Source organism: Neisseria sp. (assembly GCF_030530745.1).
Lineage (GTDB): Bacteria > Pseudomonadota > Gammaproteobacteria > Burkholderiales > Neisseriaceae > Neisseria.
Map to the genome: position 1 here is coordinate 1 of NZ_JAUMUI010000017.1, position 45,466 is coordinate 45,466.

Annotated in this window: 31 protein-coding genes, 1 tRNA gene and 1 pseudogene; 19 read left to right on the forward strand and 14 right to left on the reverse strand. The window is 55.3% G+C overall.

The genetic code is table 11. From position 1 onward, the window contains the following. The first annotated feature begins 163 nt into the window (after window positions 1-163). Together Q3970_RS07375 and pheA are read left to right on the forward strand one after the other, a co-directional pair. Window positions 164-1,393, forward strand: a complete 1,230-nt coding sequence (locus Q3970_RS07375) for a multidrug effflux MFS transporter (protein ID WP_303099940.1) — start codon at window positions 164-166, stop codon at window positions 1,391-1,393. 107 nt (window positions 1,394-1,500) lie between these two features. Then, the gene (gene pheA, locus Q3970_RS07380; RefSeq protein ID WP_303099941.1) at window positions 1,501-2,583 is read left to right on the forward strand and encodes a prephenate dehydratase; all 1,083 of its coding nucleotides are present in this window, start codon (window positions 1,501-1,503) and stop codon (window positions 2,581-2,583) included. 290 nt (window positions 2,584-2,873) lie between these two features. On the opposite strand, the gene Q3970_RS07385 is transcribed toward pheA, so the two are convergent. The 4 genes from Q3970_RS07385 to Q3970_RS07400 all read right to left on the reverse strand — a co-directional run bounded on the left by Q3970_RS07385 (window position 2,874) and on the right by Q3970_RS07400 (window position 7,857). Next, window positions 2,874-4,634 (reverse strand): L-lactate permease, encoded by a 1,761-nt coding sequence (locus Q3970_RS07385; RefSeq protein ID WP_303099942.1) that lies wholly within the window; start codon window positions 4,632-4,634, stop codon window positions 2,874-2,876. Window positions 4,635-4,858: 224 nt separating this feature from the next. Next, complete coding sequence (locus Q3970_RS07390; RefSeq protein WP_303099943.1) at window positions 4,859-6,310, reverse strand: LutB/LldF family L-lactate oxidation iron-sulfur protein; 1,452 nt, start codon at window positions 6,308-6,310, stop codon at window positions 4,859-4,861. An 84-nt stretch (window positions 6,311-6,394) separates the two neighbouring features. Continuing rightward, window positions 6,395-7,087 (reverse strand): lactate utilization protein C, encoded by a 693-nt coding sequence (locus tag Q3970_RS07395; RefSeq protein ID WP_303099944.1) that lies wholly within the window; start codon window positions 7,085-7,087, stop codon window positions 6,395-6,397. After that, on the reverse strand, window positions 7,084-7,857 hold the full coding sequence (locus Q3970_RS07400) for a (Fe-S)-binding protein (RefSeq protein ID WP_303099969.1): 774 nt from the start codon (window positions 7,855-7,857) through the stop codon (window positions 7,084-7,086). The genes Q3970_RS07395 and Q3970_RS07400 overlap by 4 nt, the downstream gene beginning before the upstream one ends. Window positions 7,858-8,182: 325 nt before the next feature. On the opposite strand from Q3970_RS07400, the gene Q3970_RS07405 reads away from it, so the two are divergent. The 3 genes from Q3970_RS07405 to Q3970_RS07415 all read left to right on the forward strand — a co-directional run bounded on the left by Q3970_RS07405 (window position 8,183) and on the right by Q3970_RS07415 (window position 12,269). Next, a complete protein-coding gene (locus tag Q3970_RS07405) occupies window positions 8,183-8,989 on the forward strand; it encodes a FadR/GntR family transcriptional regulator (protein ID WP_303099945.1) in 807 nt (268 codons plus the stop codon). A gap of 148 nt (window positions 8,990-9,137) precedes the next feature. After that, window positions 9,138-10,256 carry a porin gene (locus tag Q3970_RS07410; RefSeq protein WP_303099946.1) on the forward strand — a complete coding sequence of 373 codons (1,119 nt, stop codon included), beginning with the start codon at window positions 9,138-9,140 and terminating at the stop codon, window positions 10,254-10,256. Window positions 10,257-10,430: 174 nt separating this feature from the next. After that, window positions 10,431-12,269 (forward strand): lytic transglycosylase domain-containing protein, encoded by a 1,839-nt coding sequence (locus tag Q3970_RS07415; RefSeq protein ID WP_303099947.1) that lies wholly within the window; start codon window positions 10,431-10,433, stop codon window positions 12,267-12,269. 214 nt (window positions 12,270-12,483) lie between these two features. On the opposite strand, the gene Q3970_RS07420 is transcribed toward Q3970_RS07415, so the two are convergent. Together Q3970_RS07420 and Q3970_RS07425 are read right to left on the reverse strand one after the other, a co-directional pair. Beyond that, window positions 12,484-13,941, reverse strand: coding sequence for a TrkH family potassium uptake protein (locus Q3970_RS07420; RefSeq protein WP_303099948.1), 1,458 nt, complete (start codon window positions 13,939-13,941; stop codon window positions 12,484-12,486). A 314-nt stretch (window positions 13,942-14,255) separates the two neighbouring features. Further along, on the reverse strand, window positions 14,256-15,242 hold the full coding sequence (locus tag Q3970_RS07425) for a L,D-transpeptidase (protein WP_303099949.1): 987 nt from the start codon (window positions 15,240-15,242) through the stop codon (window positions 14,256-14,258). A gap of 146 nt (window positions 15,243-15,388) precedes the next feature. Here Q3970_RS07425 and rlmD point away from each other — a divergent pair, with 146 nt between their 5' ends. From rlmD to aroG, 10 genes and pseudogenes are all read left to right on the forward strand, one after another. Continuing rightward, window positions 15,389-16,717, forward strand: coding sequence for a 23S rRNA (uracil(1939)-C(5))-methyltransferase RlmD (rlmD, locus tag Q3970_RS07430; protein WP_303099950.1), 1,329 nt, complete (start codon window positions 15,389-15,391; stop codon window positions 16,715-16,717). A 192-nt stretch (window positions 16,718-16,909) separates the two neighbouring features. Next, window positions 16,910-18,340, forward strand: a complete 1,431-nt coding sequence (locus tag Q3970_RS07435; RefSeq protein WP_303099970.1) for a lipopolysaccharide assembly protein LapB — start codon at window positions 16,910-16,912, stop codon at window positions 18,338-18,340. Between the two features lie 27 nt (window positions 18,341-18,367). Continuing rightward, window positions 18,368-19,465 carry a response regulator gene (locus Q3970_RS07440; protein ID WP_303099951.1) on the forward strand — a complete coding sequence of 366 codons (1,098 nt, stop codon included), beginning with the start codon at window positions 18,368-18,370 and terminating at the stop codon, window positions 19,463-19,465. Between the two features lie 15 nt (window positions 19,466-19,480). Continuing rightward, window positions 19,481-20,017: an ATP/GTP-binding protein gene (locus tag Q3970_RS07445; protein WP_303099952.1), complete on the forward strand. Its 537-nt coding sequence runs from the start codon at window positions 19,481-19,483 to the stop codon at window positions 20,015-20,017. A gap of 1 nt (window position 20,018) precedes the next feature. After that, entirely contained in the window at window positions 20,019-20,660 is a 642-nt protein-coding gene (locus Q3970_RS07450; RefSeq protein ID WP_303099953.1) for a peptidase M23, read from the forward strand. Between the two features lie 74 nt (window positions 20,661-20,734). Continuing rightward, window positions 20,735-21,097, forward strand: coding sequence for a roadblock/LC7 domain-containing protein (locus Q3970_RS07455; protein ID WP_303099954.1), 363 nt, complete (start codon window positions 20,735-20,737; stop codon window positions 21,095-21,097). Between the two features lie 312 nt (window positions 21,098-21,409). After that, window positions 21,410-21,485 (forward strand) — tRNA-Asn (locus Q3970_RS07460). Between the two features lie 37 nt (window positions 21,486-21,522). After that, window positions 21,523-21,918, forward strand: coding sequence for a hypothetical protein (locus tag Q3970_RS07465; protein ID WP_303099955.1), 396 nt, complete (start codon window positions 21,523-21,525; stop codon window positions 21,916-21,918). A 261-nt stretch (window positions 21,919-22,179) separates the two neighbouring features. Continuing rightward, a pseudogene (locus Q3970_RS07470) lies at window positions 22,180-22,365 on the forward strand (lipoprotein signal peptidase). Between the two features lie 179 nt (window positions 22,366-22,544). Beyond that, a complete protein-coding gene (gene aroG / locus Q3970_RS07475; RefSeq protein ID WP_303099956.1) occupies window positions 22,545-23,591 on the forward strand; it encodes a 3-deoxy-7-phosphoheptulonate synthase AroG in 1,047 nt (348 codons plus the stop codon). 105 nt (window positions 23,592-23,696) lie between these two features. Here aroG and rarD read toward each other — a convergent pair whose 3' ends face one another. Further along, on the reverse strand, window positions 23,697-24,611 hold the full coding sequence (gene rarD, locus Q3970_RS07480) for an EamA family transporter RarD (RefSeq protein ID WP_303099957.1): 915 nt from the start codon (window positions 24,609-24,611) through the stop codon (window positions 23,697-23,699). 97 nt (window positions 24,612-24,708) lie between these two features. On the opposite strand from rarD, the gene Q3970_RS07485 reads away from it, so the two are divergent. Continuing rightward, window positions 24,709-26,877 carry a primosomal protein N' gene (locus Q3970_RS07485; RefSeq protein WP_303099958.1) on the forward strand — a complete coding sequence of 723 codons (2,169 nt, stop codon included), beginning with the start codon at window positions 24,709-24,711 and terminating at the stop codon, window positions 26,875-26,877. Between the two features lie 161 nt (window positions 26,878-27,038). Here the strand turns inward: Q3970_RS07485 and Q3970_RS07490 are convergent, their stop codons facing one another. Then, on the reverse strand, window positions 27,039-28,298 hold the full coding sequence (locus tag Q3970_RS07490) for a GntP family permease (RefSeq protein WP_303099959.1): 1,260 nt from the start codon (window positions 28,296-28,298) through the stop codon (window positions 27,039-27,041). A 68-nt stretch (window positions 28,299-28,366) separates the two neighbouring features. Beyond that, window positions 28,367-29,515, reverse strand: coding sequence for a glycerate kinase (locus tag Q3970_RS07495; protein WP_303099960.1), 1,149 nt, complete (start codon window positions 29,513-29,515; stop codon window positions 28,367-28,369). 227 nt (window positions 29,516-29,742) lie between these two features. Here Q3970_RS07495 and Q3970_RS07500 point away from each other — a divergent pair, with 227 nt between their 5' ends. Continuing rightward, entirely contained in the window at window positions 29,743-30,894 is a 1,152-nt protein-coding gene (locus Q3970_RS07500) for a sugar diacid recognition domain-containing protein (RefSeq protein WP_303099961.1), read from the forward strand. A gap of 189 nt (window positions 30,895-31,083) precedes the next feature. Here the strand turns inward: Q3970_RS07500 and Q3970_RS07505 are convergent, their stop codons facing one another. The 5 genes from Q3970_RS07505 to parC all read right to left on the reverse strand — a co-directional run bounded on the left by Q3970_RS07505 (window position 31,084) and on the right by parC (window position 41,839). Further along, entirely contained in the window at window positions 31,084-32,460 is a 1,377-nt protein-coding gene (locus Q3970_RS07505) for a DEAD/DEAH box helicase (RefSeq protein ID WP_303099962.1), read from the reverse strand. A 171-nt stretch (window positions 32,461-32,631) separates the two neighbouring features. Beyond that, window positions 32,632-35,853, reverse strand: a complete 3,222-nt coding sequence (gene recC / locus Q3970_RS07510) for an exodeoxyribonuclease V subunit gamma (RefSeq protein ID WP_303099963.1) — start codon at window positions 35,851-35,853, stop codon at window positions 32,632-32,634. 267 nt (window positions 35,854-36,120) lie between these two features. After that, window positions 36,121-37,767, reverse strand: coding sequence for a sigma-54 dependent transcriptional regulator (locus Q3970_RS07515; RefSeq protein WP_303099964.1), 1,647 nt, complete (start codon window positions 37,765-37,767; stop codon window positions 36,121-36,123). Further along, window positions 37,754-39,346 (reverse strand): nitrogen regulation protein NR(II), encoded by a 1,593-nt coding sequence (locus Q3970_RS07520; RefSeq protein WP_303099965.1) that lies wholly within the window; start codon window positions 39,344-39,346, stop codon window positions 37,754-37,756. Before Q3970_RS07520 ends, Q3970_RS07515 begins: the two co-directional genes overlap by 14 nt. Window positions 39,347-39,526: 180 nt before the next feature. After that, on the reverse strand, window positions 39,527-41,839 hold the full coding sequence (gene parC / locus Q3970_RS07525) for a DNA topoisomerase IV subunit A (RefSeq protein WP_303099966.1): 2,313 nt from the start codon (window positions 41,837-41,839) through the stop codon (window positions 39,527-39,529). Between the two features lie 368 nt (window positions 41,840-42,207). Here parC and Q3970_RS07530 point away from each other — a divergent pair, with 368 nt between their 5' ends. Further along, window positions 42,208-43,098, forward strand: coding sequence for an NUDIX domain-containing protein (locus Q3970_RS07530; RefSeq protein WP_303099967.1), 891 nt, complete (start codon window positions 42,208-42,210; stop codon window positions 43,096-43,098). A 727-nt stretch (window positions 43,099-43,825) separates the two neighbouring features. Beyond that, complete coding sequence (gene tldD, locus Q3970_RS07535; RefSeq protein ID WP_303099968.1) at window positions 43,826-45,268, forward strand: metalloprotease TldD; 1,443 nt, start codon at window positions 43,826-43,828, stop codon at window positions 45,266-45,268. Window positions 45,269-45,466: the final 198 nt, after the last annotated feature.

Below are 45,466 nucleotides of genomic sequence, written 5' to 3' on the forward strand. Positions count from 1 at the left end.
CGCTGGTTCCCAAAAGAAACGTCCATAAAAAGATTTTGATGTTTTTCATCGGTAAGGTTCCTGTTACGGCTTTTTTTAAAGTTTTAGAAGATTATAATACAAAGCTTTGCACAAGCGGTTTTTGCCTGACCGGGCAGGGAAAAGCCGCTTTAAGGAAAAATTTATGAACCACTTCCGAACTGTTTCTGCCGATAGGAAAACGGCCTTTCTGTTGGCTATGCTGGTGGCGCTGATGCCGTTTTCAATCGATGCCTACCTGCCTGCAATTCCCGAAATGGCGCAAAGCCTGGGGGCGGATATCCACCGCATCGAGCAGAGTTTGAGTATTTTTTTGTTTGGTGTGGCGGCGGGACAGGTTGTAGGCGGCTCGCTTTCCGACATCAAAGGCCGCCGCGTCATCGCACTGAGCGGGCTGCTGGTATATATTGCCGCCGTGGCGGGGTTGGCCGTTATTCAGACGGCAGGCCAACTGCTGCTGCTGCGGCTGATACAGGCATTCGGCGCGGGTATGACGGTGGTGGTGGTGGGCGCCATTGTGCGCGACAATTACGAAGGGCGTAAGGCCGCACAAATGTTTGCCTTGATCGGCATTATTATGATGGCCGCGCCGCTGCTGGCGCCGATGACGGGCGCGCTGCTGACGGGTATGGGCGGCTGGCGGGCGGTGTTTGTGTTTTTAGGAATTTATGCTGCCGTTGTGTGGGGGCTGCTCTACCGCTTTCTTGCCAAACCCGTGAAAACCGATCCGATAAACGGCCGTGTTTTCATTGTGGCGGCGGGGCGTTACAAACGGGTTCTTGCCACAAGGCCTGCGCTGGGTTATCTGTTTTTTCAGGCATTTAGTTTCTCTTCGATGTTTGCGTTTTTAACCGAATCGCCGTTTGTGTATATGGAGCTTTACGGCATTTCGGCTCACGCTTATGCCTGGGTGTTCGGCATGAACATCATCACTATGGGCGTGTTCAACCGCATCACCGCATGGCGGCTGAAGTGCGGCACACACGCGCAAGATATCCTCAAATGGGGGATTGCCATCCAGCTTGCCGCCAATTCGCTGATGCTTGTTTCGGTGTTGCTGTCAGGGTTGCCGCCGATGTGGTGGCTGGTGTTTTGTGTGATGCTGTCGGTAGGCACCCAAGGTTTGATTACCGCCAATACGCAAGCCTGCTTTATGTCGTATTTCCGGGAAGAGGGTGGCAGCGCCAATGCCGTATTGGGCGTTTGCCAGTCGGTTATCGGTGCGCTGGCGGGTATGCTCACCACATGGCTGCACAACGGCACGGCGGCGGTGATGCCGGGCATGATGCTGTTATCGACGGGGGCCGGTATCTCCCTGCTGTGGTTGTGTTCGCGTGAAGCCTGGACGCAAAACAAAGGCAGCGAAATGAAATAAAACATAAGGCCGTCTGAAACGGGAAATGTTTTCAGACGGCCTTTGCCTTTGCATATTAATGTTAAAATCAGCTTCCTTAAATATTCTTAAGCCGCAACGGAGACATTATGCCTGCCGACGACAAACTCTTACCGCACCGCGACGCCATTGATGAGATCGACGCTACCATTCTGCGCCTCTTGAACGAGCGGGCGGGGCACGCCCGCGCCATCGGCGAACTGAAAGGCACCGGTACGGTTTACCGCCCCGAACGCGAAGCCGCCGTGTTGCGCCGCATACAGGATTTAAACGCCGGCCCGCTGCCCGACGAAGCCGTGGCGCGGCTGTTTCGCGAAATTATGAGCGAATGTCTGGCGGTGGAGCGCCCGCTCACCATCACCTATCTCGGTCCTGCCGGCACATTTACCCAGCAGGCCGCCGTCAAACATTTCGGCCATGCTGCCCGCACGCAGGCCTGCGCCACCATAGACGAATGCTTCCGCCTGGTTGAAGCGCGCCAAGCCGATTATGTGGTTACGCCGGTGGAAAACTCCACCGAAGGCAGCGTCGGCCGCGCGCTCGACCTGCTTTCCGTTACCCCGCTGCAAGCCTGCGGTGAGGTGGTATTGCGCATACACCACCACCTGCTGCGCAAAAACAGCAGCAGCACGCAGGGCACCGCCAAAGTTTACGCCCACGCCCAAGCGCTTGCCCAATGCCACGACTGGCTGGGGCGCAACCTGCCCGGAGCCGTGCGTATTTCCGTATCGAGCAACGCCGAAGCAGCACGTTTGGCCGCCGAATCCGGCGACGAACCGGTGGCCGCCATCGCCGGCCAAACCGCCGCCGAACTTTACCGTTTAACCAAAGTGGCCGACAGTATCGAAGACGAGCCCAACAACACCACCCGTTTTTTGGTGTTGGGCCACCAAGCCACCACACCCACGGGGCGGGATAAAACTTCGCTGGTGGTTTCCACGCCCAATAAGGCCGGTGCCGTCAGCGCCCTGATCCAACCGTTTGCCGAGTCGGGTATTTCTATGACTAAGTTCGAAAGCCGTCCCAGCCGTTCGGGTTTGTGGGATTATCTGTTTTTTATCGATATCGAGGGCCACAAAGACGACGCTGAAGTGCAGGCGGCACTTGCCGCGCTGGAAACGCGTGCTTCGTTTGTGAAAGTGATCGGTGCTTATCCGGTGGCGGTATTGTAAGGGTAGGCCGTACCGGAGTTTTCAGACGGCCAGACCGGACCTTTGCAAAATTCCTTTCAGCATCTTAAAAACCTCTGCGTCATGCCCGGGCCTGACCCGGGCATCTTTTGTTTCAAAAGAAATAACAGATACCCGAGGCAAGCCCGGGTATGACGAAACATAAATAAATTCAGGGTGAAAGCGTATTTTTGCAAAGGTCTCAGGCCGTCTGAAACCGGGCCCTCCCAATCTTCAGGGCAAACAAAACCCCCAAACCGTGTTCGGTTTGGGGGTTATCCGTTATCCGGCCGTCAGGCTTTGCCTTTGGCCGCCGACATAACCGCAAAGAAAACCAGCGGGCAGGCAACGGCAACAATCCACCAGCCGATGCTGCCGGTAATCAGCGCTTGGGCGATAAAGCCGGCTTGAATTACGTAGTAAGTCATCGGAATCAGTGTTTTGCGTATTACCTCGCCCTCTCGGTTGAGCAGCCCCACCACGGCGGCGGCGGCCACCACGTTATGCACGGCAATCATATTGCCTGCCGCGCCCCCGATGGCTTGCGCAGCCACCACAATCGAAGACAAATCCGCATTCAGGCCGATTTGCTGGGCGGTTGAAAACTGGAAGTAGGAAAACATCATATTGCTGATGGTGTTTGATCCCGCAATAAACGCACCCAGTGCGCCAATCCACGGCGAGATGTTCGGCCAGAAGTCTGCGAATCCGGCAGCGGCACTTTGCGCCAGCACCATCGGCATGGAAGGCAGTGCGCCTGCCATTTCCATATCGGCAGACTGCGAATTGATGAAAACCTGTACCATGGGCACGGCAAAAAACATTGCAGGTGCGGCTGAAATCAGGGTTCTGCCGGCATCGCCCCAGCCGCGTTTGAAGTTTTTGATGTCCATTTTGAAAATGAAAATACACGCAATGGCCACCAGAATCAGAATGGTGCCGGGCGAATAGCCGAACTGTACGCTGCTGGTAATTTTAGTGCCGAACAGGTTGGCCAGTTTGATAGTGGTCATGTCGCCGGTGAGGAAGGCTTTCAACGGTGCAATCACACGGGTCAGCACCAGCAGCACAATCACAATCATATAGGGTGCGAAAGCGCGGAATACTGAAAAAGTCGGTTTGCTGTCGTCGCTGTGATCGGTTTCGAGCGAGCCGGTCCAATGCGGATCCCAGCTGTTGCGGCCGGGAAAGTCGAACACTTCTTTCGGCACAAACAGGCCTTTTTTAGCGGCAGGCACCACCACCAGCAGACCGATAAAGCCCCCTACCAGCGAAGGGAATTCGGGTCCCATGAAACGGGCGACCAAGAAATACGGGACGGTAAAGGCAACACCGGCAAACAAGGCGAACTTCCATGCTTTCAACCCTTCTGAAAACGAGCGTTTTTCACCGAAGAAGCGGGTGAGCATGCCGCACAGGATCAGCGGGATCAGAAAGCCGACCAATGTGTGCAGCAGGCCGACGTTGCCGGTAATCTGCAGCAGGTATTGTTCGACTGTGGCCGGTTCGATGGCTGCTGCCACGTCGGCCTTGTTGCTGATGCCGGAGTTGACGCCTAAAAGCAGAGGCGTACCCACCGCACCGAACGATACCGGTGTCGACTGGATAACCAGTACAGACATCACCGCCGCCATGGCGGGGAAACCCAAAGCCAGCAGCAGCGGTGCCACCACGGCCGAAGGCGTGCCGAAACCCGACGAACCTTCAACCAGCGAGCCGAACAGCCAGGCAGCGATAATCACCTGAACGCGGCGGTCGGGCGAAATATCCATAAAGCCTTGGCGGATGGATTTCAGCGCACCGCTCTCTTTCAGCGTGTTCAGCATCAGAATCGCGCCGAACACGATATAGAGCACGGTTAATGCCACGATTACTCCGTTAACGGTGGCGGCGGCTACTGTGTTGAAAGCCGCGTTCCATACAAACAGCGCCAGTGCCGCCGTAACCAGATACGCCGCCAGCATGGCGGTTTTTGCGGGCAGGCGCATAACCACCAACAGCAGGAATACTGTCAGAATCGGCAAGAGTGCCAACAAAGGATTAAGCAGACTCATTTTTAAAGCTCCTCACGTTGATGAGTGTGTTTAAACAGGCGGTTGTACGCCGTTTGTTTTCAGGTTTGCAGATGCTCGGCTTTGCCGAACTTCTTGTTTTCAGACGGCCTTCCAAATCAGATTGGCGGGCAGCAGCTTTGACAGGCCGTCTGAAAATTTCTACCGGCAGCCGGAAAAACGGTTTTTGAAAGATACCGGACGCGGCGGCAGGACATTCCGGGTTTTCAGCCCGAACGGGTTTGCTGCCGCTCGGCAATCATTTGGTGTAGGGTTTTTGCCGCAGGTTTCAAGGGAATATGGTTTTGCGTCCAGCCCATCTGCCGGGAAGGGGTCAGCATACGGAATCTGGCGGCCGCCCAGCCGAAAGCGCGGTAGGCTTTTTTTCCGCCGAAAATACCGTTGAAGGTGCGCCATGCAAACTGCTCTCCGAAACTGTGCGACGCGCCTTGTCCGCGAACAGGGTTTGCCACTTTCTCATTGGGCGGGCGCTGTGCCTCTTCGCGCAGGCGTATCAGCAGTTCCGGAATCGGAATCCTCACAGGGCACACTTCGGCGCACGCACCGCACAGCGAAGAAGCGGTAGGCAGGTCTTTAGTGTTTTCCAAACCCATCAGGTGCGGCGAAATGATTTCGCCGATGGGGCCGGGATAGGTGGTTCCGTAGGCCGCGCCGCCGATGCGGGTGTAAACCGGGCAGTGGTTCATGCACGCGCCGCAGCGGATACATTGCAGGGTTTGGCGCATCTGCTCGTCGGCATAGGCCTGGCTTCTGCCGTTGTCGAGCAGCACTAGGTGCATTTCCTGCGGGCCGTCGAGTTCGGCGCTTCTGCGCGGGCCGGTAATCATGTTGAAATAGGTGGTAACCGGCTGGCCGATGGCACTGCGCGGCAGCAGACTGTAGAGCGGAGGAATATCCGACAATTTCGCCACCACTTTTTCGATGCCGGTGATGGCGATGTGCACGGGCGGCACGGTGGTGGTCAAACGGCCGTTGCCTTCGTTTTCCACCAAACACAGCGTGCCGGTTTCGGCCACGGCAAAGTTCACGCCGGAGAGGCCGACGTCGGCGGTGCGGTAAATATCGCGCAGGGCGCGGCGGGCGATGCCGGTGAGTTCGTCCACATCGTCGGTGGGCGCGGTGTTCAGGTGGTTGTGAAAGAGACCGCTCACCTGCTCTTTGGTTTTGTGAATCGCGGGCATCACGATGTGGGTGGGCTTTTCGCCGGCCATCTGCACGATATATTCGCCCAAATCGCTTTCGATTGCGCTGATACCTTTTTCTTCAAGGTAGTGGTTCAGCTCGATTTCTTCGCTCACCATCGATTTGCCTTTAACCATCAGGCGGCCGTTTTTTTCGGCCATGATGCCGTGGATAATGCGGCAGGCTTCGTCGGGGGTTTCCGCCCAATGCACTTTCACGCCCAAGCGGGTCAGGTTGGCTTCCAATTCTTCCAACAGTTCGGGCAGGCGGGCGAGCGAGCGCTGGCGGATGTGTTCGCACAGGGTGCGCAGGGCTTGCAATTCGTGCTCGTCGGACAACACGCCTTTGCGGCGGGTCATCAGCATATCCATCGCGGTGCGCAGGCTTTTGCGCAGCGGGGCGTCGGCCAGCGCGCCGGCAGTATTTTGCTTGAAGGTTTCCGGCTTGGGGTGGAAATGAATCGTTTGCGTATTCATAGTGTTCTTTTGTCTGTTTCAGACGGCCTGCCCGAGTGGCTGGGGCCGTCTGAAAATATCGTGTGGTTGGTGGGGAAAGCCTGATTAGTCGGACAAATCCGCTTCGGCTATATGCTCGGGCAGCACGGCCAGTACCACCATATCGCGCGGGCCGTGCGCGCCGTAGGCCAGCGTGAGCTGGATATCGGCGGTTTTCGACGGGCCGGACACCAGCACCATGTTGGCGGGCATGCCGGCGGCCATGTTTTCGCCCTGCATGGCGCTGTAGAAATCGTTATACATTTTGGCCGTATCAAACAGGCAGATATGCACGGGCGGCACCAGGCTCTGGCTGCGCGGCTGGCTTTCAGACGGCCACAACACCAGCGTGCCGGTGTGGGCGATGCCGCAGCGCACATCGGTGAAACCTGCGTCGATGCCGGCGAAAAACTCGTCTTTCCAGTCTTCGATCGGCCGCTCAAAAGCCTTCACTTCGATGCCGGCGGCTCCTGCCGCGGCGGCTGCCGCGCGGCCGTGTTCGGTTTGCAGGGGCAGCAGAATGTTGCGCAGGCCTTTTTCCTGCGCCACCTTCACCAGCATCTGCGCCCAGTTGTCGGCGCGTACCCAATGGATTTCGGTTTTCACCGCCCGCATGGCTTTCGCCCAATGTTTCAGACGGCCTGCTTCGTTTTCCCACTGCGGCGTCATTTCCTGATAATAAGCCGCAGTTTCAGGATCTTTCATCGGCGCGGCGGCCGCACGGCGCAGCTTGGCCAGAATATTTTCGCGTGCGCTCATGCTTTGCCTCCCGTGCGCTCCAGCAGGAATGTGGCGATGTGTTTGGGTTTGGGCATACCGGGTTCGTCTTTGGCGATTTTGCCGCCGATATTGAGCATGCAGCCACCGTCTGCGCTGATGATTTCGGCCGCCCGGCTTTCTTTCAGGGCGGCTACTTTGTCGCTGACCATCGCGCCGGAAATGTCGGGGTGCTTCATCGAAAATGTGCCGCCGAAGCCGCAGCATTCGCTTTCGTGGTCGTGCACCACGCGCTCTACGTTGGCCAGTTTGTCGACCAGTGCCCAGCCCGAAAGGTGTACGCCCATTTCACGGCGCGCAGAGCAGGAAGTGTGCACTGCCACTTTGGTATGCCCGCCTTGGTCTTGCGGTTCGTAGCCGATGGCAAGCAGAAAATGAGTGAATTCCACTACGCGGGAGGCTATGTCGCCGGCCAGGCGCTCGTAAACGCTGCCTTTGAACAGCCGGGGCCAATGATGTTTCATCATGCCGCCGCAAGAACCGGAAGGAACAACCACCGGCCACGGGTTGGGAAACAGATCCAGTTGTGTTTTAGCTACTTCAAACGCATCTTTCGGATGCCCTGAAGAAAAGGCAGGCTGGCCGCAGCAGCTTTGCTCCATCGGAAAATGTACGCGTATGCCTTGCTGCTCTATCAGGGTAATCGCGTCCATACCTGCTTCGGGCATGAAAATATCCAAGAGGCAGGTACCGAAAAAATAAACGTCGGCAGGTTTGCTGCCGTAAACGGGGGTATGGTCTGTGTGATGCATGATTGGTTTAGTGGTCATACCAATTCGGTTAAACTAACATTACTTTACGTAATGCCGTGTAGTCGGTCAAGTGCCGCATTCAAAAATAAATGCGCCAATGTGCAATGCTGCCGCTTCGGAGCGGTTTGTTTGATGCTGAAAAAGGCTGCAAACAGACAAAACGGCCGGAAACGGGCGGATTGGGCGTATATGGCGCAGCGGCATTCATACCGGAAGTTTGCGTTACAATCTCATGCCCGAAGGAAGCCGAATAACAAATATTATGTTCCAAACCCCGGTGCCGCATCTGTGCAAACGGGAAGGAGCAAACAGATGAGGTACGGACATGACAAACCAGGCCGCCAACATTAAAACACCCGCCATCGGTATGCAGATTGCCGCCGTTTTGGAGGAAAGGATTCTGCAGAACGTGTATCAGATAGGGGGCAGGCTGCCGCCCGAGCGCCGTTTGGCCGAGGAATTCGGCGTGTCCCGCCAGTCGGTGCGTGCCGCACTGCATATTCTGGCCGCCCGCGGGTTGCTGTATGCGCGTCAGGGCGACGGGCATTATGTTTCGGATCATGCCGGTGCGGGATTTCATTACGGCTGGGAGAACCTGCTCGACACCCGTGAGGGCATGGAGAATGAAGTGTTGGATTTCCGCCGCGGCATTGAAGGCATGTTGGCCGCATTGGCGGCACAACGGCGCACCGTGGCTGATTTGGCACGCATGAAAAACTGGCTGGGCAAATTGGGCGAAGCGTATGCGCAAAACAATCTTGATTTGCAGTCAGCCGCTGATGTGGCTTTTCACCAGGCCGTGGCCGAAGCCGCACACAATATTTTGTTCACCCGCCTTTCAGACGGCCTGTTGCGCCTGCTCACCGGCCAGACCAAACGCAACCTGGGCAATATGTTCGGCGTGCCCGATGTGCATTCGCAACTGATGGCGCAGCACGAAGCAATTTTTTCAGCCATTGAAAAGCAGGATGCCGCTGCTGCCGCACAGGCTGCCCACAACCATTTGGATTATGTGGAAAACTGTCTGACCTACCGCCGCCAGCGGCAGAGCCGCGAAGTTGTGTCGAATGCGTTGGCTGAAGGCGACAAACTCAAACCTGCGTTTAATCATTCCAAATCAAATGGCAGATAAATATGTTGTTTTTTTGGTTTTGGCAAAATGCCGTAATATACGGACAAGGTTTACATTTGCCTTGTGAAAAAATGAAAATGCTTTACAATATCCGGCAATCAGACTGTATCAGGTTGATTATTTTGAAAATATAAAGAAAGGGATTATTATGAAAAAAAGCATTGTTGCCGTTGCCGTAATGGGCGTTTCTTTTCCGGCGGCCGCCGAAGTGTCGCTTTACGGCCAAATCAGGACAACCGTATCGGTTGCCCAAACCCAGATTAAAGGTGCTGCAGGAACCGAAAAAAGCCATACCGAAACCAAAATCAACGACAACACTTCGCGTTTGGGTTTCAAGGGCAGCGAGCGTTTGGGCGGCGACATGAAAGCCATTTGGCAGGTAGAGCAGCGTATTTCTACCGTAGGCGACAACAATGGCCGCTGGGGTTCGCGTGATTCGTTCATCGGTTTGGAAGGCAGGTTCGGTAAAATCCGTGCCGGTAACATGAACAACCAGCTCAACGAGATGGATACCATCGACAGTTGGATTTACGGCAACAATGCTTTGGGCTTGGGTATCTTCACCCGTACCGGCAGCCGCAAAGTATCGGCACGTTACGACACTCCGTCGTTTGCCGGTTTCAGTGCCAATGTGCAGTATGCGCCCCGGGACAACCAAAACCCCGACGATAAAGGCCTGCACGAAGAGCCGACCCGTGCGCAGCTGGATACGGGCTTGAACTACGAAGCCGACAAATATTTCGTAAAACTGGGCTATAACCTGCGGAAAAACAATTATTCGGATAACGGCGGCAAAACCAAAGACGCACACATCGGCCGCTTGGAAACCGCATATGACGGAAGCAAACTGTTTCTCGGCGCGGGCGTGCAATACGCCAAAGGCTTCGAAACAGGCAACCGTTACCTGGCACGGTTCACCAATGACTTCAATACCTACAACGGCAGCAGCATTACCTCGGGATCGGCCAAGTCGGAATCTGTAAAAGTAGTGGATGCCGCCGTTACCGCAGGTTATAAAGCAGGCAACTGGCGTCCGAAAATCAGCTATGCCCACGGTTGGGCGGCAAAAGGCGTAAACAGCGGTGATGTGCTGGTCGACAAATTTGATCAAATAATCGTAGGCAGCGACTACCGGTTCAGCAAACGCACCGCTGTACGCGGCCAAGTCGCCCATATGCGTGTCGGCGGAAAAACCCGCCTGACTGCCGACACTTCCGGCAAAGTGGAGCAGACCGCAGCGCAACTCGGCCTGCACCACCGTTTCTAATGCAGCCTTGATTTGCACAAAGGCCGTCTGAAAATATATTGATTCAGACGGCCTTTGCGGTTTTGCAGCCGTATACGGGTATGCGGTGCAAAATATCACCGCAAAATTTCAAACCCGCATCCGAATCGTTTAAAATCAAAACTTCCGGAAAAATACCAATCGAGAGACCCGACCATGACTTTACAACGCACACTCACGTTTGCGGCCACCGCGCTTGCCGCCGCTGCTCTGGCTGCCTGTTCTTCGCACGAGCAACCTGTGGAGCCGGTTAAAAAAACTGCTGAAAAACCGCGCCCCTCCGTGCGTGCGGCCGAAACCCCCGCTAAAGTGCTGGCTGATTACAGTCTCTACCAAAGTGCGCTGGCTGCCGCCAAGCAGGATAACGACACCCTGCCTGCCCAATTTCTAGAGCAGGCCGCCGAAAGTGCCATGGCGGAAGACGTGCGCAACGAGTGGCTCAAAAGTTTGGGCAAACGCAGCCAATGGGCGCTGTTCAACCAACAATACGCCAAACTTGATCAGGCAGGCCGTGCGCAGGAGGTGCGGTGCTACGCAGAATTGGGCAGCGGCAGCCATACTGCGCTGGCTGCCGAGCTGGTTAGAGAAACCGGCCGCCTGCCCCAAGGCTGTACACGCCTGGTGGAAGCTGCCGCCGCTTCGGGCCGTCTGAATCAAAAAGATGCATGGAGGAGGGTGCGCGGCTTAATCAGCAACAATCAGATTACCGATGCCCGCAATCTTGCCGCCGCACTCGGCAGCCCGTTTGACGGAGGAGGCCAAGGTGCGCAGGAGTACAGCCTGATCAGCGTTATCGGGAACAATGCCAAACGCAACACCGCGTCAGCGGCCCGTTTGCAAGCCATGCAGGGCAGCCTTTCACGCGAGCAGGCAGGGTTTGCATGGGGGGTGCTGGGCCACATGCAGGCTTGGAGCCAAAATATGGCAACCGCCTTGAATTATTTCAGCCGGGCCGATCGCAGCCAGTTGAGCAACGAGCAGTTCGAATGGTATGCACGAGCCGCACTGCGCCTGCAACGTTGGAACGAATTGGCGGATATTATCGAAGCCATGCCGGCCAAGCTGCAAAATGATCCGGCATGGCAGTATTGGCTGGGGCGCAGTTATGCCGCACAGGGCAACCGCAGCCGTGCCGAGCCTTTATATAAAAAGGCAGCTTCCAGCGGCCGCAATTTTTATGCCGTGATGGCGGGCGAAGAACTGGGACAGCGCGTGAACACCCGCAACAATGTGGGCGAGGTTTCAAAAAGCGATGTGAAGCATCTGGCCAAAGACGGTGCCATTGACCGCGCCCTGACCCTTTTTAAAGCCAGTCAGAACAGCGGCGATTGGAAAATGCGCCGCCAATCTCAGGCCGAATGGCGTTATGCGACCCGCGGTGCCGATGAAGATATGCTGTTAACCGCAGCCCAGCTGGCTTTCGACAACCAGTTCTACGAAATGGCCATCAACAGTGCCGAACGCACCGACCACAAACTCAACTACAACCTGCGCTATATCTCGCCGTTTAAAGAAATCACTATCCGTTATGCCAATCAGGCCGGTGTAGACCCTGCTTGGGTTTACGGTCTGATTCGTCAGGAAAGCCGTTTTATGCTGGGTGCGCAATCCAGTGTGGGGGCACAGGGGTTGATGCAGGTGATGCCGGCTACCGCCCGTGAAATCGCTTCGAAAATCGGTATGAGCAGCAGTGAACTTTATACTATGGACGGCAATATCCGTATGGGTACGTGGTATATGGCCGATGCCAAACGCCGTCTGCAGAACAACGAAGTAATGGCCACGGCAGGCTATAACGCAGGCCCCGGCCGTGCACGCAACTGGCAGGCGGCCAACGCGCTTGAAGGTGCAATTTATGCTGAAACCATCCCATTCAGCGAAACCCGCGATTATGTGAAGAAGGTTATGACCAATGCCACCTATTACGCCAGCCTGTTCAATGAACCGCAAACTTCGCTGAAACAGCGTATGGGTGTAGTACCGGGGCGGTATTGATTCTGGATGCGGATGTCAAACGGGGCGGAAGAGACCGCCCTGTTTTTTTATCGTGATAAAGCCAGTATGCCGGAAAGTGTGCAGTGTTGTTCCAAGCCGGCAGTTTTAATGGCAGATTATAGTGGCTTAAATTTAAAAAAGGATAAGGCGGCTTGCTGCCTTGTATCGAAGTAATTAATCCGCCATAGGTCAAATAACCCGACGGTTTCTGGTTTTATTTTTTCCAATAAGGCGGGGTAAACAGAATCAAAACAGTGAAGATTTCCAAGCGCCCAAGAAGCATTACTGCTGTGCACAGCCATTTTTGGATATCGGTTAAGGCCGAATAGTTATATGCCGGGCCGACCGAACCCAAACCCGGCCCCGAATTGGTGATACAGGCGATAACGGCGCCAAAGGCAGAAATAAAATCCATGCCGGCAATCATCATAAAAAAGGTAAACAGTACCACTGTCATAAAATATACAAACACAAAAGCCATAACCGTGAGTGCGGTGCGTTCTGGAATGGTGCGGCCGTTTACCTTAACGTTGCGCACAGCGTTGGGGTGCAGCAGCAGCAGCATTTCGCGCAGGCTGAATTTGGCCAGAATAATGGCGCGCACGTTTTTAATGCCGCCGCCCATTGATCCCGAGCTGGGCAGTATATTGGCAAGGAAAAACATCCATAATGTGGTGATCAGGGGCCATGCTCCGAAGTCGGTGTTTGAAAATCCGCTGGAGAGGCCTATCGAAATAAAGTTGAATGCCGTGTAGCGCAGAGATTCTTCGAAAGAGGCATAATACTGTCTGTGCCAAAGGTAGAGGCTTACGGCTGCAATGCTGGTAAAGAGTACCCCGATAATGATGCGGAATTCTTCATCACGCCAATAGCGGCGGGGCGAGCGTGTGCTGAATGCCGAAAAATGGGTAACAAAATTGACGGCACCGAATATTGTCCCCCCCATCACAATCAATTCGACGGCGGGTGAATTGAAATATGCGATGCTGTCGTTATGGGTAGAAAACCCGCCCAACGACATTGTCGACATGGCATGACAGAGTGCGTCAAACCAATTCATGCCGGCCAGGCGTAGGGCAAAGAGTATGATGCAGGTGCCGCAGGTATAGGTGAGCCAGAGCTTTTTGGCCACCTGCGAAATGCGCGGTGCCATTTTACTGTCTTTGTCGATGCCGGGAATTTCAGCCTTGAACAATTGGGTTCCACCCACACCGAGCATGGGTAGAATGGCTACAGCCAGCACGATGATCCCCATGCCGCCCAGCCAGTTGAGCATATGCCGCCAAAAATTGATGGAAGGGGCAAGTGTATCCAGGCTCAGGATAACGCTGGCACCGGTGGTGGTTAAGCCCGACATGGCTTCAAACAGTGCGTCAGTATAACTCATGCGCGGAAAATAAAGATAAAACGGCATGGCGGCCACCAGCGCAAAACCCACCCATAGCATAAATACCAAGGTAAAGCCGTCGCGTACGCGCAATTCGCGGTTATGCCGTAGCGTCAGCAGCCAAATCGTGCATGAGGCAATAATGGTTACCATTGCAGTAGAGCCAAATGCGTTTAAAGCGGCATCTAGAAACAGATACGACACAAAAGTGGGCACCAGCAGCAATATCGAAAACAATACGCCGAGCTTGGACAGAATATGGACAATGGGAATGATTTTATACATGGCAAACAGTTTCAGACGGCCCTGAACCTATGGCATACACGGGATCGTCTGAAACGGTAGAAGGTTCAGGATACGGCTGCAGCCTGAGGCAGCCGCCTGCATTCTAACAAAAACAGATGGGACACAAAAAGCCTTCTATAACGGATAAACTTACTCCGATACCGGACAACAGGCGGTATAAACAGTGCGGCAAATTGCAGTAACGTTGTAGCAGAGTAAGTTTATCCGTTACAGGAAACCTTGAATAAACAAGGCCGTCTGAAAACTGTATTTTCAGACGGCCTTCCGATGCAGGATTATGCTGCGGTTTGAAGTTAAAACAGCATATCAGTCGGTTCTTTATGTTCCCGATATTGGTCGGGGGTAGGACGGGCGGGTTGGTAGGGCGCTTTCGGTTGAGGAGCGGCAGCCGGTGCCGCGGGAGCGGCCGGCGTAACGGGTTTGTCGGCTCCCGCATCCACTTCGATTTCGGTGCCGGCCGGCAGCACTTCGTCTTTAACCGGTGCAGGCGGCGGCGCCACTTTCGGTTTGGTGTGGACTGCCGAACCGCTGTTCCAAGCCAGCGATTGAAGCGGACCTTTCACTTTCACACCTTTGGCACAGGTCAAACAATTGATTTGGCCGGTGCGGTTTTTCAAAATTGCGTCCACCCGTTTGGGGTTGACGGTTTTGCCGTGTGCTTTCGCCCAAGCGTTGATGCTTTTACGCAATGCTTCGGTGTTGAGGTTTTTCTGGTTATAGGGGTCGCGGTAGGCGGCCAGCCAGAGATTATTGTTGGCATCGGTGTTCAGCGCGGCCATCTGATAGATAACCGAAGCAGGCGAGCCGCTGGTAATGGTCTTGGCGAATTCCAGTGCATCGGGCGATTTCATGCGCACGCAGCCGTGGCTGCGCACCCCGGGTACGCTGGCCGGGGCGTTGGTGCCGTGAATGCCCAAACCGAGCTTGGGATCGCCCATACGCACAAACACAGGACCCAACGGATTGTTCGGGCCGGGCGGAACGGTTTTCACACCGTCGTTACGTTCTTTTTGGATGCTTTTGGGAATATGCCATGTGGGGTTAAATGCTTTCGCACCGATTTTGTGCTCGCCCAAATTCGTTTGCGTAGCCGCCTTGCCCACTGCGACGGGATAAACTTTGGTTAGTTTGCCGTCGGTATAAAGAAACAGGCGCTGCTGAGGGATGTTGATGACAACGTGTTGTCCTGCCGACACAGGCCGGTGGTCGGGTACCGGTGTGTTGGCCGCTGCGGCGGTACAAAAAGACGCGGCAATGAGGCCGAAACTGATTTTTTTCATCGTTAAATAGCTGTGTTGTTATGATTAAAGGGGTAAAACTTGCATGAATCATACCGTAATCCGCAGATTTTTGTGAGAAAATACACCGTTTTTGGATAAGGGCGCGCCGAAAACGGCATTCCGGCCTGTATTTTACGGTGCAGAAAATGAAACAGGCAGTTGAATTAAATAATACGGCCGACGTGTTTTCGATAGATTACGAGGGCAGGGGAGTTGCCCGCGTAAACGGCAAAACGGTTTTTATTAAAGGCGCCCTGCCGACCGAGCGGGCGGCATTCCGCATTACCCGCAGCAAAAAACAGTTTGACGAAGCGGAGGCAGCAGACATCATCAGGCCGTCTGAAGAACGGGTTGTGCCCAAGTGTTGTTATTTTAATACATGTGGCGGCTGCGTATTGCAACACGCTTCGCACGGTGCGCAAATCGCCTTTAAACAGAGAATATTAGAAGAGCAACTGTTACGGATAGGCAAAGTATTTCCCGAGCAAATCCTGCCGCCGGTTTACGGCAGCGCATGGGCATACCGGCACAGGGTACGCTTCAGCGTGGCCGCAGATAAACAGGGGCGTATCGGCGTGGGTTTTCAGGCAAAGCAAAGTCATGATGTGGTGGCGGTAGAGAGCTGCCCCGTGTTGCCTGGTCATGTTTCCGGCATATTGCCCGGCCTGAACCGGCTTATAAGAGATTTTGTTAAGATAAACGAGCGGGTTAACTATATAGAATGTGCTGTCGGGGAACGGCTGACGGTTTTGAATGTCTGTATGCAGGAAGCGCCGGATAAAGCTGCCCGCGAACTGCTTGAACGGTTTTCAGACGGCCTCAACCAAAGCGGTAGAAAATGGCAGATATGGATACAGCACAGCAACAAAGCCGCTTATCCGCTTTACCCTGAAAGTGCGCCGCAATTGGCCTACCGCCTGCCTGAATTTGATGTGGAAATACCTTTCCGCCCCGGAGATTTCACCCAAATCAACGCCGAAATGAACGCACTGATGGTGGGGCGCGCCTTAAGACTGCTTGATGTTCGGCCCAACGAGCGTGTGGCAGATTTGTTTTGCGGGCTCGGCAACTTTGCCCTGCCCATTGCAAAAAGCGGTGCGGCAGTTGTTGGTTTGGAAGGCGCGGCGCATTTGGTGTGCCGCGCCCGTGAAAATGCGGTATTGAACGGTTGTGTCCATGCAGAATTCCGGCAGGCCGATCTGTTTGAAACCACCCCTGAGGCAGTGGCGCAATGGGGGTATTTCGATAAAATGTTGCTCGATCCGCCCCGAAACGGGGCTTATGCCGTCGTGCAGGCTTTACATGCACCCTATTTACCGAAGAGGATAGTTTATGTATCTTGCAATCCGTCTACGTTGGCCAGAGATGCCGCTGTATTGACCGATAAGGGCTACCGCTTCAAAGCGGCAGGTGTGATAAATATGTTTGCCCAAACAGCGCATATAGAATCGATAGCTTGGTTTGAGTTGCATTAATCCCCACATTAATGACGTATTGATACGATTTGATGTAATAATCGGTTAAATCATGTTATCATAATGCACTTAAGGGGACAGTATTACTTTATGTATGCCCGTTTTTAATTTGAAATCCGTTTTGAGTTAATCTGTTCGGGCTGCAACACGTATCGGGAGATATTCTTGGATTATTCACTTTTAATCATAGTAATGCTTTCGACTTTGTTCGTTTTATTGTTTGTTCGATACAGACAAAGCACGGGCAATGCAAAAAAGCAAAAAACAGGTAGGCCGTCTGAATCCGTCCGCCGTGCGGAAAGCGGGGAGCGCGCTTCAGACGGCGGGGATTGGATGAGCCAGGTTTCCCAGTCGGTATCGGAAACTGCAAACAACGACTGGGGGTGGGACAGCATAGGCCAAACCGAAGCATCGACTGCGGCAGTGTCTGCTCAAGAAGTCGATCCGCTGACGGAATACCAAGTTTACAAACAATTTGGTTACGAAAGTAAAGCAGCCGCTTCTTTGGCGGGTTATCTGAACGGATTGTCAGACGGGGCGCCGGAAAAACTCGTGCACGAACTGGCCGGATTAAGCCTGCGTACCGGCGATATTGATTTATTGGCAGACACCTTGGAGCGTCACGGCAATGTCCTGCCTGAAGAAAGTGTGGCTGAGTATGTAAAAGCGGGCTTGGTTGCCAATTCCACGCACCTCCAATTACGTGTTATGGCAGAACGCCGTTTGGGCTGGAGTATGCAGGAGGTTTCGCGCCAGATTGGTGAAAAAACCGGTTTGGATGAAATCCAATCGGCGGCATCCGAGCCCGCCCTGACAGTCAATACCTCCGGCATGGTTCGTGCAGGCGAGGCGGGTACTGACGCCCGGGCGCCGATTGTCATCGGCCGCAACGCTGACTTGGACGGTGTAACAGAAGAAGAAATGGGCGCGGTTATCGGCTTCGTTAAGCCGGAAAAGAGCGCTAAGATTTTAAGAGGCAAAGTGGATTACGAAACTGCTTTACGTCAATATAATAAAGCCATTCAAAAATCGGCTAAACCCGCAAGTCTGATTATCGACGCGTTGAAGCTCGATTATCAAAACGAAGAAGTCAATCAGTTTGCAAAACACTTGTGGAAATTGTATTACACATTAGGACAATACGGTCGTCAGGTAAAAGAGCGTATGCTGGGCTGGGGTTACAGCCTGGGATACCACGAAGTATTCGACGATTTGGAAAAGGGGCCGTCTGAACAGAAAGTTCGTGAAATCGGACTGGCAAGAGGTTATTTACAACCAACTTCCCTGCAACTGAAATCCAAGTACCGTGATTTGGTGCAAAAAGACGATTCGCTTATCAGCGCAAATTCCTCGCCGGCCGAAGAGGCAATCAAAGAAGTGGAATCTTTGCTGATGTACGGCCAATTGGATCAGGCCATCGGCACTTTAGAGCAGGCAGTATTGCAATATCCGCAAGAATCCCAGCTGTATGTCATGCTGTTTGACCTTTACGAGCGCGCAGAAGATTGGTCCCGTTTGGAACAATTCTTGCGCCTGCTCCGCGAGCGTGTGGCAAGCCTTCCTGAGGAAGTTGTTTTGGCGATGAGCCGGTTGTTACGCCGAGTGAATCAACAGTCTAAATAGTAAATACTTTTTTAAAGAGTGCCGATAATGGACAACCTGTTACCGAAAGTAAAAACCGTACGGATTATGCTGCAAGAGATGGGCGAGCAACAAGAAGCCGTTTTCCGTATGGCATTTAAAATGCACAACACCACCAATTATGAAATCGTTACTGCCGAATCGGCAGAACAACCGGATTTGGTTTTGGTGGATACCGATACCGAGCAGGGTATTGCCGGATGGAAAAAAGCAAAAGAAGCCTATCCCAACGTTCCGGTGGCTATGTTTTCGGCGAAAGAGCCAAACGTTACCACGCCCTATCTGGCCAAACCGATTAAATTCGATACCTTGTTCCCGATTTTGAGAAGTTTGTCGCAAGGAGGTGGGATTTTTGAATTCTCCGAGCAGAAACAGCAGGAACGTTCGGGTGATGTAGGAGCGGACGGTGCGCGCAAGGCAACCATCCACCGCTTCAATCCGCAAAAAGGCTTACTGGGCGCTTTAAGATTTGCCAGTCAAGGCAGTCAGGATATCGCCGTTTTGCATGAAGGCAAGCCTGTATTGATTGTGTTTCCCAGTATCCAACGCGTATTGCTGACGGTAAGTGCGGCCGAGCTTGAAAAGTTGAGCAAAGACGACAATCTTGCAGTAGTTTGCAAAGCGGTGCCGGATAATCCCCAGTGGAAAGAAAAAGCCAAAGTAACGATTATGTCGTGTTTGTGGCAAATGGCTATCTGGACGGCACAGGGGCGCCTGATTTATCCGATGACGCCGCAAACCGTATTTACGCTCAAACGCTGGCCCAACCTGACCCGTTTGGCCCCAGTGCCGGAGTCCATGCGGTTGTCGGCATTTCTGACCAAAACATCAGTTAACCTGAACATTCTTTATAAAGTTATGCCCTTGGAAATGCCGGATATCCTCAACTATCTGGCCGCAACCTACGTTACCGGCTTTTTGGCTACCGATGCCGAATTCACCAATCAAGACAAGTCGGCCAATGTATCCGCAGAAGGCATGAAAGTAGGAGGCGAAGTTCCTGACAACCAAATGAGCAAAGACGCCCAAAAAGCAGTCAGTCCGTCTGCCGAGCAGCCACGCAGTCTGTTGCAGCGCTTGATGCGCAAACTTATCGGCAAGAAATAATTTAAGGGGTTATAAATGAAAGAGAATAAAATTATTTTTACCGGCCCCGTGGGCGTGGGTAAAACAACGGCTATCTCCGCATTGTCCGACGAACCGCCGGTACAAACCGATGCTGATGCTTCTGATATGACCTTGGTACGCAAAGGCTATACAACGGTTGCTATGGATTACGGCGTTATCCGTTTGGACGAAGAAACCAAAGTCCACCTATACGGCACGCCGGGGCAAGAGCGTTTTAACTTTATGTGGGAGATTTTGAGCCAAGGGAGCATGGGTTTAATTTTGCTGCTAGACAACACAAGAACCAATCCTCTGAAAGATTTGCAGTTTTTCTTGGATGCTTTCCGAGGATTGCTGAAAACGGCCCCGTTGGTTGTGGGTGTTACCAAAATGGATATCCGTTCCTTGCCGGGAGTGGATGTATATCAAAAATATTTGGCGCAGAATAATTTTAATGTACCGGTATTTGAAATTGATGCACGCCGAGAAGATGATGTCAAACAATTAGTCAGTGCAATGCTCTTTTCAATTGACCCGGGATTAGAGGTATAAGATGGAATCCACACTTTCTTTACAATCGAATTTGTACCCTAAAATCACGCCGGCCGGTGCATATTATGCTGTTTCAGGGGATACGCCCAGCGCCAGCCGGACACTGTTATACGGTTTGTTGCGGGCGAATCCTTCCGAAACCATTAGCAGCGAAAAACTTTTGGCTTGGGCGGACACCAGCGATATCGACAGCGCATTAAACCTGCTTTACCGCCTTCAGCGCTTGGAGTTTTTATATGGTGACGAGAATGTCGGCAGTGAAGACACCAACCTGACCGACGAAGAGTTGCCCGATCTGTTGGCCAAGTTGTCGAATTCAGGCAAGGCCTTGTTGGCAGACGAAAACGGTTTGTATTTTGCCAATGCCGGCTTCCACCACGAAGCGGCGGAAGAAGTGGGTATTCTGGCCGGTGAAATTGCAGCCGTTGTTGACAAACACCAGCTGTTGATTAAGAACAACCTGCATATCCACCACAGCGCGTGGGGCATTTGCGACCCTTCCGGCCAAAGCGAATTAACTTTCTTCCCCCTCTATATCGGCATGAGCAAACTGATTTTGGTTATCGGGGGGCTGCCCGATTTGAATAAAGAAGAGTTCGTTACTTTGGTGAAAGTATTGCATAACCGTTACGGGCGGCATTAAGCCAATACTGTAAACATTCACCCGGCAGGCTGGTTTTCAGACGGTCTGTCCACTTTAGTGAGATAGGATAAAAAATGCGTGAACAATTATTGATTTCTGTGTTAAGTGATTTGAACAATACATCTACCGATATTACCGCCTCTGCGGTAATTTCAACCGACGGTTTGCCGATTGCCACCTTGTTGCCCAGCAACCTGAATGCAGATCGTGTGGGGGCTATGTCTGCTACTTTGCTGGCGTTGGGTAACCGAGCTGTGCACGAGCTGGCTTGCGGCGATCTTGATCAAGTTATGGTAAAAGGCTCGAACGGTTATGTTTTGCTGAGCCAGGCAGGAAGCAATGCGGTTTTGGCTTTGATGGCTCGGGAAAGCGGAAAATTGGGATTGATTCTGCTGGATGCCAAACGTGCGGCTAAGCACATTGCCGATATTTTGTAAGAAAACGTCGGTTTTTGTTGCAATGCGCCTACTGTTTGATTGCGATGGGTTTTGGCTGTTGTAATCTATATTTATTTAATGAAGTGGATTGTGCTCCATTTGATATGAGGTAGCATACACACGTACCGCTTTAAGTAGCTTGTAACATCGTTTTCTTCAGGCTGGGATTCGGCTGCTTTGTAGTAAAAGTTTGGTGAATCCATCATGTCTGATAAGGTTTCAGTGAAAATACTATTCACGATGGTGGACTTATTTAATGAAAATATTTGACAGAATTTTATTAAAGCAAGTATAATTTATTCCTTTAAATTTTCCCCGATAGCTCAGTCGGTAGAGCGACGGACTGTTAATCCGCAGGTCCCTGGTTCGAGCCCAGGTCGGGGAGCCAAATTTCCTAAGCCTAAACAACCGTTTAGGCTTTTTCTTTGTCTACCGCCTATTTTTGGTATGCCAAATTTGTGCCGAAACCAAGACTGGTACCGTCCAACAAAGCAGCGGGTCCGTGCAAATACCCGGAGCAAGATGGGCATACCGCTGCCTATGCTGATGATTTCTCAACCGTCCATTTCCTGCAACGCCGCCAACAGCACATCGGTCTGAAGTCAGCTTGCCCCTGTATGGTGCAAATCATGCCAACGGAAATCGGATATGCCGGCTTTTTCCAAAGCATTTTTCCAAATGCGGGAATTGATGCTTTTCATGGGGCGGTCGATCGGTTCCAATTTTCCGGCGGTACTCTCCCTAGGCGCGGGCGTATTGACGGGCTTGTCGTCCAGCAGCAAATAGCGGTCGCCGTTTTTTCCCTGCCGACAACCAAATAAACATCACGGATATGGTGGTTTTATGCCGAAGCACCGTACCGGGTTGAAAACCAGAATCGTTGGTGGCTGGTGCGGAGGGATTTTCAGACGGTGAAGATGCTTCGGCGGAAACACCGGTGCCCGGTACCGTGTTTCGTTCTTCCGTTACGGCTGCCATGGATTCGGGGGGAGGGGGGGGCGTACTTGGTCGTGCAGGATACGGATTTTGCCGTAGGCCGCCTTAAACAAAGGCTGCTGCTCCGACGGCATATTCTGAGATCTTTGCAAAACCCCCATCTGAGGCGCATTTCTGCGTTGTGCGCTGCCCGCTCGCTTGCCTAACTCTATGTTATGTCTACGCTCACTGCGCTGCTACGCCTTGAACTGCATCCACATCTGGGGGTTTTGCAAAGGTCTTATTCTGTATATGGTTGTAACCGAATTTCTGTTTGTCTTCAAACCATATGATGAATTTGTTGATATAAAATTCCAATATTTGTTAAATCGAAAAATTTAAATTCTCGTAAAAACGAAAATCATAGATTTACACAATAAAATAGCTGAAAAAGGGTTTTTGTGCTTGCCATGTCCCGTATGAGCCGTTAATCTTTGCAGCCTGATTCATTATTATATAGAAAAGAACAATCATGACTCCGCCACGCTACCAAACAGACGACGTTAAAATCAAAGAAGTTAAAGAACTGCTGCCGCCGATTGCTCATCTTTACGAGTTGCCTATTAGTGAGGCCGCCGCTGATTTGGTTTACCAAACCCGCCAAGAAGTTGCCAAACTGGTTCACGGGGAAGATAACCGCCTGCTGGTGATTATCGGCCCCTGTTCGATCCACGATCCCAAAGCTGCGCTTGAATATGCCGGGCGGTTGCTGCCGCTGCGCAAAAAATACGAAAAAGAATTGTTGATTGTGATGCGCGTGTATTTTGAAAAACCGCGCACTACCGTGGGCTGGAAAGGGCTGATTAATGATCCGCATTTAGACGGCACGTTCGATATCAATTTCGGCCTGCGTCAAGCCCGCAAGCTGCTGCTTACACTGAACGATATGGGCATGCCTGCCTCCACCGAGTTTCTCGACATGATTACGCCGCAATACTATGCCGATTTGATTTCATGGGGCGCCATCGGCGCGCGCACCACCGAAAGCCAGGTGCACCGCGAGCTGGCCAGCGGTTTGTCGTGCCCGGTCGGCTTTAAGAACGGCACCGACGGCAACCTGAAAATCGCCATTGATGCCATCGGCGCGGCTTCGCATCCGCACCACTTTTTGTCGGTTACCAAAACCGGCCATTCCGCTATCGTGCATACCAGCGGCAATCCGGATTGCCATGTGATTCTGCGCGGCGGCAAAGAGCCGAATTACAGCGCCGGGCATGTGAAAGACGCCGCCGCCCAGCTCGAAAAAGCCGGCGTGCCGCCCAAACTGATGGTGGACTTCAGTCATGCCAACAGCCGTAAGGATTACAAACGCCAAATGGAGGTGGCTGAAGATGTGGCGCAGCAAATCCGCAACGGCGAAAACAATATTATGGGTGTGATGGTGGAAAGCCATTTGGTGGAAGGCCGTCAGGATAAGCCCGAAACTTACGGCCAAAGCATCACCGACGCCTGCATCGGTTGGAACCAGACCGAAGAATTGCTGGCGTTATTGGCCGAGGCAAACCGCAGCCGTGTATAAATACCGTCCGGGTTGAAATATAATTTTTTTGAATAAGTGTTTCACCATGACAGGCCGTCTGAAAGTTTCAGACGGCCTGTTGCCTTTTCATTCGGAATCGGGCGTCTAAACCTTATGCCCTGCCGCACGATACTGCCGCCACACGGCCAGCAGGTACAGCACCACGCCCAGCCACACCCAGCCGTAGCCGATCAGGCGGTTGATATCAAAGGCTTCGCCGAACAGCAGCAAGCCAGCCAACAATTGCAGCACCGGCGAAAAATATTGCAGCATACCGAGCATCGAAAGCGGAATCCGCCGCGCACCGGCGGCGAACATCAATAAAGGCACGGTGGTAATCATGCCCGAGCCGAGCAGCACCGCCAGTGGCAACACGCCCAGTTGGGCAAACTGCAAACTGCCTGCCGCGTAATGGTGCGCCAGATAGCCCAGAGCAAACGGCAGCAGGATCAGGGTTTCCCAAGTCAGCCCCACCAAAGCACCCACCGGCGCGAGCTTGCGGATAAAACCGTAGAATCCGAAAGTCAGCGTCAGCAGCAGCGCCACCCACGGTATCTGCCCGGCCGGCACCGCCAGCCACAAAATTCCCGCAAATGCCAGCGCCACCGCAGCCGCTTGCAGCTTATCCAGCCGCTCTTTCAACACCACACGGCCGAGAAACACGCTAAAGAGCGGCGACATAAAATAACCCAAACTGGCATCGAGCACATGATTATTGGCAATCGCCCACAAATACACCAGCCAGTTCATGCCGATACAGAACCCGCTCAACACCAGCGCCGCCAGAACCTTCGGATGTTTGAGCACGGCGGCAAACGCGTCCTGCCGGCGGATGAACAGCAGCACCGCCACGGCAAACAGTGCCGACCACACAATCCGCTGCGCCAACACCTGATCGGCCGCCATACCCGCCTGATTGATGGGATACCAATAAATCGGAAACAGCCCCCAAACGGCATAACAGCCGGCGGCATACCAAATGCCTTTGCGGGTTTCTTGGGCGGAATACGCGGAATTCATAACAGATCGGCCGGGTAAAGACGGCGATTATCCGCCTGAAGCCGCGCCGCCGCAATGCCGCATTCAGCAATGTTTCCATATCCCTTATAATGCTCGCATGATTTTGCACCACATCGCACTCAACGTGCCGGTTTCAGACGGCCTCTTCACCTACCGCCACCCGACTGCGCTGCCCGCAGGTTGCCGGGTGGCGGTGCCGTTTCGCGGCAAAACGGTGGCGGGCGTGGTGTGGGCAAGCGGCGTGGAAAGCGGCATAGCAATTGAGAAAATCCTGCCCGTGCAAACGGTTTTTACCGATGAAGTGCCGCTGCCCGAAAGCTGGCGCGCACTGCTCGACTTTACCGCCCGCTATTATCATTACCCCACCGGCCAGGCCGTATTCGCCGCGCTGCCGGCAGGGTTGAAAGAGCCGAAGCCCGTTGAAATGCCGAAGCCGCCGCTGTTTTACACTTTGAACGAAACCGGCAGGGCGCAAACGCCGCCGCCGGAGCGGTTTCGCAAACAACACGCATTATGGCAGGCGCTGTTTTCAGACGGCCTCGAAATGGCGGCCTTGAAGCGCATCAACAACCAAGCGCCCAAGCTCGTGCAAGAATGGGCCGACTCGGGCTGGATACGCACCTTAAACGCCGCCGCGCCGAAGCTGAATCCGTCCGAATATACGCTCAACGCTGCCCAGCAGGCTGCATCGCAGGCCGTACAGGCCGCCCGCGGCACTTTCCAACCGTTTCTGCTTTACGGCATCACCGGCAGCGGCAAAACCGAAGTGTATTTCGACGTGATGGCCGAAGTGTTGGCCGCAGGCAAACAGGTGCTGTTTCTGCTGCCCGAAATCAACCTTACACCGCAACTGCTCAAGCGGGTGCAGGCACGGTTTGCCGACGTGCCCGCCGCTGTGCTGCACAGCCAAACTGCCGCCGGACAGCGCACGCAGGATTATCTGCGCGCCATGCTCGGCCAAGCCAAGCTGGTTATCGGCACGCGGCTCTCGGTGTTCACGCCGCTGCCCGACATCGGCCTGATTGTGGTGGACGAAGAACACGACGGCTCGTTCAAACAAGACAACGAATTGCGCTACCAAGCCCGCGATTTGGCCGTGTGGCGCGCCAAGCAGAGCGGCTGCCCGATTGTGCTCGGTTCCGCCACGCCCAGCCTCGAGAGCTGGCACAAAGCGCAAAACGGCGCCTACCGGCTGTTGGAACTGGCCGAACGCGCCCGAACCGCCGCCAAACTGCCGCAGGTGGAGGTTTTAAACGTAGGCCGTCTGAAACTAGACAACGGCTTCTCACCGCAAGCGCTCAAACTTTTACAACAAAATTACCAACAAGGCGGTATGTCGCTGGTTTACCTCAACCGCCGAGGTTTCGCCCCCGCCCTGTTTTGCGGCGACTGCGGCCACACTTTCGGCTGCCCGCGCTGTTCGGCCAAAATGGTGCTGCACCAGCGCGCCCGCCAATTGCGCTGCCACCATTGCGACTACCGTCAAAGCGTGCCCTACAAATGCCCCGATTGCGGCAACCAAGACCTGACCGCCGTCGGCCAGGGCACGCAGCGCGTTGAAGAAACTTTGCGCGCGCTGATGCCGCAAGCCGCCGTTGTCCGTGTCGACCGCGACAGCACCGCCCATAAAAACGACTGGGCCGATTTATACCGCCGCATCGCCGGCAACGAAATCGACGTACTGGTCGGTACCCAGATGCTTGCCAAAGGCCACGACTTCGCCCGCCTGAACCTCGTGGTGGTGCTCAATGCCGACGGCAGCCTTTACAGCGCCGACTTCCGCGCGCCCGAGCGCCTGTTTTCCGAGTTGATGCAGGTGTCCGGCCGTGCGGGGCGTGCGCAAACCGCGGGCAAAGTGCTGATACAGACCCGGCTGCCCGAACACCCCGTATTCGCCGCCGTGAAGGCGCAAAACTACCGCATTTTCGCCGAAACTGAACTGGCCGGGCGCAAGCTGCTGAATATGCCGCCGTTTGCCTTTCAGACGGCCATCCGCGCCGATGCCGCCACAGTGGCCGACGCGATGGATTTTCTCAACAACATCAAAGCCGTAACCGGGCCGTTAACCGGTGAAAACGTATCTGTGTTCGGCCCCGCCCCGATGTTTATGGTGCGGCTGGCCGAACGCGAGCGCGCGCAAGTGTTTTTAGAATCGCCCGACCGCCGCAGCCTGCACCGTGCCGTGAGCCTGTGGGTGCAGGTGCTGCAGCAATACCGCGACGGCAAAATCAGATGGTCGGCGGATGTGGATCCTCAAGAAATGTAACGAGGCCGTCTGAAAATTTTTCAGACGGCCTCAAGTATGAGTAGGTTGGGTCGAAGACCCAACAAAACTTCAAAAGAATAATCATGTTGGGTTTTCAACCCAACCTACGCTTGCTTTATTAACCAATCGGCAGTCGTTTTTTACGCCGGTATGGGCAGGTTTCAGACAAACCGGCTAAATACACCATAAATCAGGGTGGAAACTGCTGCCATTATCAAGCCGATTGCACTTTCGTATGGAATCAGTTTTAAACGTTCTACGATTTCCATATTTACACTGCCGCCTGTAGCATGGAAAAAGGAACCGTGCGGCATATGATCAGCAACTGTTGCACCTGCATGGATCATGGCTGCGGCTGCCAGTCCGCTTACGCCCAGCTCCAATAATGTGCCGCTGAATACTCCGGATGCCACTGCCGTGCCTGCCGTTGTGGAAGCTGTCGCCGCCGACATCAAGATACCTGAAAGCGGCGCAAGTAAATAAGAGGGCAAACCTGAGGCGGCAAGTGAATCAATCAGCACATCTTTTAACTCGGAATCGGCGATGATTCCCGCCAACGCACCTGTGCCGAGCAGCATAATGGCGACAGGTGCCATTTTATTCAAACCCACTATAGCGTATTGATTGATATGCCTGAACCGGCCCATTGCAACCGCTCCTGCCAGACCGCCCGCAGGCAGGGCAATCAAAGGATCAACGGCAATACCGGCAATGGGACGCAGCGCCAGCAATATAATCGCAATTAAAGGTGCGGTTATGGCTGCGGCAAAAGACGGCAGGGGCTGATTACGATGGGCAATAATTTCCAACTCCTGAACTTTGCTGCCTGATTTCAAACGTTTTGCCAAAAAGTAAGTCAGTGCCAGGCCGAATGCGGCAGGGATAACGCCGGCCGACATCACAGATGTGAGCGGCACATGAAATGCATCGGCAGCTGCAATGGCATTGGGATTGGGCGACATCAGGTTGCCTGCCTTGCCGCCGCCGATCATTGCCAGCAAAACGGCAGGTTTGAACAAATCGGTGCGTTTTGCCAATGCCAGCGCAATCGGCGATACGGTAATTACTGCAACGTCGACAAACACGCCGACAGCCGTTAAAACCATGGTTGCAATCGCCAGTGCCAATAATGCGCGTGCTTCACCCAATTTTTTTACAATAGTTTCTGCGATAGTATTTGCCGCGCCGGATTCGATTAATACACCGGCTAATATGCCGGCTGCCAAAATACGCATAACAGCCGTGGTGATGCCTTGTGCTCCTTTTATCATCAATGAGACGGTTTCCACCAAATCCGCTCCCCCCAGTAATCCGCCGAGCAACGCGCCTGCAATCATGCCGTAAGCAGGCGGTACCTTTTTCAAAATTAAGCCGATTGATACAATCAGGGCAATGATTGCGCCTAACGCCGAAACACTCATTGTTTTACTCCTTGATATTGAAACGCTGCACTTCGTTGCCGAGCCTCAAAATGTAGAATGAATAAATATTATTTCAACTGCCTGTTTATTTTTATTACGCGCGCGATATTTTGTGCGGTTGAAACCAAATTAGCGTATCCGCCCGCCAAGGTTTCGGGCAGCGTGGCAATTTGGCGGATAATCGGAAACACCGCATCGATACCGTGTTCGTACACCACCTCATAATCTTCGCGCAGGCTGCCGACAACTGCAATTACGGGTTTGTGAAACCGCTTGGCGGCACGCGCCACGCCGATCGGTGTTTTGCCGGCGATACTTTGGGCGTCCATACGCCCTTCGCCCGTAATCACCCAGTCGGCATCGCACACCTGTTCGGCCAGTTTTACCGTGTCGATCACAATCTGCACCCCGGCTTTTAACTGCACGTTCGGTAAAGTCAGCAAACCGCCGCCCATGCCGCCGGCCGCGCCCGCCCCTGCCGGAGCGGCGATGTCGATATTCAAATCATGCCGGATAATATCGGCATAATGTTGCAGGTTTTTGTCTAAAGCGGCGATCATTTCAGGCGTTGCGCCTTTTTGCGCCCCAAAAACGGCGGATGCGCCGCGCCCGCCGCATAAAGGGTTGTCTACATCGCACGCCACTTCAAGCGCCACATGATGCAAACGTTTGTCCAGCTGCGAAAAATCCGCCCGTGCAATGTCTGCCAGATCGCCGCCTGCCGCTCCCGCTGCAATCAAACTGCCTGCCCGATCGAAAAAACGTGCCCCCAAGGCCTGCAGCATACCGGTGCCGCCGTCGTTGGTTGCGCTGCCGCCGATGCCTAAAATGATTTTGTCCACTCCGGCATTTAAAGCGGCCCGAATCAATTCGCCCGTGCCGTAAGAAGTTGTGGTTAAGGGATTTCTTTTTTCATGCGCCACCAAGTGCAAACCCGATGCCGCCGCCATTTCGATAATGGCAGTCTGCTCGTCGCCCGATACACCGAAAAATGCCGCCACGCGGTTGCCGAGCGGAGCGGTTACTTCGGTGTGGACAAGCTTGCCCTGCGTTGCATCAATCAGTGATTGGACGGTGCCTTCACCGCCGTCTGCCATCGGGATTTTGACGTATTGCGCGTGCGGGAAAACGGTTTTCAAACCTGCTTCGATGGCGCCCGCCACTTCCATTGCGCTTAAACTCTCTTTAAACGAATCGGGGGCAATCACGATTTTCATGATTTATCCTTCTTTCTGATTTTCGGTTTTCAGGCCGTCTGAAAAGAGACGGCTGCTTTCAGACGGCCTGAAAACCATTTTAAACGGCTTGAATTATCGGTTTTGCAGGCTGTAAAGTCTTTGTGCATATGCCTTAAATTTCATGCAATCTATAACGGATTTTTATAAAATATTCCTAATCCTGCCTTCAGACGGCCTGAAAGCCTTTCAAACAGGAACCCCCCGTTATGTCTTTCTTTGTTTTCAATCACGATTTGGCGCGGCAAATCGTTGAACGCACCATGGCCATTATCGGCTGCAATATCAACATCATGAACGAAAAAGGCGAGATTATTGCCAGCGGCGATCCCGGCCGCATCGGCGAAATCCACGACGGCGCGTTGCTGGCGTTGTCGCAAAACCGCGTAGTGCCGGTTTACGAGCAAAAAGTGCAAAGCATGATGGGGGTGAAGCCGGGCATCAATTTCCCCCTGCGTTTGAACGACAAAATCGTCGGCGTGATCGGCCTAACGGGCGACCCGGCGCAATTGAACGAATTTGGCAAACTGGTGTGCATGACCGCTGAAATGATGCTGGAACAGGCGCAATTGTCCGGCATCATCGCCCAAAACGAGCGGCTGAAAGAAGAATTGATTTTGGATTTAATCCACTCCGATGAGGTTTCGCCCAGCCGGCAAGAATGGGCTTTGCGCTTGGGGGTGGATTTGAACATGCCGCGCGTGGTGTGCATTATCGAAATCGACGAACACAATCTGAGCGTGGAAGAAGTCCGCCAAGAGCTGCAAAACATGCAGATTTTGTTGAAAAAACCCGAACGCGACAATCTGGTGGCGATTTTGTCGCTAACCGAACTGGTGATTTTAAAACCGGCGCTTATCCGCGGGCGCTGGGACGCTGCCGACCATATGGAGCGCATCAAGGCGCTGTTGTCGCGCATGGACGAAGCGTCCAAACTGCATGTGCGCATTGCGCTGGGCAATTATTTCCCCGACAGCAAAAATAATATTTCTTTGTCGTACCACACCGCCAAAACCACGCTTGCTGTCGGCAAAACACGTTTTTCCAAACAGCGCGTATTCAATTATCAGGATTTGATGCTGCCGGTTTTGCTGAACCGACTGAAAGACGGCTGGCAGAAAGAAGAACTGTCGCGCATTTTCCACCGGTTGGAGCGTGCCGACAAAAACGGTTTGTTGCGCAAAACCTTAACCGCATGGTTTGAACACAATATGCAGACCGGCGCCGCCGCGCAGGCATTGCACATCCACCGCAACACCTTGGAATACCGCTTGAACAAAATCGCCGGATTGACCCGTTTGGATTTGATGCGCACCGACGACCGTTTTCTGCTTTATATCGCGATTCATATGACGGCATAGGTTTTCAGACGGCCGGCAAGGGCTTCGGCTTTTTATTGCTTTGAATAAACACTGTTTTTTCAGCCTTGATTTTTGTCGGTCGGCAATGCCAAGCCTTATCGGTGTTCAACCTGGCGGCGGCAATTTGAACGGCAGCAAAACAGCCGGAACCTTGTAAAGGTTCCGGCCGTTTATGCTGGTTTCGTAATTTTACGCGCCGTAGTCGGGTTGCAGCAGGGCGCATTTCTGCCGTTCGCGGCGGCTGCGGCGGGAGCGGCCGGCAATTTTGCTGCAGGCGGCGCCGGGATCGTTGCGGTCGGCCTGGCGTTCGTTGCGGTTTTCGCCGCGGGCGTATTTGCCGTCGCGGTTTTGCGGCTCGCGGGTGTTGCGCCCGCGTTCGCGTGCAGCGTGCGGTGCGGCACCGTTTTGCGGCCACCAGCCCGGTTCGAAGCCTTCGATGCGCTCCACTTCCACTTGGCTGCGGGTCAGCTCTTTGATGGCTTCAAACATTTTCTGTTCGTTTTCATCCATCAATGAAATTGCCACGCCGTCGGCGCCTGCGCGGCCGGTGCGGCCGATGCGGTGCACATAGTCTTCGGGTTGGGTGGGCAGCTCGTAGTTGATCACAAACGGCAGCTCGGCGATGTCGAGGCCGCGGGCGGCTACGTCGGTGGCCACCAGCACGCGCAATGCGCCTTCTTTGAACGCACCTAGGGTTTCGAGGCGGGTTTGCTGCGATTTGTCGCCGTGGATGGCTTGGGCAGAAATTTGGCGGCGCTGCAAATCGCGGGTTACTTGGTCGACACTTTGTTTGGTTTTGCAGAACACGATAACCTGGTTCATGTTCAAATCGACAATCAGGCGCTCGAGCAGGCTGCGTTTGCGGGCGGTGTCGACGGCGATAACGTGCTGTTCGATGTTGGCGCTGGCGGCGTTTTGGGCGGCCACTTCCACTTGCTCGGGGTTGTTCATGAAATCCTGCGCCAGTTTGCGGATGGGCGGGGCGAAGGTGGCGGAGAACAGCAGGGTTTGGCGCTGTTTGGGCAGCATGCGCATGATGCTGCGGATGTCGTCGATAAAGCCCATGTCGAGCATGCGGTCGGCTTCGTCGAGCACCACGATTTCGACTTTGCTGAAATTGATGTTTTTCTGTTTGACATGATCGAGCAGGCGGCCGACGGTGGCGACGACGATTTCGCAGCCTGCGCGCAGGTCGGCGGTTTGCTTGTCCATATTCACGCCGCCGAAGAGCACGGTGTGGCGCAGCGGCAGGTTTTTGATATAGCCCCGCACGTTTTGGTCGATTTGGTCGGCCAGTTCGCGCGTGGGCGTGAGCACCAGCATGCGAACGGGGTGCATGGCGGGCGAGGTGCTGGGGGTGGCGTAGCGTTTCAGGCGCTCGAGGCTGGGCAGCATAAAGGCGGCGGTTTTGCCGGTGCCGGTTTGGGCGGCGGCCAGAAGATCGTGCCCGGCCAATGCTTTGGGAATGGCGGCTGCCTGAATCGGGGTGGGCGTTTCGTAGCCCTGTTCGGTGAGGGCGGCGACGATTTCGCTGCCCAGGCCGAGTGATGAAAAGGTCGGATTCATAATGTTTGCTTTCGTTTCAGACGGCCTGTGCGGGCGGTGAAAATATAGGCCGTCTGAAAAAATATCGGGGAAAAATAAGGCAGGGCTGTGGCCTGCCTGACGGATATACAGCTTCTATTATGCCATAAATCGGGTGTTGGGGCAGGCGGGAGCACGGCTCGTTTGCCGGTGTTATTCCGCACTTTTTTGATCGGAATATTTCAGCAGCGGCGCGAGCAGCTGTTCGGCCATGTTCCAAAACAGCGGGGTTGCTATCGGCGGGGTTTCATCGTTGCCGAACACCAAAGCGACTTCGGTGTAGTCGCACTGCCCTTTGCTGTTTTTATTGCCGTAGTAGGCATTTTGAACGGCTTTGGCGGCATCTTCCCTGCTTTTGTTTTGCGCCAGTTCTTCGGCTGCTTTCAGGGTGGTGCGGGCGAAAAACGGTAGCGGGCGGGTTTGGCCGATATGGTAATAATCCAGCCATTGCCGCAGCAGTCCGATCGCTTCCGGCTGCGGGATTTCCGGCAGGGTTTCGGGGTGGGCGGGCAGCAGCAGGTGGGTTTGGCGGTTTGGGGTTTCAGGCGGCCCCACGGCGCAGAAAATCAGGTGTTCGAGCAGGATGGCGATGCGGTCGGGATTGTTTGGTTCGTCGCCGAGAAAGTGAATCTGCCCGTGTCGGTAGAGGTGGTTGAGGCTGCCCGACAGGGTGGTGCCGTCAAGCTCGAGCGTGTAGGGCAGGGCGGGCAGTTTGGGGCTGGAAACCAAGGTGCCGTCGAGCGATTTGGCGGCCGCCTGAAAACGGTTTTGCCACAATATGCCCAGCTCTCCGGCGGGCAGCAGGCTTTCGGCTTGCAGGCGGGCTTCGGTTTGTTGGAAGTTTTCGTTGCTGCGGCGCGCGGCGGTATATTCGGCGGCGATGGCGGCGGCCTGCTGTGGCTCGAACGGTTCGGCGGCGTCCCAAGCGGTGTCGCGGTAGGGTTCGCGCCAGTTGAGGGTGTGTTGCAGCCAGCTTTTGACGGGGTTTTTCCAGAAGCGGACAAATTCGTGGTGGCTGACGGTTTGGGCGGTGTTTCCGGCCTCGCCGGGCGGTTCGCTGAAAAAGGGTGCGGGGGCTGCGGCGGGGGCGTTCAGGGCGGCGGCATAGTCGCGGCGGGTGCTTTGCAGGCCGTCTGAACGCGGTTGGCCGGTGAAGTAGCTGCGTGAAAACGGTTGCAGGGGGTGGTGTTCTATGTGGTTTTCGTACCGGCTGCGTGTGCTGCGGCCGGTCATGGCGGCAAGGGTGTCGGCCAGCTCGTTCAAAAGGGCGGAGGGCGCCAGTTCCTGATTGTTGCGGATATCGCGCCCCACATACGATAAATACAGGATTTCGCGTGCGCTCATGATGGCTTCGAGAAAGAGGTAGCGGTCGTCGTCGCGGCGGGCGCGGTCGCCTTTTTGGGGGTGGCGGGCGATGAGGTCGAAGGCGGCGGCTTTGGTGTTGCGGGGGAAGTCGCCGTCGTTGAGGCCGAGCAGGCAGATAACTTTGAACGGCAGGCTGCGCATCGGCACCATGCTGCAAAAGGTGATGCCGCCGCGCAGAAAGCCGGCCTCGCTTGCGCTGTCGAGAAAGCGGCCTATGTGGCGGATAACGGTGTGCTGCGGCAGGGGGCTTTCAAAGCCTGCCAGCGCGGCTTCTTCCTGCCAGCGGGCGAGCGACTGGCTCAGTTGCTGCCAGGCGTATTGGCCGCTGCTGCCGGGGGCGGTGAGCGCGGCCAGCAGGTTGCGCACGCGTTCGGCCCATTCGGCCACGGTGGCGGGGCGCTGCCACTCCCGGGCGGCGGCGGAGAGCGTGCGCACGAGGGCGGTGAAGCGGCCGAGTACGGCGGTTTGGCCGGGGTTGCCGTGCCAGGCGCTGATGTTGTGCCACAGCGGGTTGCCGTTTTCGGGCAGCAGCCAGCCGAGCGCCAAACGTTCCAAACCCTGCTGCCAGGTGAACAGGTTGTCGCTGCCGCCGCGCATTCCGTTATCCAGCCCCCAATGCACGTTGAGCGCGGCAATGGTGTCGTGCAGCAGCGGCAGGTCGTCGCGGGTGAGTTCGAAACGTTGCAGCACCAAGTCGTTTTCCAGCAAGGGCAGCAGCAGATCGACTTCAAAACGGCTTTCCAGCAGCGCGAGTGTTTGCGAGAGTGCCTGAAAGAGCGGTTGGCGGCGGCTGATTTTCACGTCCGACACCGAATAGGGCAGCGCCTGCGCGCCGGCTTGTTCCTGCCCGAACACGGCTTCGATAAACGGGCTGTAGGGTTCGATATTCGGGGTGAGCACGGCGATATCGTGCGGCTGCCATTCGGGGTGTTCGGCCAAAACGGCGAGCAGGCGGTTTTTCAGAATCTGCAATTCGCGCAGGGGGCTGTGGGCGGAAACGATCTGTATCGAACGGTCGTTTTCGACGCCATCGGCGGTATAGCAGCTTTCAGACGGCATGGTTAAGGTTTGGATATCGTGTTGCAGGCAGCGCAGCAGGGTGGGCGGGGCCGTCTGAAAAGGTTCGTCGTCGAACACGGGGATTTCGTGTTTGGGCACTTCGGCCAGCGCGTCGAAAAAATCACGCCCCTGCTTGCCAAGCGAGGCAAGAAGCGGGTGGCCTGCCTGGCTCAGATCGATATCGCCTTCCTGTTGCAGCACTTGCGCCGCTTCAATTACGTCGCCCCAATAGGCGCTGCTGGGGTTGAGGGCGAAAATATGCACGTCGCAATGCTCGGCAAGCGCTTGCAGGAGTTGCAGATACATCGGTGCCATGGTGGCGATGCCGAACACACAGTAGCGTTCGGGCAGCTTGCTTTTATCGAGCGCGCCGAGAAGCTGCTGCCATAATGCGACGCGGTGCGGCGTTTGAGCGCTGCCGTCGTCGAGATAGCGCCACAGTGCCGCCTGCCAGTTTTCGCCGCTGCCCAAGCCTAAGGTTTTGCCCTGCTGCCAAGCGTCTATCCATTGCGGGCGGTACACCAGATATTGGTCGAAAATATCCGCCAGCTGCCCCGCCAGCTGGTAGGCGGCCGAACCGCCGCTGCCCAAATAGCTTTGCAGCGCGTCGCGCGCGTTTTGGTATTCGGAGGCCGTCTGAAAAAGCCGGCTTTGAAACAGCCCCAGCAAACGCCAGCGCATCACTTCGGGCGAAAACGGGCTGAGTGCGGGAACGCCCGGTATCAGCCCGCGCATCAGCCGCCAAGCCAGCCCGGCGGGCAGGCTGAAACGCAGGTTGGCCGCCACGCCGGTTTCGCGCGCCAGATAAGCATTGAGATAGCGCCGCATGCCCTGGCTCTGCACCACGATTTCTTCCTCCGCAAGCGGGTCGGCGGGCGGTTGCAGGCGGTGCACCTGATTGAACAGGGCGGCCAGGTCTTCCAAACGGTTGGATTGGTAGAGGTAGAGCATGATGGGTTTTTGATGGGGAGAGGGGGCGGTTATGTTTCAACACACAGGACGACACATAAAGCGCCGCCCTACGTGTTGCCCTGATTGGGAAGGGGTTACACCCCTACCCGATAAACCCAAATTCTACCGCCATAAATGGCGGGGTCTCAACCGAAAAGGAAACTTGATGAAGGTAGGCCGTCTGAAAACGGTTTCAGACGGCCGGAGGTTTTGGTTTGGGAACAGCCGCCCCACCGAAACGGCGGCACAGCCGTTACCGAAGGGGCCTCAGTTGATATTGAGGCGCTCCATGCGGTAGCGCATCGAACGGAAGCTGATGCCCAGCAGCTTGGCGGCCTGCGTGCGGTTGAAGCGGGTTTGCTGCAGAGCTGTTTCTATGATTTCGCGCTCGACTTGGTCGAGATAATCCTGAATCTGCATCTGGCCGGGCACGAAACGGGCAAGTTTGCCGTTATCCGGTGCGGGTGAGCCGGAATCCGGCTCAGGTTCGGCAACCGGCGCATCGGCGGTTTCGGGGAGTGCGGAGAGCGACAAGGTGTGGCCGGTGTTGATTTGCAGATCGTCGAACTGGATTACCTGCCCCACGGTGAGGGCGACGGCGCGCTCGAGTATGTTTTCCAGCTCGCGGAAGTTGCCCGGGTAGCTGTAATGCAGCAGGGCGTCTTGCGCTTTGGGGCTGAGTTTGTAGGTTTCGTTGCCGCTGCGGTGTTTGTGGAGCAGGTGCATAATCAGGCCGCCCAAATCTTCGCGCATCTCGCGCAACGGCGGCATGTTCAGCGACACCACATTGAGGCGGTAGTATAAGTCTTGCCTGAAAGCCCCGCTTTCCACCAGCGCTTCGAGATTTTTGTGGGTGGCGCACACAATCCGCACGTCCACAAAGGTTTCGCGGGGGTCGCCTATGCGGCGCACGGCTTTTTCCTGAATGGCGCGCAGCAGTTTCACCTGCATGGCCAGCGGCAGATCGGCCACTTCGTCGAGAAACAGTGTGCCGCCGTCGGCATGTTGGAAAAAACCCAAACGGTCGGTGTCGGCGCCGGTGAAGCTGCCTTTTTTGTAGCCGAAAAATTCGCTTTCCATCAGGTTTTCGGGAATCGCCCCGCAGTTGACGGCGATAAAGGGCTTGCCGGCACGGTCGGACAGTTCGTGTATGGTGCGTGCGGCCTGTTCCTTGCCCGTACCCGATTCGCCCGATATGTAAACGGGCACGCCGCTTTTGGCAAGGCGGCGGATTAAGTGGCGCACTTCCACCATCTGCGGCGACATGCCCAGCAGGCGCGGCATATCCGATTCGCCGCCCGGTTCGGTTTCGGGCAATACGCGTGCGGTCAGTTCACCGCTGGAAAAGCGCTCTTTCAGCGAACGCAGCCCCTCGGGCACGCCTGCGGGGCGGGTGAGGGCGGAACCGCTTTTGTGCGTAGCTGCAGGCGGGGAGGAAGGAAACGGCGCGCGTGCGGTATGCGGCGCAGAAGGCTGCGGTTTGGCGGGCGGCGGTTCGGCAGGCTGCGGAGCGGCCGGTGCGTATTCGGTCGGCTCGCTGATTTTCACCGCCGACTTCACCAGCGAGCGCAGTTGCGACAGGGTAATCGGTTTTTGCAGATAATCGAATGCGCCCGCACGCAAAGCTTCTACGGCTTGGTCGGCATTTCCGAAAGCGGTAATCACGGCAACGGGGGTGTCGAGCGCCAACTCGTCGATGTATTGCACCACTTCCAGGCCCGAACCGTCGGGCATGCGCATATCGGTCAATACCAGCGAATAGTCGTTGTTGTCGAGCTTGTCTTTGGCGTCTTCCACGCCCACGGCGGTTTGTACCCGCAACCCCATTTTCATCAGGGTCATTTCCATCAGGTCGCGGATATCGGCTTCGTCGTCCACCACCAATACGGGGTCTTGCAGGTTATGGTTGCTCATCGGTTTCCCTCGGTAAAATCAGTTCGAACCCGTTCATTTCGGGATGGTAGTGCAGTTGGCCCAGATTGGCGTGCGCCAGTTCGCGCGCCACATAAAGCCCCAGGCCGGTGCCCTGTTTTTCGGTGGTGAAGAAAGGCTCGAACAAATGGTTGCGCACATCGGGCGGCACGCCGGTGCCGTTGTCGGCCACCACGATAGAGATATGCATGCGGCCGCTGGGCTTGATCAGCACGGTGATGGCGTGCTGGTCCCGGCGGCTGTGCCGCCAGGCGTTGTTGCACAGGTTCCACATAATCTGCTGCAGGTGCATGGAATCAACCAAAACGCTCAAATTGCTGCCGTCCATATTCATGCGCAGGCAGCCGACGGCATCAGGGTTGTTGAGGGTGAATTCCTGTTTGAATTCCAGCCAAAACTTCATCAGGTTGACGGGGGCGCGGCTGACGCTGTCGCGCTTGTTGATGAGCGACACGTCTTCGAGCATTTTGTCGATACGCTGGATATTGGTGTCGATGATGTTGTGCAGCTTGGCCTTGGTGGCATCGGCATCGTCGCCGTCGTGCAGCAGGTCGCTGGCGTGGCGTATGGCCGACATGGGGTTGCGGATTTCATGCGCCAGATTGGCGGTAAGCTGGCCGAGCGAGGCCAGCTTGGTGGCCAGCGCTTCGGCGGCCACTTCGCGCAGCGAGCGCACGAACAGCATCAAGAGTTCGGTTTTTTCCTGAATCAGCGGCACGGCGCGGACGTGCATGGAGTGTTGGAAAATGTGGATGTCGGTTTCAAAGTTTTTATCGGGTTGGTATTGCCAGCGCGACACCAGTTCGGCAAATACGGTTTCCTGTTTGTCGACTTCCAAACCGGGGAAATAGGTTTTGGCCTGGCGGTTGAACAGCCACACGCGCTGCGAAGCGTCGATTACGATAACGGCTTCCTGCACGCGGTTGAGCACCAAACGGTTCAGCCCGCTTACGCGGCGGTAGGCCAGCTGGTGTTTTTCGGCCGATTCCGTGGCCGCCTGCAGATAGGTGGCGGAAAACGCGGTTAAGGCGGCCACCAGATAGCAGGCGCCTGCGAGCAGCGCGGCAGATACGATGGAGCGGCTTTCCCACTCGAACGGATGGAGTTTGATCTGGCCGGCCAGAAACATGCTCAGCAAAATCAGCAGGAAGGCATAGCTGGCATAGAGCATGGGATAGCGGCCGTGGCTGAGCAGGCACGAGGTGGCGATAAAGGGCAGCACAAGGATGCCGAAGCCGGAATCTATACCGCCGGTGATGAAGGTGAGCATCAGCATCATGCTGATGTCGACCACCGCGCTGGCATTGGGCAGGTCGAGCGACTGCAGCTGCCAGTCGGGTTTGAAGATGGTGAGCAGGATTAAAACCGCGTAAACCGCCGCCCAAGTATAAAACTCCAGCGGCGGGAACAGGTTTTTGGTTTCATCGCCCGAATACACGCTTACCAAGTGGAATACCAGCAGCGAGAGCACGATGGCGATACGGGCGATGTTGATCAGGCCGGGAATGCGCTCGTTCAGCGTTTCCCAGTCGTGTTTGAGGAATAATCTGTTTACACTCATGTAATGTAGAATCTGTTGTTTTGGCACGGCTGATGCTGTTTTGTTTATGCCGCCTGCCTGTTTTATTGTTTGATAATGAGCCCGTTGCGGCGGCAGACGCGGCAGGCCGCGCGCCGGCTGCCCGTATCTGCCGCCGTGTTTTATGTTGACTGTTTCGGCCGTGAAACAGTAATCAAGTGATTATACCGAATCCGCGCCGGATAATCCTTTCAGACGGCCTGAAATCTCTAAAATTTTGCCTTTTCGGCCGCGTTTGTTGTTTATATCTTGAATCCGCAGTTTTTCTTTGTGTGCGGCACCGCGCTTTCCGGTGCTTTCAACTACGAATTCCGGCGATGAAGTTACGGCGGTGTGCTCCAGCTTGGCACCGTCCGAAAGGCTTATCAGTTGAAGGCCGCGGCCTTTTGCCATTACTTCCAGTTCGCCGATGGGGAAGGCAAGCAGCCGGTTGTCGCTCGAGGCCAGCAGCACTTTGCAGTCGGGGTTGATAAGCGATACGGCGAACACGGGCACGGGCGGCAGCGTTTGTTCGCCCGCTTTGAGCGTCATCAGCACTTTGCCGGCTTTGACGCGGCCGGTCATGTCGCCGAGTTTGGCGATAAAGCCGTAGCCGCCGCTGTTGCTCAAGAAGTAGTGCCGGTCGGGCAGGCCGGTCATCACGGCGGTGATGCGGGCGCCGCTCTGCAGTTCGATAAGCGAGGCCACCGGCACGCCGTCGCCGCGTCCGCCGGGGATGTCGGCGGCATCAAGCGTGTAGGTGCGTCCGTGCGAATCGAGCACTACCACCGGCCATACGGTGCGGCCTTCCACCACTTGTTTGAGGCCGTCGCCTTCTTTAAAGGAAGTCTGGCTCAAATCGAGGTTGTGGCCGGAACGGCTGCGTATCCAGCCTTTTTCCGACAAAATCAGCGTAATGGGTTCGTCGGCGGTGGTTTGGGTGAGCACGGCGCGGCCTGCTTCTTCCACCAGCGTGCGGCGTTCGTCGCCGTATTGCTTCATATCGGCCTGCATCTCTTTGATAATCAGCTTTTTCTTTTCGTTTTCGTCGCCGAGCAGGGTTTTCAGACGGCCTTCTTCTTCGCGCAGTTCGTTTAGTTCTTTTTCGAGTTTGAAGCCTTCCAGGCGGGCGAGCTGGCGCAGGCGGATTTCGAGGATGTCTTCGGCTTGGATTTCGGTAAGTCCGAAGGCGGCCATCAGGTCGGGTTTTGGGTCGTCGGATTCGCGGATAACCTTAATCACTTCGTCGATGTGCAGAAACGCAATCATGCGGCCGTCGAGGATGTGGATGCGTTTTTCCACTTGGCCCAAGCGGAATTTCAGACGGCGCGTAACGGTTACGGTGCGGAATTCCAGCCATTCGGCCAAAATGGTTTTGAGGTTTTTCTGGGCGGGACGGTTGTCGGTGCCCATCATCACGAGGTTCATCGGCACATTGCCTTCGAGCGAGGTTTGCGCCATCAGCGTGTTGATGAAGTTTTCAGGCTCGATGCGGCTGGATTTCGGCTCGAATACCAGCCGCACAGGCGATTCGCCGTCGCTTTCGTCGCGCACGCGGTCTAAAAGCGAGAGCATCAGCGCTTTGGTGTTTTGCTGCTCCTGCGTGAGGTTTTTCTTGCCCGACTTGGGTTTGGGGTTGGTTTGCTCTTCGATTTCGGCCAGTATTTTCTGCGCGCCGGTATTGGGCGGCAGTTCGGTTACGATGATGCGCCATTGGCCGCGCGCCAGTTTTTCCACTTCGTAACGCGCCCGCACGCGCACGCTGCCTTTGCCGGTTTCGTAAATCTGCTGCAAATCGGCGGCGGGGGTGATGATTTGGCCGCCGCCGGCAAAATCGGGCGCGGGAATATACTGCATCAGTTCGGCGGTGGTGAGTGAGGGCTTTTTCAAAAGCGCAATCGCGGCCTGCGTTACTTCGGTGAGGTTGTGCGGCGGGATTTCGGTGGCCAGCCCCACGGCGATGCCCGATGCGCCGTTGAGCAGCACCATCGGCAGCCGCGCGGGCAGGTGCAGGGGTTCTTCAAATGCGCCGTCGTAGTTGGGCACGAAATCCACCGTGCCTTGGTTTATTTCACTCAACAGCAGTTCGGCAATCGGCGTGAGGCGTGCTTCGGTGTAGCGCATGGCCGCCGCGCCGTCGCCGTCGCGCGAGCCGAAGTTGCCGATGCCGTCGATTAACGGATAGCGCAGGGTGAAATCCTGCGCCATGCGCACCATTGCGTCATATGCCGAAGCGTCGCCGTGCGGGTGGTATTTGCCGAGAATCTCGCCCACCACGCGCGCCGATTTCACCGGTTTGGCACCGTGGGTAAGGCCCATGTCGCGCATGGCATACAGAATGCGGCGCTGCACGGGCTTCTGGCCGTCTGAAACTTCGGGCAGGGCGCGGCCTTTCACCACGCTCATGGCGTATTCGAGATAGGCACGCTCGGCATATTGGCCGAGCAGCAGGTAATCGCTGCCCACGGGGGCGGCGGAAGTGCGTTCTTCAATCATTGCGGCAGAAATTCCGGTGCAGGTAAAAGGGCGTATTGTAAAACAAATCAGGCGGCTGCGCTTTTATGCGGGCGGCCGGTTTTTCAGACGGCCTTTCCTAGGGGCTGTCGACATTTAACCGACGAAGCGGTTTTTTGAGGCAAAAACCGCGTATGCAAGACAAAAAGCGCAGCAAGGTTGAACACCTTGCGAGCATTTTTAACGATGCAGACGGGGTATTTTGGCCAAAAATACCGCCGTTGCGTTGAATGTCGACAGACCCTAGTTGCGCCGCCTGCGGCGGCCTGATAAAAAAATCTAACCCGAACCGTCAGAAAAACAGGCGCCCTTGCTATAATTCCGACAGCTTATTTTCCGGAAGCCGCACCATGATTCCCCAGCCCCGCTTTAACTGCCGTTTGGGCGAAACCGAACAAAACCGCCTGCTGGCGCGTTTGGAAAACCATTTCGACTGGCGCGCCGACGCTTGGCGTTATTTGTGGCTGAACGGCGTGCGTTTGGGCCGTCTGAACGAAAAATGGCTGGAGCGGGTGGAGCAGGACTGGCCGGGGCGGTTGGAAGAAAAGCCCGACGGTGTTTATCTTTTTACCGACAACTGGCTCTCGATGGGCGACAGCCTGCAACACATGGCGCAGGGTTGGCACCGGCTCGGCTATCTGGGCGGCTGGCGCAACGAAAAGTTTGATGCCGCCGATGATGCAGGCAATGTGTTGTTCGCACTCGAGCGCGCCGCTTTCCGCCCGCTGGGGTTGCGCAGCCAGGCCGTGCACATCAACGGTTTGACCGAACACAACGGCGAATGGGTGTTCTGGATAGGCCGCCGCAGCCCTTTCAAAGCGGTTGATCCCAACAAGCTTGATAACTTGGTCGGCGGCGGCGTAGCCAGCGGCGAGGGCATATGGGAAGCCATGCTGCGTGAGGGCGGCGAGGAGGCCGGGCTTGCCCCCGGACTGCTGCAAAATCTGAAACGGCAAAGCCTGAGGTTGAGCGTGCGCCCCGTATCGCGCGGGCTGCACAACGAGCTGCTGCATATTTTCGATGTGGTACTGCCGCCCGGCGTGATTCCCGAAAACCAAGACGGCGAAGTGGCAGAGTTCAAACGCATGGGCGCAGCCGAACTTGCCGCCGCCATGTGCGACGGCCTGCTGATGAACGACGCCATGATCGCCACGCTCGACGCTTTTGCCCGCTACGGCCTGCTCGACGAAACGCACGGTTTGGCGAAATGGCTGGCGGCCACGCAGAAGGTGCGGCCTTAACGGTTTTCAGACGGCCTGCCACGTTTAAAAGCTGTAGGGGCTGTCGACATTTAACCGACGAAGCGGTTTTTTGAGGCAAAAACCGCGTATGCCAGGCAAAAAGCGCAGCAAGGTTGGACACCTTGCGAGCATTTTTAACGCCGCAGACGGGGGATTTTGGCCAAAAATACCGCCGTTGCGTTGAATGTCGACAGACCCTAGAGGCCGTCTGAAATATTTATTCTCCAGCCTAGGCGGATTTTGCAAAGATTCCTATATGCCGAAAAACACCGAACCGCCGTATTAACGGCGGTTCGGTGTTTCGGTTTTGAGTATTTGATGTAAAGGGAACGGAATCTTTCGTATACGCACTCTCCGGTATCGTTGAATGATTTAAGGGAATTCAGCTGTTTGGTGTTTAACGGCCCGGCATTGGGATGACTACCGAGTGTCTTTATCTTAATTCAAATAAAAACTATTATCAATAGCAAAATTAAAATATAGAGCGAATTATTTTTAATTTATTGATTATAAATAAAATAAAATATGTTCTGCCGGTGATGGGAAAGGAAGGTTGAGGCGCATCCTTCCCATTTCACCCAAAGGCTCTCGCCCGTAAATTCCGCCCATAGCCAAAATCAAACCACATATCAACGGCAGGGCAAATCCCGTATAATTCCGATTCCCAACATTTTTTCATATCAGGCCGTCTGAAAACGTTTCAGACGGCCTCAACAAGCCGAATACCATGCCGCAAACCTATCAAACCGTACAACGCGACTTACTCGAAGCCAACGGCCTCTCGCCCGGGCAGCTTGCCCGCAGCCTGAGCCTGATTGGCAGCCGCCATGTGGATTATGCCGATATTTATTGCCAGCGCACCGCTTTTGAAAGCTGGCATCTCGAGGAGGGGATGGTTAAATCGGGCAGCTTCCAAATCGATCAAGGCGTGGGCGTGCGCGCTGTTTCGGGCGAAAAAACCGCCTTCGCCCATGCCGACAGCCTTAGTGAAGAATCGATTAACCGTTCGGCGCAGGCCGTGCGGGTAATCGGTGCGGCAGGCGCGGCCGGCAGCGTGAAAGCCGCTGTGCCGGCCCGCAGCCTGCAAGTGCACACCACGCAAAACCCGATAGCCGGTTTGGATTCGGCCGCCAAAGTCGCCCTGCTCAATAAAGTTGAGGCGCTGGCCAAGGCCGCCGACCCGCGCATCGTGCAGGTGATGGCGGGGCTGACCTGCGAATACGATTTGGTTTACATCGCCCGTTTGGACGGCCGCCACGCCGCCGACATCCGCCCGATGGTGCGCCTGAACGTTACCGTTATCGCCAAACAGGGCGATCGGCGCGAGCAGGGCAGCGCGGGCGGCGGCGGGCGTTACGGCTTGGATTATTTCGACGAAAGCCGTGTGGCGCAATATGTGAACGCTGCCGTAAAACAGGCGCTGACCAACCTCGAATCCCGCCCCGCGCCCGCAGGCGCGATGACCGTGGTGCTCGGCAGCGGCTGGCCGGGCGTGCTGCTGCACGAAGCGGTGGGGCACGGCCTGGAAGGCGATTTCAACCGCAAGCAAACCAGCGCGTTTTCCGGACGCATCGGTGAGCGGGTGGCCGCCAAAGGCGTTACCGTGGTCGATCGGGGTGATATAGCCGACCGCCGCGGCTCGCTCAATATCGACGACGAAGGCAACGAAACCCGCCGCACCGTTTTAATCGAAGACGGCATCCTCACCGCTTATATGCAAGACGAAACCAACGCCCGCCTCATGGGCATGCCCGTAACCGGCAACGGCCGCCGCGAAAGCTATTCTGCCACCCCACTGCCGCGCATGACCAACACCTTTATGGAAAACGGCAGCCGCTACCCCGACGAAATCATTGCCTCGGTCGATAAAGGCATTTACGCCGTCAACTTCGGCGGCGGCCAGGTCGACATTACCAGCGGCAAATTCGTTTTCAGCGCATCCGAAGCGTGGTGGGTAGAAAACGGCAAACTGCAATACCCCGTTAAAGGCGCCACCATTATCGGCAACGGCCCCGAAGTGCTCAAACACGTTTCGATGATCGGCAACGATACCGCACTCGACAGCGGCATCGGCGTGTGCGGCAAAGAAGGGCAGAGCGTGCCGGTGGGCGTGGGGCAGCCTACCCTGCGCATCGATGAAGGGCTGGTTGTGGGCGGCAGCGAGGTATAGCCGGAACCCGGCGGGATAGCGTAACCGGCAAGCCTTTTTCTTTGCAAAAAATATTTCAGGCCGTCTGAAACAATGTGTTTCAGACGGCCTTTCATTTGAGCCCGTCCGGCGCCGTTTTTATGATATTTAAAATTATCCCTTTCAAATAAAGCATTTAACAATCTTGACGGAGCGTTTCCTTTACGGTAAAAAAATTAA

Coding starts and splice junctions, on each gene's coding strand:
- Q3970_RS07410 (WP_303099946.1), top strand. CDS start 9,138: ATGAAAAAAAGCATTGTTGCCGTTGCCGTAATGGGCGTTTCTTTTCCG.
- rlmD (WP_303099950.1), top strand. CDS start 15,389: ATGAAACAGGCAGTTGAATTAAATAATACGGCCGACGTGTTTTCGATA.
- recC (WP_303099963.1), bottom strand. CDS start 35,853: ATGCTCTACCTCTACCAATCCAACCGTTTGGAAGACCTGGCCGCCCTG.
- Q3970_RS07375 (WP_303099940.1), top strand. CDS start 164: ATGAACCACTTCCGAACTGTTTCTGCCGATAGGAAAACGGCCTTTCTG.
- aroG (WP_303099956.1), top strand. CDS start 22,545: ATGACTCCGCCACGCTACCAAACAGACGACGTTAAAATCAAAGAAGTT.
- Q3970_RS07435 (WP_303099970.1), top strand. CDS start 16,910: ATGCTTTCGACTTTGTTCGTTTTATTGTTTGTTCGATACAGACAAAGC.
- rarD (WP_303099957.1), bottom strand. CDS start 24,611: ATGAATTCCGCGTATTCCGCCCAAGAAACCCGCAAAGGCATTTGGTAT.
- Q3970_RS07520 (WP_303099965.1), bottom strand. CDS start 39,346: ATGAGTGTAAACAGATTATTCCTCAAACACGACTGGGAAACGCTGAAC.
- Q3970_RS07405 (WP_303099945.1), top strand. CDS start 8,183: ATGACAAACCAGGCCGCCAACATTAAAACACCCGCCATCGGTATGCAG.
- parC (WP_303099966.1), bottom strand. CDS start 41,839: ATGATTGAAGAACGCACTTCCGCCGCCCCCGTGGGCAGCGATTACCTG.
- Q3970_RS07505 (WP_303099962.1), bottom strand. CDS start 32,460: ATGAATCCGACCTTTTCATCACTCGGCCTGGGCAGCGAAATCGTCGCC.
- Q3970_RS07385 (WP_303099942.1), bottom strand. CDS start 4,634: ATGAGTCTGCTTAATCCTTTGTTGGCACTCTTGCCGATTCTGACAGTA.
- Q3970_RS07515 (WP_303099964.1), bottom strand. CDS start 37,767: ATGAGCAACCATAACCTGCAAGACCCCGTATTGGTGGTGGACGACGAA.
- Q3970_RS07530 (WP_303099967.1), top strand. CDS start 42,208: ATGATTCCCCAGCCCCGCTTTAACTGCCGTTTGGGCGAAACCGAACAA.
- Q3970_RS07425 (WP_303099949.1), bottom strand. CDS start 15,242: ATGAAAAAAATCAGTTTCGGCCTCATTGCCGCGTCTTTTTGTACCGCC.
- Q3970_RS07445 (WP_303099952.1), top strand. CDS start 19,481: ATGAAAGAGAATAAAATTATTTTTACCGGCCCCGTGGGCGTGGGTAAA.
- Q3970_RS07455 (WP_303099954.1), top strand. CDS start 20,735: ATGCGTGAACAATTATTGATTTCTGTGTTAAGTGATTTGAACAATACA.
- Q3970_RS07395 (WP_303099944.1), bottom strand. CDS start 7,087: ATGAGCGCACGCGAAAATATTCTGGCCAAGCTGCGCCGTGCGGCCGCC.
- Q3970_RS07390 (WP_303099943.1), bottom strand. CDS start 6,310: ATGAATACGCAAACGATTCATTTCCACCCCAAGCCGGAAACCTTCAAG.
- Q3970_RS07420 (WP_303099948.1), bottom strand. CDS start 13,941: ATGTATAAAATCATTCCCATTGTCCATATTCTGTCCAAGCTCGGCGTA.
- pheA (WP_303099941.1), top strand. CDS start 1,501: ATGCCTGCCGACGACAAACTCTTACCGCACCGCGACGCCATTGATGAG.
- Q3970_RS07490 (WP_303099959.1), bottom strand. CDS start 28,298: ATGAGTGTTTCGGCGTTAGGCGCAATCATTGCCCTGATTGTATCAATC.
- Q3970_RS07450 (WP_303099953.1), top strand. CDS start 20,019: ATGGAATCCACACTTTCTTTACAATCGAATTTGTACCCTAAAATCACG.
- Q3970_RS07415 (WP_303099947.1), top strand. CDS start 10,431: ATGACTTTACAACGCACACTCACGTTTGCGGCCACCGCGCTTGCCGCC.
- Q3970_RS07400 (WP_303099969.1), bottom strand. CDS start 7,857: ATGCATCACACAGACCATACCCCCGTTTACGGCAGCAAACCTGCCGAC.
- Q3970_RS07485 (WP_303099958.1), top strand. CDS start 24,709: ATGATTTTGCACCACATCGCACTCAACGTGCCGGTTTCAGACGGCCTC.
- tldD (WP_303099968.1), top strand. CDS start 43,826: ATGCCGCAAACCTATCAAACCGTACAACGCGACTTACTCGAAGCCAAC.
- Q3970_RS07500 (WP_303099961.1), top strand. CDS start 29,743: ATGTCTTTCTTTGTTTTCAATCACGATTTGGCGCGGCAAATCGTTGAA.
- Q3970_RS07495 (WP_303099960.1), bottom strand. CDS start 29,515: ATGAAAATCGTGATTGCCCCCGATTCGTTTAAAGAGAGTTTAAGCGCA.
- Q3970_RS07440 (WP_303099951.1), top strand. CDS start 18,368: ATGGACAACCTGTTACCGAAAGTAAAAACCGTACGGATTATGCTGCAA.